This is a genomic window from Sporosarcina sp. Y1004 (assembly GCF_057669665.1).
The window spans coordinates 1-43,269 of sequence record NZ_JBYHFQ010000013.1 but is presented as its reverse complement, the minus strand read 5'-3'; the positions used below and the strand labels follow the sequence as shown (position 1 = coordinate 43,269).

At 40.9% G+C, this 43,269-nt stretch carries 45 protein-coding genes; 32 read left to right on the top strand and 13 right to left on the bottom strand.

The window, feature by feature from the left end:
- Nucleotides 1–134: 134 nt before the first annotated feature.
- The gene (gene def / locus AC25Y6_RS10585) at nt 135–692 is read right to left on the bottom strand and encodes a peptide deformylase (RefSeq protein WP_488139473.1); all 558 of its coding nucleotides are present in this window, start codon (nt 690–692) and stop codon (nt 135–137) included.
- Nucleotides 693–827: 135 nt separating this feature from the next.
- Here def and AC25Y6_RS10580 point away from each other — a divergent pair, with 135 nt between their 5' ends.
- The 8 genes from AC25Y6_RS10580 to AC25Y6_RS10545 all read left to right on the top strand — a co-directional run bounded on the left by AC25Y6_RS10580 (nt 828) and on the right by AC25Y6_RS10545 (nt 9,001).
- Nucleotides 828–1,463: a YkyA family protein gene (locus tag AC25Y6_RS10580; protein WP_488142994.1), complete on the top strand. Its 636-nt coding sequence runs from the start codon at nt 828–830 to the stop codon at nt 1,461–1,463.
- A 289-nt stretch (nt 1,464–1,752) separates the two neighbouring features.
- Nucleotides 1,753–2,868, top strand: a complete 1,116-nt coding sequence (pdhA, locus tag AC25Y6_RS10575) for a pyruvate dehydrogenase (acetyl-transferring) E1 component subunit alpha (RefSeq protein ID WP_482100303.1) — start codon at nt 1,753–1,755, stop codon at nt 2,866–2,868.
- 3 nt (nt 2,869–2,871) lie between these two features.
- Nucleotides 2,872–3,849: an alpha-ketoacid dehydrogenase subunit beta gene (locus AC25Y6_RS10570; protein WP_482100304.1), complete on the top strand. Its 978-nt coding sequence runs from the start codon at nt 2,872–2,874 to the stop codon at nt 3,847–3,849.
- 77 nt (nt 3,850–3,926) lie between these two features.
- Complete coding sequence (locus AC25Y6_RS10565; protein WP_488142993.1) at nt 3,927–5,273, top strand: dihydrolipoamide acetyltransferase family protein; 1,347 nt, start codon at nt 3,927–3,929, stop codon at nt 5,271–5,273.
- A gap of 3 nt (nt 5,274–5,276) precedes the next feature.
- On the top strand, nt 5,277–6,689 hold the full coding sequence (gene lpdA / locus AC25Y6_RS10560) for a dihydrolipoyl dehydrogenase (protein ID WP_482100306.1): 1,413 nt from the start codon (nt 5,277–5,279) through the stop codon (nt 6,687–6,689).
- A 161-nt stretch (nt 6,690–6,850) separates the two neighbouring features.
- Nucleotides 6,851–7,666 carry a polysaccharide deacetylase family protein gene (locus AC25Y6_RS10555; RefSeq protein WP_488142992.1) on the top strand — a complete coding sequence of 272 codons (816 nt, stop codon included), beginning with the start codon at nt 6,851–6,853 and terminating at the stop codon, nt 7,664–7,666.
- 73 nt (nt 7,667–7,739) lie between these two features.
- Nucleotides 7,740–8,696: an NAD(P)H-dependent flavin oxidoreductase gene (locus tag AC25Y6_RS10550; RefSeq protein WP_488142991.1), complete on the top strand. Its 957-nt coding sequence runs from the start codon at nt 7,740–7,742 to the stop codon at nt 8,694–8,696.
- Between the two features lie 23 nt (nt 8,697–8,719).
- On the top strand, nt 8,720–9,001 hold the full coding sequence (locus AC25Y6_RS10545) for a UPF0223 family protein (RefSeq protein ID WP_488142990.1): 282 nt from the start codon (nt 8,720–8,722) through the stop codon (nt 8,999–9,001).
- Between the two features lie 15 nt (nt 9,002–9,016).
- Here AC25Y6_RS10545 and AC25Y6_RS10540 read toward each other — a convergent pair whose 3' ends face one another.
- Nucleotides 9,017–9,646 carry a YktB family protein gene (locus tag AC25Y6_RS10540; protein ID WP_488142989.1) on the bottom strand — a complete coding sequence of 210 codons (630 nt, stop codon included), beginning with the start codon at nt 9,644–9,646 and terminating at the stop codon, nt 9,017–9,019.
- Between the two features lie 159 nt (nt 9,647–9,805).
- Here AC25Y6_RS10540 and AC25Y6_RS10535 point away from each other — a divergent pair, with 159 nt between their 5' ends.
- The gene (locus AC25Y6_RS10535) at nt 9,806–10,003 is read left to right on the top strand and encodes a hypothetical protein (protein ID WP_482103867.1); all 198 of its coding nucleotides are present in this window, start codon (nt 9,806–9,808) and stop codon (nt 10,001–10,003) included.
- A 118-nt stretch (nt 10,004–10,121) separates the two neighbouring features.
- Nucleotides 10,122–10,916 (top strand): inositol monophosphatase family protein, encoded by a 795-nt coding sequence (locus AC25Y6_RS10530; RefSeq protein WP_482103868.1) that lies wholly within the window; start codon nt 10,122–10,124, stop codon nt 10,914–10,916.
- 66 nt (nt 10,917–10,982) lie between these two features.
- Here AC25Y6_RS10530 and AC25Y6_RS10525 read toward each other — a convergent pair whose 3' ends face one another.
- A complete protein-coding gene (locus AC25Y6_RS10525; protein WP_482103869.1) occupies nt 10,983–11,168 on the bottom strand; it encodes a YlaF family protein in 186 nt (61 codons plus the stop codon).
- A gap of 100 nt (nt 11,169–11,268) precedes the next feature.
- On the opposite strand from AC25Y6_RS10525, the gene typA reads away from it, so the two are divergent.
- Both typA and AC25Y6_RS10515 read left to right on the top strand, forming a co-directional pair.
- Entirely contained in the window at nt 11,269–13,098 is a 1,830-nt protein-coding gene (gene typA, locus AC25Y6_RS10520) for a translational GTPase TypA (RefSeq protein WP_482103870.1), read from the top strand.
- Between the two features lie 181 nt (nt 13,099–13,279).
- Nucleotides 13,280–13,624 (top strand): YlaH-like family protein, encoded by a 345-nt coding sequence (locus tag AC25Y6_RS10515; RefSeq protein WP_482100315.1) that lies wholly within the window; start codon nt 13,280–13,282, stop codon nt 13,622–13,624.
- A gap of 16 nt (nt 13,625–13,640) precedes the next feature.
- Here the strand turns inward: AC25Y6_RS10515 and AC25Y6_RS10510 are convergent, their stop codons facing one another.
- Together AC25Y6_RS10510 and AC25Y6_RS10505 are read right to left on the bottom strand one after the other, a co-directional pair.
- Entirely contained in the window at nt 13,641–13,844 is a 204-nt protein-coding gene (locus tag AC25Y6_RS10510) for a YlaI family protein (protein ID WP_482100316.1), read from the bottom strand.
- Nucleotides 13,845–13,857: 13 nt separating this feature from the next.
- Nucleotides 13,858–14,358: a peptidyl-prolyl cis-trans isomerase gene (locus AC25Y6_RS10505; protein ID WP_482100317.1), complete on the bottom strand. Its 501-nt coding sequence runs from the start codon at nt 14,356–14,358 to the stop codon at nt 13,858–13,860.
- Between the two features lie 185 nt (nt 14,359–14,543).
- On the opposite strand from AC25Y6_RS10505, the gene AC25Y6_RS10500 reads away from it, so the two are divergent.
- The 3 genes from AC25Y6_RS10500 (at nt 14,544) to pyc (ending at nt 19,506) form a co-directional block, all read left to right on the top strand.
- Nucleotides 14,544–14,825, top strand: a complete 282-nt coding sequence (locus tag AC25Y6_RS10500; RefSeq protein WP_482100318.1) for an Fpa/YlaN family protein — start codon at nt 14,544–14,546, stop codon at nt 14,823–14,825.
- 62 nt (nt 14,826–14,887) lie between these two features.
- A complete protein-coding gene (locus AC25Y6_RS10495; protein WP_482100319.1) occupies nt 14,888–16,066 on the top strand; it encodes an FtsW/RodA/SpoVE family cell cycle protein in 1,179 nt (392 codons plus the stop codon).
- Between the two features lie 2 nt (nt 16,067–16,068).
- A complete protein-coding gene (gene pyc / locus AC25Y6_RS10490) occupies nt 16,069–19,506 on the top strand; it encodes a pyruvate carboxylase (protein ID WP_482103873.1) in 3,438 nt (1,145 codons plus the stop codon).
- 107 nt (nt 19,507–19,613) lie between these two features.
- Here pyc and AC25Y6_RS10485 read toward each other — a convergent pair whose 3' ends face one another.
- Nucleotides 19,614–20,525: a COX15/CtaA family protein gene (locus AC25Y6_RS10485; RefSeq protein WP_488142988.1), complete on the bottom strand. Its 912-nt coding sequence runs from the start codon at nt 20,523–20,525 to the stop codon at nt 19,614–19,616.
- A gap of 325 nt (nt 20,526–20,850) precedes the next feature.
- Between AC25Y6_RS10485 and cyoE the strand changes: the two genes are divergently transcribed.
- From cyoE to ctaG, 6 genes are all read left to right on the top strand, one after another.
- Nucleotides 20,851–21,768, top strand: a complete 918-nt coding sequence (cyoE, locus tag AC25Y6_RS10480; RefSeq protein ID WP_482103875.1) for a heme o synthase — start codon at nt 20,851–20,853, stop codon at nt 21,766–21,768.
- Nucleotides 21,769–21,867: 99 nt separating this feature from the next.
- Complete coding sequence (coxB, locus tag AC25Y6_RS10475; protein ID WP_488142987.1) at nt 21,868–22,941, top strand: cytochrome c oxidase subunit II; 1,074 nt, start codon at nt 21,868–21,870, stop codon at nt 22,939–22,941.
- A gap of 34 nt (nt 22,942–22,975) precedes the next feature.
- The gene (gene ctaD / locus AC25Y6_RS10470) at nt 22,976–24,850 is read left to right on the top strand and encodes a cytochrome c oxidase subunit I (RefSeq protein WP_488142986.1); all 1,875 of its coding nucleotides are present in this window, start codon (nt 22,976–22,978) and stop codon (nt 24,848–24,850) included.
- Nucleotides 24,850–25,476 carry a cytochrome c oxidase subunit 3 gene (locus tag AC25Y6_RS10465; RefSeq protein WP_482100325.1) on the top strand — a complete coding sequence of 209 codons (627 nt, stop codon included), beginning with the start codon at nt 24,850–24,852 and terminating at the stop codon, nt 25,474–25,476. Before ctaD ends, AC25Y6_RS10465 begins: the two co-directional genes overlap by 1 nt.
- Nucleotide 25,477: 1 nt before the next feature.
- Nucleotides 25,478–25,825 (top strand): cytochrome C oxidase subunit IV family protein, encoded by a 348-nt coding sequence (locus AC25Y6_RS10460; RefSeq protein ID WP_488142985.1) that lies wholly within the window; start codon nt 25,478–25,480, stop codon nt 25,823–25,825.
- 141 nt (nt 25,826–25,966) lie between these two features.
- A complete protein-coding gene (gene ctaG, locus AC25Y6_RS10455) occupies nt 25,967–26,890 on the top strand; it encodes a cytochrome c oxidase assembly factor CtaG (RefSeq protein WP_488139452.1) in 924 nt (307 codons plus the stop codon).
- A gap of 747 nt (nt 26,891–27,637) precedes the next feature.
- Here the strand turns inward: ctaG and ytvI are convergent.
- The gene (gene ytvI, locus AC25Y6_RS10450; RefSeq protein WP_488142984.1) at nt 27,638–28,696 is read right to left on the bottom strand and encodes a sporulation integral membrane protein YtvI; all 1,059 of its coding nucleotides are present in this window, start codon (nt 28,694–28,696) and stop codon (nt 27,638–27,640) included.
- A gap of 133 nt (nt 28,697–28,829) precedes the next feature.
- Nucleotides 28,830–29,195: a YugN family protein gene (locus AC25Y6_RS10445; RefSeq protein ID WP_482100329.1), complete on the bottom strand. Its 366-nt coding sequence runs from the start codon at nt 29,193–29,195 to the stop codon at nt 28,830–28,832.
- Nucleotides 29,196–29,426: 231 nt separating this feature from the next.
- On the opposite strand from AC25Y6_RS10445, the gene AC25Y6_RS10440 reads away from it, so the two are divergent.
- A complete protein-coding gene (locus tag AC25Y6_RS10440) occupies nt 29,427–30,497 on the top strand; it encodes a CAP domain-containing protein (RefSeq protein ID WP_488142983.1) in 1,071 nt (356 codons plus the stop codon).
- Between the two features lie 13 nt (nt 30,498–30,510).
- Here the strand turns inward: AC25Y6_RS10440 and AC25Y6_RS10435 are convergent, their stop codons facing one another.
- Nucleotides 30,511–31,242 carry an amino acid kinase family protein gene (locus AC25Y6_RS10435; protein WP_488142982.1) on the bottom strand — a complete coding sequence of 244 codons (732 nt, stop codon included), beginning with the start codon at nt 31,240–31,242 and terminating at the stop codon, nt 30,511–30,513.
- Nucleotides 31,243–31,352: 110 nt separating this feature from the next.
- On the opposite strand from AC25Y6_RS10435, the gene AC25Y6_RS10430 reads away from it, so the two are divergent.
- A complete protein-coding gene (locus AC25Y6_RS10430; RefSeq protein WP_488142981.1) occupies nt 31,353–32,792 on the top strand; it encodes a UDP-N-acetylmuramoyl-L-alanyl-D-glutamate--2,6-diaminopimelate ligase in 1,440 nt (479 codons plus the stop codon).
- Between the two features lie 57 nt (nt 32,793–32,849).
- Nucleotides 32,850–33,290, top strand: coding sequence for a YlbF/YmcA family competence regulator (locus AC25Y6_RS10425; RefSeq protein WP_488142980.1), 441 nt, complete (start codon nt 32,850–32,852; stop codon nt 33,288–33,290).
- A gap of 78 nt (nt 33,291–33,368) precedes the next feature.
- Here the strand turns inward: AC25Y6_RS10425 and AC25Y6_RS10420 are convergent, their stop codons facing one another.
- A complete protein-coding gene (locus AC25Y6_RS10420) occupies nt 33,369–34,283 on the bottom strand; it encodes a glycerophosphodiester phosphodiesterase family protein (RefSeq protein ID WP_482100334.1) in 915 nt (304 codons plus the stop codon).
- 359 nt (nt 34,284–34,642) lie between these two features.
- On the opposite strand from AC25Y6_RS10420, the gene AC25Y6_RS10415 reads away from it, so the two are divergent.
- Nucleotides 34,643–34,915 (top strand): YlbG family protein, encoded by a 273-nt coding sequence (locus AC25Y6_RS10415; RefSeq protein ID WP_482100335.1) that lies wholly within the window; start codon nt 34,643–34,645, stop codon nt 34,913–34,915.
- A gap of 2 nt (nt 34,916–34,917) precedes the next feature.
- Here the strand turns inward: AC25Y6_RS10415 and AC25Y6_RS10410 are convergent, their stop codons facing one another.
- Nucleotides 34,918–35,313: a DUF7147 family protein gene (locus tag AC25Y6_RS10410; protein WP_488139445.1), complete on the bottom strand. Its 396-nt coding sequence runs from the start codon at nt 35,311–35,313 to the stop codon at nt 34,918–34,920.
- 95 nt (nt 35,314–35,408) lie between these two features.
- Between AC25Y6_RS10410 and AC25Y6_RS10405 the strand changes: the two genes are divergently transcribed.
- Genes AC25Y6_RS10405 through coaD form a run of 3 tightly spaced genes read left to right on the top strand, consistent with a single transcriptional unit; the run spans nt 35,409 to nt 37,905 of the window.
- On the top strand, nt 35,409–36,848 hold the full coding sequence (locus AC25Y6_RS10405) for a hypothetical protein (RefSeq protein WP_488142979.1): 1,440 nt from the start codon (nt 35,409–35,411) through the stop codon (nt 36,846–36,848).
- Entirely contained in the window at nt 36,845–37,402 is a 558-nt protein-coding gene (gene rsmD, locus AC25Y6_RS10400; RefSeq protein WP_482103887.1) for a 16S rRNA (guanine(966)-N(2))-methyltransferase RsmD, read from the top strand. The genes AC25Y6_RS10405 and rsmD overlap by 4 nt, the downstream gene beginning before the upstream one ends.
- Nucleotides 37,402–37,905, top strand: coding sequence for a pantetheine-phosphate adenylyltransferase (coaD, locus tag AC25Y6_RS10395; protein ID WP_482100339.1), 504 nt, complete (start codon nt 37,402–37,404; stop codon nt 37,903–37,905). Before rsmD ends, coaD begins: the two co-directional genes overlap by 1 nt.
- A gap of 54 nt (nt 37,906–37,959) precedes the next feature.
- On the opposite strand, the gene AC25Y6_RS10390 is transcribed toward coaD, so the two are convergent.
- Nucleotides 37,960–38,838: a hypothetical protein gene (locus AC25Y6_RS10390; protein WP_482100340.1), complete on the bottom strand. Its 879-nt coding sequence runs from the start codon at nt 38,836–38,838 to the stop codon at nt 37,960–37,962.
- Between the two features lie 120 nt (nt 38,839–38,958).
- On the opposite strand from AC25Y6_RS10390, the gene AC25Y6_RS10385 reads away from it, so the two are divergent.
- Nucleotides 38,959–40,041, top strand: coding sequence for a SepM family pheromone-processing serine protease (locus tag AC25Y6_RS10385; RefSeq protein ID WP_488142978.1), 1,083 nt, complete (start codon nt 38,959–38,961; stop codon nt 40,039–40,041).
- A 4-nt stretch (nt 40,042–40,045) separates the two neighbouring features.
- Here the strand turns inward: AC25Y6_RS10385 and AC25Y6_RS10380 are convergent, their stop codons facing one another.
- Nucleotides 40,046–41,275, bottom strand: a complete 1,230-nt coding sequence (locus tag AC25Y6_RS10380) for a nucleotidyltransferase (RefSeq protein WP_488142977.1) — start codon at nt 41,273–41,275, stop codon at nt 40,046–40,048.
- A 117-nt stretch (nt 41,276–41,392) separates the two neighbouring features.
- On the opposite strand from AC25Y6_RS10380, the gene AC25Y6_RS10375 reads away from it, so the two are divergent.
- The 3 genes from AC25Y6_RS10375 to AC25Y6_RS10365 all read left to right on the top strand — a co-directional run bounded on the left by AC25Y6_RS10375 (nt 41,393) and on the right by AC25Y6_RS10365 (nt 43,176).
- Nucleotides 41,393–41,926, top strand: a complete 534-nt coding sequence (locus AC25Y6_RS10375; protein ID WP_482100343.1) for a YceD family protein — start codon at nt 41,393–41,395, stop codon at nt 41,924–41,926.
- Between the two features lie 23 nt (nt 41,927–41,949).
- Entirely contained in the window at nt 41,950–42,123 is a 174-nt protein-coding gene (gene rpmF / locus AC25Y6_RS10370) for a 50S ribosomal protein L32 (protein WP_067211505.1), read from the top strand.
- 294 nt (nt 42,124–42,417) lie between these two features.
- Entirely contained in the window at nt 42,418–43,176 is a 759-nt protein-coding gene (locus AC25Y6_RS10365; protein WP_488142976.1) for an enoyl-CoA hydratase/isomerase family protein, read from the top strand.
- Nucleotides 43,177–43,269: the final 93 nt, after the last annotated feature.

Below are 43,269 nucleotides of genomic sequence, written 5' to 3'. Positions count from 1 at the left end.
TGATTTTCAGCAAAGCTGAAAGATCCTTCATTTATCTCGGTCTTCTTGATTTTCAGCAAAGCTGAAAGATCCTTCATTTATCTCGGTCTTCTTGATTTTCAGCTAGATTAAAATTTACATCTAAAGTCGTATAATTAATCCCGTTCGAAAGGAGATGCACCGGGAATTTCTTTAAACGGTAAGTTTTCATCAATATGATCAAAGAACATAATGCCGTTCAAATGGTCGAGTTCATGTTGAAATGCGATGGCTGCCAATCCTTTTAATCTCTTTTTGAATTCATTTCCATCAATGTCATAAGCTTTAATAGTAATTCGTGCATAGCGAGGGACATAGCCCTCAATTACCCGGTCAACTGAAAGGCAACCTTCACCCGAAGCGAGATAGGTTTTTTCGATGGAGTGACTGACGATTTTGGGGTTTACAGCTACAAAACTAATCGGTTCCTGATCAGTTTCAGTAATGTGGAGTGCAAAAGCCCTTTTCGCTTTATTGAGTTGAGGGGCTGCGATACCGATACCGGGCCGCAGATCAAACTCTTCGCTAATTTCGGGGATCTGGCTATTTATTACGTATTCCATTAAGTCCTCGCAGAGTTCCCGGTCAGCTGAAGATAAAGGGAATTTCATTTCTTCGGCATGTTTACGTAAAGTGGGGTGCCCTTCTCGAACAATATCTTTCATTAAAATCAATGTACAAACATCCTTTCAGTTATCTATATTGATTAGTATAAGCGATTGTTAAATGGGGTGAAAGAATTTAAACGCAAACTTGAATTCAAGAATCCAAAACGCTATAGTTTATAAGGAATTGGAGGGGGATTAATTTTGAGGAAAAATATAATGATAGTCGTACTGTCACTCGTATTGTTACTTTCGGGGTGCAGTTTCGGAACGTCGGTCGAAAAGATAGTGGCTGATGCTTTAGCAGAAATGAATAGTGCTGAAAAAGAGTACCGAGATGGGCAAGCTGAATTGACAGAGCTTGAAAAAACAGAACAAAAGTTATTTAATGAAACAATGGAGCTGACTCAGGAACAAAAAGAAGTGCTCAAGAAGAACGTCACTGAACTTGAAAGTTCACTTGATCTCCGTGTCGCTCATATAGAAAGAGAAGAAAAATCCATTAATAAGGCAGAAGGTTCTATAGACGGTCTTGATAAAGCTATCAAAGAAGCAGATGAAACTAACAAAAAAGGTATTGAAGAACTGAAGAATGCTATCAGTGAAAGGTATGAATTGCATACGGATTTTATATCTCAATACAAAGAACTTTTAACGTTACAACAAGAATTGTATGGAATGCTTATTACTGAAGAAATAGAGATGACGGAGCTTAGGGATAAAGTAGGTGAAGTGAATTCTCAAAATGACATGGTCAAGTCCGCAGTGACATCTTTCAATGACGCAACTGGAAAAATGAATCAGCTAAAAGATGAGATTTTTGTCGAATTAGAGAAATGAAAATAATTATAAATAGCAAAGGGATGGGGATTGTTGCTTAGAGTCCTAGTCCTTTTTTATTCTACGACAATAGAATCATATAAACTGGAAATCTATTATAATACAGTTGTATTATTGTGCTAATACAGATTCTAAGTAACAGTCAATTCGGTTAATTTTAAAGTTCATTTAGGCTTGAGAATACTATGTTTGACCATTTAGTTTTGTTTAGTTATACTTAATTAGAAATAGATTGTACCAATTATTAAACCAATGTTTCATAATACAGTTATAAAGGAGAGTTGCCGAAATGGCTGCAAACAAAAGCAAGCAGTTCGATCCGGTGGAGACACTTCACGCGATTGAAGAAAAGTTTGAAATGTTCCAGATTTTGAACGAAGAAGGCGAAATTGTTAATAAGGAAGCAGATCCAAAGTTATCAGATGAAAAACTTATCGAATTGATGACACGTATGGTATATACACGTATTTTGGATCAACGCTCAATTTCGTTGAACCGACAAGGTCGTCTAGGATTCTACGCACCAACTGCAGGTCAGGAAGCTTCACAACTTGCTTCGCAGTTTGCATTAGAACAAGAGGATTTCATCCTTCCTGGATACCGTGATGTTCCGCAAATGTTATTCCACGGATTACCATTATCGATGGCATTTCTTTGGTCAAGAGGACATTTCCAAGGGGGCAATATTCCAGAAGGTGTGAATGTATTCCCACCGCAAATCATTATCGGTGCGCAATATATTCAGGCAGCTGGTATTGCACTTGGTTTCCAAAAACGTGGCACAAAAGCAGTTGCCGTGACGTATACAGGAGACGGGGGAACATCTCAAGGTGATTTCTATGAGGGAATAAACTTTGCAGGAGCGTACCGCTCACCAGCAATCTTTATTATTCAGAATAACCAATTCGCAATATCGACTCCACGTTCTGCACAAACGGCAGCAAAAACACTTGCACAAAAAGGTATTGCAGCTGGTATTCCGAGTATTCTAGTTGACGGTATGGACCCACTTGCGGTGTATGCGGTTACACGTGACGCACGAGAACGTGCAATCAACGGAGATGGACCAACGCTTATCGAGGCACTATGCTACCGCTACGGACCGCATACAATGGCAGGAGATGACCCAACACGTTACCGTACATCTGAAACGGACAGTGAATGGGAAAAACGCGATCCTCTAATTCGTTTCCGTACATACCTTGAAGCTAAAGGGGTTTGGAATGAAGAAAAAGAGAATGAAGTTATTGAACGTGCAAAAGAAGAAATTAAAGAAGCGATAAAAGAAGCTGATGCAGCTCCTAAACAAAAAGTTAGTGATTTCATTAATATCATGTACAAAGGTGAATTACCTTACAACTTGCAAGAGCAGCTAGATATTTACACAGAGAAGGAGTCGAAGTAACCGATGGCACAAATGACGATGATTCAAGCAATAACTGATGCTCTACGTACGGAGCTGAAAAATGATGAAAACGTCCTCGTCTTCGGTGAAGACGTTGGAAATAACGGAGGAGTCTTCCGTGCAACTGAAGGTTTGCAAAAAGAATTTGGGGAAGAACGTGTATTTGATACACCGCTTGCAGAATCCGGTATTGGCGGACTTGCAATTGGACTTGCGTTCACAGGTTTCCGTCCAGTTATGGAAATCCAGTTCTTCGGATTCCTATTTGAAGTAATTGACTCAGTTAGTGGTCAGCTTGCACGTATGAGTTTCAGAAGTGCGGGACGATATAATGCACCTGTAACAATTCGCTCTCCATTTGGCGGCGGTGTTGCAACGCCTGAAATGCACGCTGACAGTCTGGAAGGAATCGTAGCATCACAGCCAGGTTTGAAAGTTGTTATCCCTTCAACTCCTTATGATGCAAAAGGGCTTTTGATTTCTGCGATTCGCGATGAGAATCCGGTTATCTTCCTTGAGCACATGAAGCTGTATCGGTCATTCAGACAGGAAGTTCCTGAAGAAGAGTACACAATCCCACTTGGGAAAGCCGATGTGAAACGCGAAGGTAAAGATCTTTCAGTTATTACTTACGGTGCGATGGTTCACGAAAGTTTAAAAGCCGCTGAAGAACTTGAAAAAGAAGGCTATTCTGTTGAGGTTATTGACCTGCGTACAATTCAACCGATGGATATCGAAACTATAATTGCATCTGTTGAGAAAACAAACCGTGCAATTGTTGTTCAAGAAGCACAAAAACAAGCTGGAATTGCGGCGAATATAGTAGCTGAAATTACAGAGCGTGCAATTCTGAGTCTTGAAGCACCTGTATTGCGCGTAACTGCGCCTGATACTGTCTATCCTTTTGCTCAAGGTGAAAATGCGTGGCTTCCAAATGCGAAGGATATTATTGAAACAGCTAAAAAAGTATTGACGTTCTAAGTTAGATAATTTGAATGTTGAATATCTAAACTAAGTGTCTAGAATAGTAAAATTCTTAATTAGAAAGGGTGAATCTTGTGGCATTTGAATTCCGTTTACCAGATATCGGTGAAGGTATCCATGAAGGTGAAGTTGTAAAGTGGTTTGTTAATAAAGGCGACAAAATCAATGAAGATGACATTCTACTCGAAATTCAAAACGATAAAGCAGTAGTGGAAATTCCGTCACCGGTTACGGGTACAGTTGAAGAGGTTGTTGTCTCTGAAGGTACTGTAGCAATTGTTGGAGATGTTTTGATCCGTTTCGACGCACCTGGTTATGAAAGTGCGAAAACTGAAGATGACGACAATGCTGTAACTGAAGCACAAGTTCAAGCAACAGCTGAAGCGGGTCAGAAGATTGAAAAAGAAGAAGCACCGAAAGAAGAATCGGTAACAACTACGGCTTCTGCAAGTTCACAAACAAAAACAGACGTCGATCCGAATCGCCGTATTATTGCGATGCCTTCTGTACGTAAATTTGCGCGTGAGCAAGGTGTAGAAATTCAACAAGTTGCTGGTTCAGGCAAAAATGGCCGTGTTTTGAAAGAAGATATCGAGTCATTCCAAAATGGCGGTCAAATTCAAGAGGCTCCACCTGCAGATGCGCCACAAACAAAAGGACAAACTGAAAGCGTTGAACAAGAAAAAACAGTCAAATCTCCAGTTTACTTAGAAGGAGATTTCCCTGAAACACGCGAAAAGATGTCTGGCATCCGAAAAGCAATTGCAAAAGCAATGGTCAATTCAAAACAAACAGCTCCGCATGTAACATTGCTTGACGAAGTGGATGTTACAGAACTCGTAGCACACCGTCGTAAGTTCAAAGACATTGCAGCTGAAAAAGATATTAAACTTACTTATTTGCCATATGTCGTGAAAGCACTTGTTTCAACATTACGCGAATTCCCGGTCTTCAATAGCTCACTTGATGATGCTACTCAAGAAATTGTTCAGAAGCATTATTACAACATAGGTATTGCTGCTGACACTGATCGTGGACTTCTAGTTCCTGTCATTAAGCATGCAGACCGTAAATCGATCTTTGCAATTTCAGATGAAATCAACAGTCTCGCAGTAAAAGCACGTGACGGTAAACTATCCCCGGCAGAAATGAAGGGTGCGTCTTGTTCGATTACGAATATCGGTTCCGCAGGGGGCCAATGGTTTACACCGATTATTAATCATCCAGAAGTTGCAATTCTCGGAATTGGTCGTATTGCAGAAAAACCTATTGTTAAAAATGGTGAAATTGTAGCGGCACCTATGTTAGCATTATCATTGGTATTCGATCACCGGATGATCGACGGCGCAACTGCACAAAATGCGTTGAATCACCTTAAGAAGCTGCTCGCAAATCCGGAACTTTTATTAATGGAGGCGTAAACAATGGTAGTAGGAGACTTTCCAATCGAAGTAGACACGCTCGTCGTAGGTTCTGGACCAGGAGGATATGTTGCGGCGATTCGCGCGGCACAATTGGGCCAAAAAGTAATCGTAGTTGAAAAAGGTGATCTTGGTGGTGTGTGCTTGAACGTGGGATGTATTCCTTCCAAAGCACTTATTGCTGTTGGACATCGTTATGCAAATGCTCAAGATTCTGATTCAATGGGCATTACAGCGACGGAAGTGAAACTAGATTTCACTAAAGCGCAAGCGTTCAAAGATAGCGTTGTAAACAAGTTGACTGGTGGAGTCGCAGGACTTCTTAAAGGCAACAAGATTGAATATGTTCAAGGTGAAGCCTATTTCGTCGATAGCAACACGGTACGTGTAATGGACGAAACTTCAGCGCAAACATATAAATTCAAAAATGCAATCGTTGCAACGGGTTCACGTCCGATTGAAATTCCAACGTTTAAATTTACAGAACGCGTTATTAATTCTACAGGTGCTTTGAATCTTAAAGAATTACCGGGTAAACTTGTAGTTATCGGTGGTGGATATATCGGTACTGAGCTAGGATCTGCATATGCAAATCTTGGATCAAAAGTAACGATCATTGAAGGCGCTAATGACATTCTTGCGGGCTTTGAAAAACAAATGACACAGATCGTTAAAAAAGGCTTGAAGAAAAAAGGCGTTGAAGTTGTTGTTAAAGCGTCTGCAAAAGGCGTTGAAGAAACAGCTACTGGCGTTACAGTTACATACGAAGTAGGCGGAGAAGAGAAAAAAGTCGAAGCTGATTACGTACTTGTTACTGTAGGCCGTCGTCCGAATACGGATGAAATTGGATTAGAAGAGATTGGCGTTAAGTTCCTTGAGCGCGGTCTCATCGAAGTCGATAAACAATGCAGAACAAGCATTCCAAATATCTACGCAATCGGTGATATCGTTCCTGGACTTCAACTTGCACATAAAGCTTCTTATGAAGCGAAAATTGCTGCAGAAGCGATTTCAGGCGAGAAGTCTGAAGTTGACTACTTGGCGATTCCTGCTGTTTGTTTCACTGATCCTGAACTTGCATCTGTTGGCTTTACCGAGCAACAGGCAAAAGAAGAAGGTTATGAAACGGTAGTAGGGAAATTCCCATTTGCAGCTAATGGACGTGCACTAGCACTTGATGCTTCAGAAGGTTTCGTTAAGCTTGTATCACGTAAAGAAGACGGACTACTACTTGGGGCTCAAATAGTAGGTGCAAGTGCATCAGACATGATTGCTGAACTTGCACTTGCAATTGAAGCGGGAATGACACTTGAAGATGTGGCTATGACAATTCATGCCCATCCGACGTTGAGTGAAATCTCAATGGAAGCAGCGGAAGTTGCTTTAGGTAAACCAATTCATATGATTACAAAATAAAAACTATAGTTAGAGATTAAACCGTCTAAGAGGCAGAAAGTTGTCCTCCTAGACGGTTTTTTAGTTTGATATATTGTGAATAAAACTAGTAAACTGGTATCCTTTTCTTATAAAACTTTAATTATGTTATTATTTAAGGAATTGAAAGGGCGGGGACTAACTTGAAAAAACAAATAATATACATATTGAGCGCATTGTTATTGGTATTATCAGCATGTTCCGACAGAGATGTAGACGCCAAACCTGAAAATAGAGACGAGAAATCATCTGAACCTGACGTTGAAATCATTGACAAAAGTACTGTTGAAGATTTCGAAGAAATAGAAGAAGAAGTTACTGAACCATTGTATGAAGTGAATCCCGCAACATATGCGATTGAACCGATTGGAAGTGCAAACAACAAGGTTGTTTTACTGACAATTGACGATGCACCTGATAAATGGGCATTAGATATGGCTAAGACGCTAAAAAGTCTTGATGCGCCAGCAATCTTTTTTGTAAACGGTCATTTTATTGATACGGATGAAGAAAAACTTGTATTGAAAGAAATTCATGATTTAGGATTTATGATCGGCAATCATACGAAGACGCACGCTGATTTAAAACAACTTTCAGAAGAACAACAAACTGAAGAAATCCTTACAGTGAGTGATACAGTAGAGGGAATTATTGGTGAGCGTCCAGTGTTTTTCAGGGCTCCGTTTGGCAGTAATACGGACTATAGTAGAGCGCTAGCGCTAAAAGATGAAATGCTTTTGATGAATTGGTCATTTGGCTATGATTGGGAGAAAAAGTATACGGATGTGGATGCATTGGCGGATATAATGGTGAACACTGACTTACTACGTGATGGTGCGAATCTTCTCATGCATGATCGTGAATGGACTGCTGGAGCACTGGAGAAAATCGTCCTAGGTTTAAGAGAAAAGGGATATGAGTTCGTAGATCCTGGAACAATCAAGGTCCCCGAGCAATAAGAGTCTTCGGTAAAGGTTTGGTAGGTGCTAATGAAGAATATTGTATAGTAGAGATAATGAGGGGGATAAACAAATGGAATGGAAAACTAGAATAACGGATCTGCTTGAAGTACAGTATCCCATCGTTCAAGGTGGCTTGGCATACTTAGCATACGCGGAGCTTGCTGCCGCCGTTTCGGAAGCTGGGGGACTCGGGCAGATAACGGCTATGAGTTTGGACTCGGCCGATGAACTCAGAGCAGAGATACAGAAAGTGAAAGGGATGACGAATAAGCCATTCGGTGTAAACTTTGCAATTGGACAGCATGGACGACCTTTCGCACATATGGTGGAGGCAGCGCTCGAAGAAGGCGTTCAAGTCATGTCGGTGACAGGAGGAAACCCAGCACCATTTTTTGCGCAACTTGAAAACACAAATGTCAAAAAGCTAGTTCTCGTTGCCGCTAAGAGACAGGCACAGAAGGCGGAATCACTTGGAGCCGATGCTGTTATGGTTGTTGGGCAGGAAGGTGGGGGACATCTTGGTCGCGATGACATCGGTACAATGGTTCTCGTCCCGCAAGTTGTCGATGCGGTCTCAATTCCTGTTATTGCCTCGGGTGGAATCGGAGATGGACGTGGGTGGATGGCTGCTCATGCACTTGGCGCTGAAGGGATAGAGATGGGTACGAGGTTTATCGCAACGAAAGAGTGCGTTCATGCTTCACAAGCGTACATTGACCTTCTCTTGGCCAGTAAAGAAACGGGGACAACTGTCATCAAGCGGACAATTGGATCCCCTGCACGTGCATTAACAGGTAGTTGGACGGGTAGAATACTCGAAATGGAAGCACAAAATACTGATTATGAAGCATTGAAAGATTATATTAGCGGAGAAGCAAACCGGCGTTTCATCCACGACGGAGATTCTGACAATGGCTTTGGATGGGCGGGTCAAGTTGCGGGACTTATTAATGATGTGCCTTCCGTTGCTGAATTATTTGAACGTATGGTCAAGCAAGCAAAGACAATCCGCGCCAGTTGGAACTAAAGTTAATAAAGGGGATGTTACACATGGATTATAATTATCCAATCAGGGAGGACTGGTCCACTGTTGAAATAATCGCAGTCGCCAGTTTTTATGAGGCAATTGAAGAAGCATATGAATCAGGTATTGTTGGAGAAAAGATGCTTGAAGCATATCGCGGATTTAAAAAAGTTGTGCCTTCCATGTCAGAAGAAAAGACATTGTTTAAAGAATTCGAGGAAGCGAGCGGTTACAACAGTTACCGTGTAATTCAGGCTGCAAAAGCTGCAAAAAAGGAAGAAATAATAAAAGGAATGCCCACGCGTTAAGCGGGAGCATTCCTTTTACTTTCTATTAATGACAACATCATACACCGGGAGTAGACAATCAAAAGTTTCTTCCGCAAATTCTATGAATTCTTCAGTGGACAGTTTAATGGCATCTTCACGTGATAAATGACGTCCAACAAGAAATTCGGCTTTTTTAACGGTTTCTAGTCGTTCTAAAAGCTGTACTAATTCAAATTTATCCATTTCTGAGATATTAAAAGCATCAGGTTTCATATGATCGCCGGATACAATATAGGATGCTGGAAGGGAAGTTAAAACGTTCAATTTCCTTTCAAGTCGTTCAGAAATTCCCTTCTTATCAGGATTTTCATAAATAACTGCAAGAATAATGAATAAATGTGTTCCCCATAAGCCAATCTGGAAGTGAGGCAAAGCTTTATATCCTCGTTTTGCAGGTGCGAATGCTACCCAGCTGTCTTTAGGAGGATTGACTGTTCGTCTTGCATGTTTTGCGACATGTGGAAAAAATTCATCTGTACCGTGTGCAGAAAGACGATCCGCAAAGTGTGTGCCAAGCATATGGAACTTAGGTTGAATCCGATTTTGAAGTGCTTCCATCCGATTTTCAAGTCCTTCAGTGGAAAATACATCAAAATCATCTTTTTCCCAAAAATAATTTAGCATTTTCATTACCCCCAATAACATTTACACGTTTATCATAGCAGAAAACGGGGAACAATCTTAAATAACAAGGCTTATAACTAGAGCAACCCTAAGCCATGGCATATTTTAATAATAACTAACAGAAAATTAGGACTATATACTGAAAAAGGGGTGTCAACTATGAAACAGGTCGTCCATGTAATTCGGAAAGCCGATGTTGAGAAAGAATATGTTAAGCTGCTGAACTTAGAACTTGATTATGAACTTGCGACGCTTTTCGATGCAATAGAGGAAAAAGATGCAACACAAAACATGAAGAGTAAACATAGGTTAATGGAGATTCATCGTGAATTGGAGATTCTGAATGGATTTTCATAAGAACGAGTGCTCGCTGAAAAATGCATCCCTACACTTCCTTTCAAAACAGGGATAGTGTAATGGGATGCTTTTTTCGTTATAGTATGATATAGATGGTTGAAGGGGAAGAGGTGGCTTCATGCAATGGGGAAGTATTGATCGTTACGCAAAATCCTTGATTAAAGAGGCAGGACATAAAATACGTGTTTCTTTTTTCAATCAAATTGACATCAATTCCAAGTTGGATGCCAATGATCTTGTGACAAATATAGATAAGGAAATTGAACAGTTTTTCATAAGTCGGATAAAAAAGGATTTTCCAAGTCATAGAATTATGGGTGAAGAGGGATTCGGAGATGACGTTCACACACTTGACGGGGTTGTCTGGATGCTTGATCCAATTGATGGAACAATGAATTTCATTCATCAAAAACGAAATTTTGCCATTTCGCTAGGAATATTTGCTGAAGGTGTCGGAATGTTAGGTTATATTTATGATGTGATGGGTGATGATTTCTATCATGCGGCGAAAGATGAAGGAGCTTACTTCAATGATGAGCGTCTGCCCCAATTGGAGATTACACCGCTTAGCGAAGCAGTTATTGGTATTAATGCTAGTTGGGTGGCTCCAAATCGCTTTGTTGAAAACGAACAAATCATAGAGCTTATTCAGAAGTGTAGAGGGACAAGGTCTTATGGATCTGCTGCAATGGAGTTGGCGTATGTCTCTTCGGGCAGACTGGATTCGTATATGTCGATGAGACTTTCCCCATGGGATATAGCGGGGGGAATTGTTATTGCTCAGGAGGTCGGTGCTGTTGCAACAAACATGAAAGGGGAAACCCCCCATCTACTCGGCCAAGATACATTTATCGTTGCAAGGCCGGGCTTACATCAAGATATATTGACTAAATATATCCGTCTAAAGCAATAAAAAAAGGGGTCGTCAAGTACCGGATATACCGAATAACTTGAAACGACCCTATGGATTAACCCTATTCTAAAGTATACCTTGTTCTCTATATCTTTTTTTCGTCTTGAATCCATTGCCCATTACAAGAATGAGTGCCAGTATAGCGATAATGGCGATGGGAAAACTGCCCATGCCAACTGCAACACCGATTGCACACATTGAAGCTATAGCGGCAGCGGAGTAAAAAACGAAAATCCATTTAATGTTTTTCAAAAAAAATACCCCCATCTGTAATTAAATGTTTTAGAATTATCAATACATGTGCTATAATAACACAGTTAATCAGATGAAAAAAGAATAATGGAGTGAAATCATGACTAAACTACGCAATGATTTACGTAACATAGCTATTATCGCACACGTCGACCACGGAAAAACGACGCTTGTCGATCAACTTTTAAAGCAATCGGGCATCTTCCGTTCGAACGAACAAGTCGATGACCGTGCAATGGACTCAAATGAAATTGAACGTGAACGCGGAATTACGATTCTCGCAAAGAATACGGCAATTGAATATAAAGATACAAAAATTAATATTCTTGATACACCAGGTCACGCTGACTTCGGTGGAGAAGTTGAACGTATCTTGAAAATGGTAGATGGTGTAATTCTGGTTGTCGATTCATACGAAGGTTGTATGCCACAAACTCGTTTCGTATTGAAAAAAGCGCTTGAGCAAAACTTAAAACCAATTGTTGTTGTTAACAAGATTGATCGCGAGTTTGCTCGTCCAGAAGAAGTCGTGGATGAAGTTCTTGAGTTATTCATTGAACTTGATGCGAATGACGAACAACTTGAATTCCCTGTTATCTATGCATCAGGATTCAACGGTACTGCAAGCTTATCACCAGATGTTTCAACACAAGAAGAAACACTACGTGTCCTTTATGACGCGATCTTAGAACATATTCCTGCACCGGTTGATAACCGGGACGAGCCTTTGCAGTTCCAAGTGTCGCTTCTTGACTACAGCGATTACGTAGGCCGCATCGGTATCGGACGGGTTTTCCGCGGAACGATGCAAGTTGGACAGTCGGTTGCTGTTATGAAACGTGATGGTACTGTGAAAAACTACCGTGTTACGAAATTGTCAGGTTTCCTTGGTTTGAAACGCGTTGATATCCAAGAGGCTTTCTCTGGTGATCTCGTTGCGGTATCTGGTATGGAAAACATTGACGTCGGTGAAACAATTTGTCCGGCAGATCATCTAGAAGCACTTCCGGAGTTGTTCATTGACGAACCAACGCTACAAATGACATTCCTTGTAAACAATAGCCCGTTTGCAGGTAAAGAAGGTAAGTGGGTAACGTCAAGAAAAATCGACGAACGCCTTCAATCTCAATTGCAAACAGACGTTTCTCTTCGCGTAGATCCAACTGATTCACCTGATGCATGGACTGTTTCAGGACGTGGTGAGCTTCACCTGTCGATTCTGATTGAAAACATGCGTCGTGAAGGATTTGAATTACAAGTTTCGAAACCAACAGTAATCGTAAGAGAAATAGATGGCATTCGTTGTGAGCCTATCGAACGTTTACAAATTGATATTCCTGAAGAGCATACAGGCTCTATTATCGAGTCAATCGGTGAACGTAAAGGCGAAATGCTTGATATGATTAACAATGGTAACGGACAAGTTCGTCTAATATTCAATGTACCTGCTCGTGGATTAATCGGTTATTCAACTGATTTCCTTACATTAACAAGAGGTTACGGAATTATGAACCATACGTTTGATTCTTACCAGCCGATGGCTAAAGGTAAAGTTGGCGGTCGCAGAAACGGTGTTCTTGTTTCGATGGAGAACGGAACGGCTACGCCTTACAGCATAATGCAGCTTGAAGATCGCGGTATTATGTTCGTTGGTGCTGGAACTGAGATTTACGCTGGAATGGTAGTTGGTGAAAATACGCGCGAAAGCGATTTGACTATCAACTTAACGAAAGCTAAACAAGCAACGAATGTTCGTTCAGCATCGAAGGATCAGACGGTTACAACTAAAAAGCCGCGTATTATGTCGCTTGAAGAAGCGTTGCAATATTTGGATGATGACGAGTATTGCGAAGTAACGCCAGTATCAATCAGACTTCGCAAGAAAATTCTTGATAAAAACGAACGTGAACGCGTACAGAAAAAGAAATAATTTTTTAACTTCATTTCATTAAAATTAGAGCAGGGGAAACGATACATGTCTTCCTCTGCTCAAATTTGGACAAATAGAAGGCCAGGCGGTTCATCTAAGCGTCTTGTTAGCGGTAGGTATGGTAATATGCCTTCTCGTTGACTTGGCCGGTAGAATAGCTTTTAAGAAGGGACTGTGTTGAATGAGTGCTAGTGTTGGGGATGCAGAGGTATTCGGACGGATGTCAGGCATCGCACGCTTCATTTACGAAGTGATGCCTTCCTTTACGATAGCCGGTTATGTGCTTTTTGCCCTCGTCTTCCTCATGTCGGCAATTGTTTATAAACTGGGATTTGCTAGAAAGCTTAAGCCATTACAGACTTTAGTCATCTATGTATTCCTGTTTATCGGCTGTCTAATATTAACTTTTCTTGGGTTTTTCCTTCCGATTGTGGAAGGGCTTATCGTTGCGGCTCTCATTTTAATAATTTACAGAGTCCGTAGAATGAATGAATACAAAGACGAAAAAGAAGACCCCATCGTTTGATGGGAGTCTTCTTTTTTTAAAACTTTTTTTCGATGGCTAGTGAACTACGGTGAAATATGAAGTTCCCTGTTGCAATACGTGCAATGGTTTTTTCTGCAATCCGGACATTGCATTCCTCACACATATACGTGTGAATTGGACGGTTACGAAGTGTTTTTGCCAGTGGTAAATCATCCGGAAGTTGTCCGATATTGTCGCAAATGACACATTTTACGCGCATTGGAAATCCTCCTTCAATCGACTTGGATTGCTATGACGTTGCGAATCGGATTGTCGTTGTTCGATCCGTCTTTGAAAATGACATGAACTGGACCGCCATCAAGAAGTGGTTTTCCTTCATCACTAAATTTAAAAATAATCTCTTCTGCTCTTTCAAGCGGGAAAGTATGGCTATCGCCGTCAGACGTTTCAAAAGAAAATGTCACGGCGTTAGTAGCAGGCTCTGCAATTTTCAAGAAGTGACTTAATTGAATACCATAGGTACCAGTCACAACCTTTCTTTTTTCAAACTTTTTCTCCGTTTCTAACGTTGGTGGTACAGTTGCACCCTCCATTATTTCGCGGGACCAATGTTTTCCCATAGCTCTTTTATATTCTTCTAGTTCATCTTTTTCAACGCGATTTTCGGTAAAGTATGTTTTTAAATCCACACGACGATCATCGAAAATCCATACAGTTGGGTCCAGTGTGATGCCATAACGTACATTTCCTTTAATCGGAATTATTTTTTCCAAAAGAATATCCCCCTAAATAATAAAAAAATCATTTCATATCAGTATAACGCTTCGTTGCCACAAGGAAAAGCTTTTCCAATCGGATGCATAGAGCCAAAGGGAAATCACTTGCTTTTTCCCCAATCGGAAGATACAATTTATTCATAATAACCATTAAGAAATAAAAGTTTGATGGGGGCGTCCTCATGGATATAGAATTGCAGGAAACGTATCAGGAAAAGGCGATGAAGCAACTTCAGGCTGATGCTGATAAGATAGGTCAACTAATAAAAGTACAAATGGACCATTTGACGATGCCTCAGTGTCCGCTATATGAAGAAGTGCTGGATACTCAAATGTATGGACTATCACGGGAAATTGAATTTGCCGTCAAGCTCGGTTTGATTGAACGATCTAAAGGTAACGAAATTCTTTCTTTACTTGAAAAAGAAATGACAGTCTTACACGAAATATATACGAGAAAATAAGCCGAAAACTCAAACTGACATAAAGGTTTGAGTTTTTTGTTTAATGAAAAAGAGGTAACCCTATGAAAATATATGTAAAAAAACTAATTCGTTATTTTGATTTCCCCTTGTTCTTTGTCTATTTGCTGCTCTGTCTTTTTGGACTAGTTATGATTTATAGTTCAAGTATGGTAACGGCTGTGGATAGATATGACTATCCGGCTGACTATTTTTATCAAAAGCAATTATTAAACCTAGGCCTCGCGATTCCTGCTTTCTTTCTGGCGGCTTTTTTTCCATATAAGAATTACAAACGGAAAAAGTTAATGATTTTTGCAGTAATCAGTATGTTAACTCTTTTATTCATGGTCCATTTCGTGGGCTCGGGTGAACATGTCGGGGCTACCAGTTGGATTAAAACGCCATTTGGCAATCTGCAACCATCCGAAGTAGCAAAACTTGTTTTAATAGTTTACTTTTCTGGCGTATTTGCAAAAAAGTATGAATCTGGTACAATCGACAACATTAATCAATCAATTTGGCCTCCCGTAGGTATCCTCGTTTTAGCGGTCGGTTCCATCATGCTTGAGACGGACATAGGAGGTTCGTTTATTATTATTATCACTGCACTTTCTGTACTTGCGGCAAGTGGTATTAAAAAACGCACCTTCTTAAAAATTAGCGGACTCATTTCGGTCGGTCTAATTTTTGCAGCCCTAATTCTATATTTTCAATGGGAATCAATTATGACCGACGGAAGGAAAGGAAGGATTCTGTCATTCCTCAATCCGTTTGATTATATTCAGGGATCGGGCTACCAAATTGCGAACGGTTATATTGCAATTGGCTCTGGAGGCATTTCTGGAAGAGGCCTTGGTAACTCAATTCAAAAAATGGGTTATTTGCCGGAACCGCAGACAGATGTCATCATGGCGGTTATTTCAGAGGAATTAGGCTTGTTGGGTGCTATTATTGTTATTGGGGGTCTTGGTTTTATCGTTTTGAGGGCGTTATCAATCGCACTTAAAGCCAAAGATCCACATGCGCGTATGCTAGCAGCTGGAATAGGAAGTATGATAGGAATTCAAACATTCGTTAATTTGGGTGGTCTGACGGGGTTGGTACCGCTTACAGGCGTAACCTTGCCATTTATAAGTTATGGCGGAACTTCAATAATTCTGTTATCTTTATCTTTAGGAATATTGACGAATGTTTCTATGTTCGTGAAATATGAAAAAACAATGAGAAAAGGAAGTGCCTAGTGATGGAACAGATTAACAAAATCCTCGTAGCGAATCGTGGAGAAATTGCTATCCGAATTTTTCGTGCTTGTACTGAATTGAATATTCCGACAGTAGGTATTTATTCCACTGAAGATAGTGGATCATTTCATCGTTATAAGGCGGATGAGTCTTATATTGTTGGAGAAGGAAAGAAACCAATCGATGCTTATCTTGACATCGAAGGGATCATCGCAATAGCGAAAGACTCCGGCGCAAATGCCATCCATCCCGGTTATGGATTCCTAGCTGAAAATACCGATTTTGCAAGACGTCTCGAGGAAGAAGGAATCATCTTCATAGGTCCAAGTTCAAAGCAATTGGACATGTTCGGAGATAAAGTTAAGGCGAGGACTCAAGCTATCAATGCAGGCATCCCTGTTATTCCAGGTAGTGATGGTCCTGTTTCTACGGTCGAAGAAGTCGGAAGATTTGGAGAGACAAACGGCTATCCAATCATTATCAAGGCATCGCTTGGTGGCGGCGGACGCGGCATGCGAATTGTAAATTCAGCGGATGAAGTCAACGAGGCTTTTGAACGCGCGCGGTCAGAAGCAAAGTCTGCATTCGGATCTGATGAAGTATATGTGGAGAAATACATCGATTTACCAAAACATATCGAAGTCCAAATTCTTGGGGATACATATGGCAATGTTATTCACCTATACGAAAGAGATTGCTCAATTCAGCGCCGCCACCAGAAAGTTGTTGAAATTGCACCTTCCATTTCATTGGAAGATGGGTTGAGGGAACAGATTTGTGATGCGGCAGTAAAATTGATGAAAAATGTTAATTATAAAAATGCGGGTACAGTGGAATTCCTTGTTTCAAACGGTCAATATTATTTCATCGAAGTCAATCCGCGAATTCAGGTTGAGCATACGATTACAGAAATGGTGACGGGCATTGACATCGTTCATGCACAAATTCGTATTGCAGATGGAAAAAACATTCATGAAGGCGAAGGAAGTATTCCGACGCAAGAAAACATACCGCTATTTGGATATGCGATTCAATCCCGTGTTACAACAGAAGATCCATTGAACGATTTTATGCCTGACACAGGAAAATTATCGGTTTACCGTTCGGGTGGAGGCTTTGGTGTACGACTTGACGCAGGTAACGGATTCCAAGGTGCTGTTATAACACCGTATTATGATTCATTACTGGTCAAAGTTTCAACATGGGGCATGACGTTCCGTGAGGCTGCATCTAAAATGAGCCGTAACTTACAAGAGTTCAGGATTCGGGGCATCAAGACAAATATCCCATTCCTCGAAAATGTTGTAAAACATAAAAACTTCCTAACAGGAAACTACAATACTAGTTTTATTGATACGACACCGGAATTATTCCTATTCCCTAACCGTAAAGACCGCGGAACGAAAATGTTGAATTATATTGGGAATGTTACTGTCAACGGATTCCCAGGAATCGGTAAACAATCGAAGCCAGTGTTCCATCCAGTAAGAAAACCGATAGTGGACCTTCTCACACCACCACCGTCAGGTACAAAACAGATTTTAGATGAACGTGGTGCAGAAGGGCTTATCAAGTGGATAAAAGAACAAGATGATGTTCTTTTAACAGATACAACATTCCGCGATGCTCACCAGTCGCTGTTGGCAACGCGTGTGAGGACTTCTGACATGACGTCAATTGCATCTGAATCGGCAAGACTCATGCCCGATCTATTCTCATATGAAATGTGGGGCGGTGCGACATTTGACGTCGCTTACAGATTCTTGAAAGAAGATCCGTGGGACAGGCTTCTGAAAATACGTGAACAAATTCCAAATGTCCTTCTCCAAATGTTGTTCCGTGGTGCAAATGCAGTTGGTTACACGAATTATCCTGATAATGTTATCCGGGAATTCGTTAAGAAATCGGCGGATGCTGGAATAGACGTATTCCGTATATTCGATAGCTTGAACTGGATTAAAGGAATGGAAGTTGCTATTGACGCTACGCGTGATGCAGGTAAAGTTGCTGAAGCGGCTATCTGCTATACAGGCGACATCCTAGATGATTCGCGTGCAAAATATACCGTTCAATATTATAAAGATATGGCAAAAGAACTTGAATCAGCCGGAGCGCATATTCTAGCTATTAAAGATATGGCGGGTCTGTTGAAACCGGAAGCAGCATATCGACTTGTTTCAGAGTTGAAGGCGACAGTGGACATTCCAATTCACTTACATTCCCACGATACGAGCGGTAATGGGATTTATATGTATGCGAAAGCGGTTGAGGCTGGCGTGGACATCGTTGACACGGCTTTAGGGGCGATGGCGGGTCTAACTTCACAACCTTCAGCGAGCTCGTTACACTATGCGCTACAGGGCGGTAAACGCAATGTGCGTGCAAACGTCAACTCGCTAGAGAATCTATCTTATTACTGGGAAGATGTTCGGAAGTACTACCAGCACTTTGAAAGCGGCATGATGAGTCCGCATTCGGAAATCTACGTTCACGAAATGCCTGGCGGTCAGTATTCTAACTTGCAACAACAAGCGAAGGCGGTAGGCCTTGGTGAACGTTGGGAAGAAGTTCAGAGTATGTATTCACGTGTAAACATGCTATTCGGAGATGTCGTGAAAGTGACGCCGTCATCCAAAGTCGTTGGCGATATGGCGTTATTCATGGTGCAAAATGAAATGGATGAAAAATCTGTTCTGGTTCGTGGAACTTCTATTGATTTCCCAGAATCCGTAATTGAATTTTTTGAGGGCTATATCGGCCAGCCATATGGCGGCTTCCCTGAAGAATTGCAAAAAATAATTTTAAAAGAACGCCAAGCTATAACAGTTCGTCCTGGAGAGCTACTAGAAGATGCGGATTTCGAAAAACTCCAAAAAGAATTAAATGCAAAACTTGGGCGACCGGTTACAAGTCATGAAGTGCTTTCATCTGCACTGTATCCGAAAGTTTTCGAAGAATACTCCGTGACAAATAAGCTTTTCGGTGATCTATCAGTAATTGATACACCTGAATTTTTATACGGAATGCGTCTTGGAGAAGAAATCGAAGTGGAGATTGAAAAAGGGAAAACACTGATTGTTAAACTTGTATCCATTAGTGAACCGCAGCCAGATGCGACAAGAGTAATCTATTTTGAACTTAACGGTCAACCGCGTGAAGTCGTCATTGAAGATATGAATGTCGAGTCCGTTACAGTTCGTAAACAAAAAGCAGATACTTCAAATGAAGCCCATATTGCTGCAACGATGCCGGGTACAGTTCTGAAAGTCGCAACTTCCATAGGAGCGAAAGTGAAAAGAGGAGAACATTTACTCATCACAGAAGCTATGAAAATGGAAACGACGATTCAAGCACCTTTTGACGGTGTAGTTAAAGACATATATGTTACTGCTGGAGAGTCGATTTCGACTGGAGACCTGCTCGTAGAATTAGAACATTAATAGAAATAACAACAGCACATGGGATAATTCCATGTGCTGTTGTTATTTTCTCTACTATTTTGGGTAAATATATAAAAGGACCGTCCCAAGGGACAGCCCATTTACATTTACTTTGTAAGTTTACTTCTCGATACAAGGAGAATCATATAAGTTAATAATCCAAACAGTAATGTGATAAATAATGAATGAAGCAAAGCAACATAAAGATTCAACTTGGTTAAAACAACCGTCATGCCCGTAGTCGCCTGAATTGCTACAAGGGTAAATGCGATAATCCATCCCCAGTAGATGACACGCTGATTTTTGTAATGACGAATTGCATGTATCATGATGACCAATAGCCAGACGAAAATGAGTGCCGCTGCAGCACGGTGACCCATCTGAACCCACTCATACATATTACGAGGAAGTGCGAAAGAGTCGTTTTGGCATAATGGCCAGTCAATACAGGCCAGTCCCGATTCAGTATGACGCACAAGTGCTCCAGTATAAACGACGATGTAAGAGTAAATTGTAACGCCAATCGTGTTCCATTTTAACCATTTTCCAATCTGAATTTTATCGGCATCAAATTTACTGTCTACTTCAAATATAAGTAGTGTTAATAGAAGAACTGCTGCAAAAGATAGAAGTGAAATCCCAAAGTGGAGGGCGAGTATGAAGTCTCCCTGGCCCCATAATACTTGAGCCGCACCGATCAATGCCTGTAGTATAAGAAAGAACACTGCCATAACTGCTAAAAACTTTGTTTCTCTGATATGCCCAATTGCTTTCCATGACCAGGCAGCTAAAATGACAATTAGGATGCCAACGGAGCCTGTGACGAGTCGATGCGAAAATTCAATCAGTACTTCTGCGGTAATCTCATCAGGAATTAATTGGCCGTTACATCCAGGCCAATGTCTACCGCAACCCATTCCACTATCAGTCTTTGAAACAAGAGCTCCGCCGAGTAAGATTAAGAGCATGCCTACTGTTGAGGCGACTGCAAACCATTTCAAATACCTATTATATTTCAAGAAAAGACACCTACTTTTTAAATGATAACTAGCTGCAAAAAAGTTCCCTGCGTTTTTGATGATAACGAAAAATTGTTAAAAAGACAACGATGAACAGCTGTAAATGGCTGAGTAACTGCCTATTTCACAAATTGTTCATAAATAAGACGCTTTAACTTCACAAAAGGTATATAGAAATGATTTACTATAGAGAGAGTTCATTAATGAATGTGTCGGTTTTACTATGGATTCGGGTGAAATTTTGTATATGTATAGAATTACAACTCGATTTTCGATATAGTAAAGTATAGCGGCTGATACATACAACCATGAAAGGAGGGGTAACTTGTCAAACGGTCATACCATTTCTGCACCTGCCGAATCAAAAGCAGTGACTGCGTCTCTTTATAAAGACTTCCTTGCGCTTATTAAAATCGGCATCGTCAACTCGAATATGATTACTACTTTTACCGGACTATTTCTTGCGTTTCAATTCACCGGTAAAAACTTTCTACATAATATAGATTTGCTAATCTATGCTCTTGTCGGTTCTGGATTGATTATTGCCGGATCTGCGGCACTTAATAATTTAATTGATCGCGATATTGACCCTGTTATGACGAGAACGAAGTCCAGACCAACAGTTACCGGACGCTTTAAGGCACCGGCTGTATTGGCACTTGCACTGATTTTCATCGTTGTAGGTGAAGTTCTTTTGTTTTCCGCTTCTGTAGCAGCTGGTCTTTGGGGACTTGCAGGTATCTTCAGTTATGTTGTACTCTATTCGATGTGGTCGAAACGCAGGTATGTTAGTAATACAGTTGTTGGAAGTGTTTCAGGAGCCATACCGCCGTTAATCGGATGGGCTGCGGTCGAGCCAGCACTGGGAGCAGGTGCTTGGGCATTATTCCTAATCATGTTCGTATGGCAACCGCCTCATTTTTATGCACTGGCGATGCGAAGAACAGAGGAATACCGCGCAGCGAATATTCCAATGCTGCCTGTTGTAAAAGGTTTTGCTAGAACTAAGAAATCGATGCTTGCATGGGTACTGTTTTTATTTCCAATCCCATTTCTACTTAGCGGACTTGGAATAGGCTTCTTAGTTCTTGCTACCGCGTTGAATATCGGATGGCTTTATTTAGCGCTTAAGGGCTTTAAAGCCAAAGATGATCTTAAATGGGCTACAGGAATGTTTATCTATTCATTGAATTACATGACAATCCTATTTGTTTCAATGATCATTTTCTCGATATTCATCTAGTGTTCCGGAATTCTTTCTTTAGACAGGAATTCACATAAAGAGGTCAATCGTCCTCAAGTATTAAGAAATCATTTTTAGAAAGAGAGGTATCATTAAGCGATGATGAAAGGACTCAAAAAGTGGCGTCTTTTTTCTCTATTAGCAGCTCTAACCATATTCCTTGCGGGTTGTGGCCAACAAGAGCTATCCACACTTCTTCCGGCAGGACAAGTCGGAAAAGATCAATTCAAATTGTTGATATTATCATCATCAATTATGTTGTTCGTTATTGTCGTAGTAATGGCTATTTACTTAGTTGCAATTGTTCGCTTCAGACGTTCAAAATTAGGTGAAGACCATGTACCTAAGGACATTGAAGGAAGCCATACATTGGAACTTGTGTGGACGGTCATACCGGTTCTTCTAGTAATCCTTCTAGCTGTACCTACTGTTTATTACACATATAAATTCAGTGATGTTACAGCGATGGAAACAGTAGATGAGGATGGAAATGCTGAAAACCTTGTCGTCGATGTTACGGCGAAACTATACTGGTGGGAGTTTGAATACCCAAGCCTCGGAATCGTTACAGCACAGGAACTTGTTGTACCAACTGGAAAAAAAGTATATTTCAACTTGATAGCAGCGGATGTTAAGCACTCCTTCTGGATTCCGGCAATTGGAGGTAAGCTCGACACGAACGTTGAAAACGTCAATAAGTTTTACTTAACGTTTGACGAAGAGTCGAAAGATCTTAAAGACGGTGTATTTTACGGTAAATGTGCGGAACTTTGCGGACCATCACATGCATTAATGGATTTCAAAGTGAAAACGTTACCGTCAGCCGAGTTTGACAAATGGGTTACAGCGATGCAAGCAACTGGCGAAGAAACGACAGATGTCGCTGCAGCAACAACTCAAGGTGAAGAACTGTTCCAACAAAGCTGTATTATGTGCCACGCAACTTCCGCGGTTGGTGAAAGTGGAGCGCAAGGCCCCAACTTAGCATCATTCGGCGACCGTAATCGAGTTGCAGGATTTATGGATCACACAGAAGAAAGCTTAGTTGAATGGATTTCTGACACTCAAAAATACAAGCCTGGAAACTTGATGCCGTCATTCGGTGAACAGCTTTCCGACGATGAATTAAATGCAATTTCAGAGTACCTTATGGGTCTTTCGGTAGAAAAGTAATTATTAACGTGAAATTGAAGAGGAGGTAAACAAATTGAGTTCAGTTGCTCAAAAAAGAGGTTTTGGCGCAACGCTGTGGGATTGGCTGACAACAGTCGACCATAAGAAGATTGGTATCCTTTATCTCCTTGGTGGAGGATTCTTCTTCGTAGTCGGCGGTATAGAAGCGATGATCATCCGTTTGCAACTTCTAACGCCAAACAACGATCTCGTCAGCGCTGGGATATTTAATCAGCTTATTACGATGCACGGAACGACGATGATTTTCCTTGCGGCCATGCCGATATTAATTGGATTCATGAACGCCGTCATGCCGCTCCAAATCGGGGCACGAGATGTCGCATTCCCATTCCTAAATTCATTAGGTTTTTGGTTGTTCATGTTCGGTGGTATATTCTTAAACGTTTCATGGTTCGTTGGTCAAGTTCCCGATGCAGGTTGGACTTCTTATGCGTCTCTCGCAATGGTATCAGAAGGACATGGTGTCGATTTTTATGCAATAGGTCTTCAAATTGCAGGTCTGGGTACGTTAATTGGGGGAATTAACTTCCTCGTCACAATTATTAACATGCGTGCTCCGGGAATGACATACATGCGTATGCCACTTTTCACATGGACTACGTTTGTTGCATCAGCAATGATCTTGTTCGCATTCCCACCACTTACGGTAGGACTTTTCCTTCTTACGTTTGATCGAATGTTTGGAGGGAATTTCTTTGATCATACGATGGGTGGAAATACAATTATTTGGGAGCATATATTCTGGATTTTTGGTCACCCTGAAGTATATATACTAATTTTACCGGCTTTCGGTATTTTCTCAGAGATTTTCTCAATCTTCTCACGCAAACGTCTCTTTGGTTATTCCGCGATGGTATTCGCTACCGTCCTTATCGGATTCCTTGGATTCATGGTTTGGGCTCACCATATGTTTACGGTTGGTCTTGGACCGACGGCGAACGCTATCTTCTCTGTAGCGACAATGGCAATTGCCATACCTACCGGAGTCAAGATATTTAACTGGCTACTCACCATGTGGGGAGGAAGTATAAAAATAACAACACCGATGCTTTATGCATTAGGTTTCATCCCAACGTTTGTTATGGGTGGAGTTACAGGTGTTATGTTAGGTACTGCACCGCTTGATTACCAATTGCATGACACATACTTTGTTGTTGCTCACTTCCACTACGTAATCGTTGGAGGTACTGTTTTTGCTATACTTGCTGGTACACATCTATACTGGCCTAAAATGTTCGGTACAATGTTGAATGAAATGCTAGGTAAAGTAACTTTTGTTTTCTTCTTTATCGGTTTCCATTTGACATTCTTGATTCAACACTGGTTAGGTTTCTGGGGAATGCCTCGTCGTGTATTTACATACATGGACGGACAAGGATGGAACTTATCTAACTATATTAGTACCGTGGGAGCGGTATTTATGGCAATCGGGATTATAGTCTTAGTCATAAATATAGTTATCACTTCGGTTAAAAAAGTACGTGTTGCAAATGATCCATGGGGTGACGGACGAACACTAGAATGGGCGATTGAATCACCACCACCATTCTATAACTTCGCACAGACACCACTTGTACGTGGTCTTGACACTGTGCATATTGAAAAATTGGAAGGTAATTTGACGGGTATTACACCGTCTGAACCTGTTCAGGACATTCATATGCCAAACGGTTCATTCATTCCATTTTTGATGTCTTTAGGTTTGTTCATTGCAGGATTTGGTGCGATGTACCGCACTGAAGAGTCATGGGGCTTATCGGTTTTAATCTTTGGTCTGCTCTTCACTTTCGTATCAATGGCAATACGTTCATTAAAAGACGATATGGGTTACTATGTTAAGAAAGAAGACATCTTAAAAGATTTAAAACGTAAAGGGGGCAAACAATAATGGATTTGAATAAAAAATTCACCCCTGAGACGTGGCCAGATCATCCAGAAAGAGCAACGCTTGAAGCGAAAAATAAATTTGTCGGCTTTTGGCTTTTCCTTGGCGGAGAAACGATTTTGTTTGCAACGCTCTTTGCAACTTATCTTGCTTTAAAGAACAAAGGTCCAAGTGGTTTTGAGTTTTCATCTCAAGGACTTTTTGAATTACCGCTTGTCTTTGTTATGACGTTGCTTCTTTTAACATCATCATTGACGAGTGTTTACGCAATGTATCATTTGAGAAATTATGATTTTAAGAAAATGCAACTATGGCTCGTCATTACAGCATTCCTTGGCCTTGGATTCTTAGGGCTTGAGGTGTATGAGTTTGTACATTACATTAAATTAGGTTTCACATTTGATAACAGTGCTTTCAGTTCGGCATTTTATGCACTTGTTGGTACGCACGGTCTCCACGTAGCGTTCGGACTTGTATGGATAACGCTGCTTGTCTATCGTAATTCTAAGCGCGGACTGAACTTGTATAACGCGACGAAATTCTATACATTCTCGTTGTACTGGCATTTCATTGACGTAGTTTGGGTATTCATCTTCACTGTAGTCTACTTGATGGGAGTGATAGGTTAATATGTCTGACATCCAAGTTTATAAAAAGTCACCAGCTGAATTTAACTTAGACCAGAGACGTGCACGTAAGTCCATGCGTAATCAGGTCATGATGTTTTCACTTATGATTTTCATGACTATCATGTCTTTTTCAATGGTTATGGCATACCAATCTGATGTCGTTGGATTTTCAAAGTTCTTGATTATTCCATCGATTCTGTTATTTGCTGTAGTACAAGTCGGTTTACAGTTGTATTACTTCATGCATATGAGCGAAAAAGGACATGAAGTTCCTCAAATGTTTATTTATTCGGGAGTATTACTTTCATTCGCTGTTGTTTTAACTTTTGTAACAATCGTTTGGTGGTAATTAATAGATGTAAAAGCCTGTGGAAGATACTACTCTCCACAGGCTTTTACTATTTTAAAAAAACTGTCATAGTTCGTACATTGAGTTACGGTGCCATTCGCTTTATAATGGAGAAAGAAACTATTGAAGGAGCGATCTCAAATGCCTTTAAGCATATTTGGATTCCAGGCATTATGGAGTCCATGGTTCTTACTATTTATCATACTCGGTATGGCTTTGTATCTAGTAATGTCGACGAAAATGCGCCATCGATTTAAAGACTCGCATCCGGTTAAAAAAAGTCAGGTATTTTTATTCATGACTGGTATGATTCTGCTTTACGTCTTAAAAGGTTCACCAGTGGATTTAATGGGTCATATCCTATTTTCAATGCACATGGTACAAATGGCAGTTTTGTTACTAATCGTTGCTCCATTAATCATTATGGGTATTCCAAATTGGATGTGGAAAAAGGTTTTTGATGTCAAGATTATTGACAAGGTTTTCCGATTCTTCACTAAACCGATTCTAAGCGTACTGTTCTTTAGCGGTATGTTTTCATTCTATCATTTACCCCTTATCCTAGATAATGTGAAAATGAGCCTTATCCTTCACTCCATATTTACGATAACGCTGTTTATTGCAGCTATATTTCTCTGGTGGCCAGTCATTAATACATTGGAAGGTCAACCAAAGCTTCATGGTTTGAAAAAGATTGGTTATATCATATTAAGTGCAATATTAATCACTCCAGCATGTTCTCTAATCATTTTCGTAGATGTACCTGTTTATGAAACCTACCAATCCGGAGAAGCTTGGTTAAAAGCGATGGCGCTATGTGTACCTGCAGGTACGCTAGCGGGGTTATCTGGGTTAGGTATTTCAGGTCCTGAGCTATTTACGAATATGCCATCATTGGTTGATCAACAACTTGGCGGTATTATCATGAAAGTAATTCAAGAAATTGTTTATGTCGGTGTCCTTGGTAGCATTTTCATTAAATGGAATAGAGAAGAACGGGAAAATGCGGACGAAATCACTGCGCAAGCACTTCGCGAACGTCAACGATTGACGATGCATGGGTAATTAACTTAATTGAGTTTTGTTTCGTAAAAAGGCTTACATTTACCTTAGCTTTTTACAAAGGCGACCACCAATTTATGTGCGTATCTATAAGCAACAAAAAATAGCGAGCCTATTCTCGATTTTATTGAGAATAGGCTCGCTTTGTAAAATGTAGGAACTATTTTAGGGCACAATGGGAGAGTTGGGGTTCGGAGTGTGGATTGTAGATCGCTTGGCGCTTTGGGGATGCCTCTGGCCGTAAGCCAGGATTAGCGCTTCGCATCCAGTCTCACGGCTTCGGAGACCCCTTTGCCGCGCCTTCGCTGGGGTGTTCATTATTGAAAGTGATTTTGAGATATATGGACTGAGATTATAATGTGATTACTATTTGATACTGATTTAATTTAAGAATGGCGCACTATAGGTTGCAGATTTAATCCCAGATAGTGAAATGTGCTTTCTTAAAGAGACCATCCAGCGAAGGCGCGACTTCGTGGTAGCCGGAGCGATAAGACTGAAAGTGAACTTCTTTCCGGCTTATCGCGGGAGGCATCCACAAAGCGTCGAAGCGGTATTAGCAGAATCTCTGTTTCATTCCATCTATGTTTACTGTTGTTAAATGCATTCACTCGATTTATCGCATTATACTATAGGTTGCAATCAAATCCCAGGTAACGAAATGCGCTATCTAAAATAGACCATCCAGCGCAGAAGTGGTATTAGCAGGATTTCTGACACGTACCATATATAGTTTTTTTCTTCACTCTTTTAAATTCTGAAATTCATTTTGATGAACCCGGCTTCACGTGCTGTTGTAAACAATATGACTACTAATGGACCGATAAAAAATCCGAGGAAGCCGAACAACTTCAATCCGATGAACATCGCAATTAGTGTGGGGAGCGGTGCTAACCCAATTTGTGAACCCATCACCTTTGGTTCCACAATTCGCCTTATTATTAGTAGGATAACTGCTAAAATAGTCAATTGTGTCGCTGTTGCTACATCTCCACTAATGAACAGATACATCGACCAGGGTGCAAGTATAAGGATTGAACCAAGAATTGGAATGATATCAATAAACCAAATGACAAGTGACATGACAATTGCATACTTAGGAATAATCAGGAGTAGACCGACAAATGTAACCGCCAGAATGATTAAGCTGACTAATAGCTGCGCTTTCAAAAATCCAAATATAGCTGAGTTAAGACGTGTAATCATAAACCGCACTTTTTCTGCCGTTGACGTTGTTAGGTGCCTAAACAACATTTTTCTCAATTCGGGAAGTTCAAGCATAAATAGGAATAAAGCTATGATGAAGACTGAAAAACTGACAAGGAAGTTTGGAATTTCAGCCATAAGTGACATAATCCTCTCGTAGTTCAGAAAATCGAGTATCGATTTACGGATCGAGTCGAATATATTCTTAAATTCTTTCTGAACAGATATAACGACTTCATCAGGCATTCCTGAGGTATATTGTAATAGCTTACTTTGAACGTCAATCCATACACCCGACAACGAATTGAAATAGTCAGGTGCTGCTTTCGTGAAATCAATAATTTTACCAAACAATTGAGTAACCGTGTAGTAGAGCAAAATAGTAATAATTGCGAGGGTAAACATAAAGACAGTTATGACTGATACTTTACGATTCCACTTGAACTTCTTTTCAGTCATTTTGACGATAGGTTCAATTATCAATGCTATCAGTAGTGCGAAGATGATTGGCAACGAAACGGGTAGGATAATAATGGAAGTCAAGGTGATGAGGATAAGACTTAGTATTATGATGAAATTACGTTTTGTTAGCCATTTTGACAACGGTCATTCCTCCAAAGTATTCGCTACTTCAATTATAACCAAGAATTAGGTGATTGAGTAGTGAAAAAGTTTTGAATAATAGAGGACGAAAAAAGACCGAAGAACTTTAAGTTCTTCGGCCTCTGCAATAAAATCATTTTTTTACATTGAAAGGTTCAAGTTCAGCACTTACTGCTTTTAATGTTGCGATACAGTCCTTAATAAGACTTGCAGGGAAATGCTCTCCTTCGCCGTACTCAACGCCGTGCGGATAATAATGTTTACCCACAACTGGTTTTTTTAGAATCATAGTTGCTTCGCGTGTATCTACATCACCATCAGTTGTGTAACTGAATACGCGCAAATAGTATGTACCTTCTTTAAGCGTATACTTCTTATCAAATGTCGCTCGTTCGTAGTCCCATTGTCCTGCACGGACAAGATCGTGTTTTAACATAATTTCGTCAAGTATTGATAAGTCGGTTACAATATTTTCAATGCCTGTATCCTCAATATACATAGTTTATATCCTCCTCATATATCGTCCAGCCAATTCCCTATACCTATTTATAATAGAACAAATCACTGACAGTTGCAATGACAACATTGTGTCAAGAAGTGAATGACTTAGAATTAGACGTACCTCGCTTTTTTTATCGCTCTGATGAAGTATAATGAATAGAGCAACTCATTTATGGAATCAGCTAGAAATGAAATGACTAAACTACCGATTAGGAAAGAAGGGCGAAAAATGAAAGTTCTTTGGAAAATAATACTTCTACTCATCATCGTCCTATTGGTATTTTATATTTTAGATGATGGAGTGAAAGAGAATGAACCGCTTGAATCACCAGTGAAACACGGAACGGCCATACCAATCCCCGGAAAAGGTGAAGGGGTTTCAATGAATCAGGCAGCAAGACCTGAATCTGGCATATCTCAGTATGTCGGTAAAGGTGTAGATAGGCTAATCGAAAAGATTGGTGAACCGGACAGGATTGAACCATCCGATTATGGGTACGATTGGTGGATTTATGACCAAGGTGTGCAATTAATGGTCGGAGTAATAGGTGAAAAAGTGAACCAGATATACTCAGCTGATTCATCTTCTGATGTTGAACCTTTTGAACACGGTCAAGACGTAAAAGACATTTACAGGTTTACGATAGTTGAATCAGAAGTAAGTGTGCACACGGGTGAAAGTGTTTATACGTTTACATTGAATGGTGAGGATATAAAAAATAGGTTACTCATTGCTTATGAAGGTGTCTATGCACAACTCTACTTTGACGGGATTGACGGTGAACTGGAGGCTGTGCGCTTTATAGATCCACATACACTTGTCCTCCATCAACCTTATGATATGACCTATATGGGTGAAATTGTAAGTGCGGATCATCCTTCATCCACAATGCAGATAGAAGTGGACCGTGCTATGGAACGACAACTTTATGAATTAACAAACCTTTATAGAAAAAATCATGGTATAAGTGAAGTGGAAAGCGACTATGAACTGACACAAGTTGCTAGAAAGCATAGCGAGGATATGGCGCTAGAAAATTACTTTTCCCATGAATCCCCAGTGACTGGAAATCTTGCGGATAGGTTGAAAGAAGCGGAAATTGAGCATCGTAAAGCACGTGAAAATATAGCATTTAACTATGTGGATGCGATTGAGGCGGTGCATGGTTGGCTCAATTCGCCTGCCCACCGAAGTGTATTGCTTGAAAAAGATGTAACAAATCTTGGAACAGGTGCATATGGAAAATATTACACACAAGTTTTGGTTCGTATGACTGATGAAGAAAAAAGGCAGCAGTAAATTTTATTGCTGCCTAAGGCAAAACCCATGTACCTGATTCTGTACCTGCGATACCTCTTATATATAGGGGTATCGCTTTTTTCATTGCATGGAGCGCCGCACGTTTTTGTATAATTGGTCTTTCACAATCCAGCAGGGGAATGAATTCCTCCAACTTTAGCAAGTCTAGTTTAATAGGATTTTTCGCCTCGCGTGGATCGTCGGTCATGACACCGGGGACATCTTTAAAGAATTCTACATGAGATGCTTGGAGTGCAGCAGCAAGGGCAATGGCAGACAAATCGCTTCCGCCTCTTCCAAGTGTCATCGTCTGCCCATTCTCAGCAACTCCTTGAAAACCTGGAATGATTACACAACGGGTCATTTTTAGATTTTGTCGAATCGACGTAGTATCAATCGTACTAATCATTCCATCGCCATAGACACCCGTTGTCATTATGCCTGCCCGTGTACCATGAAGAACTGTGTTTTCTACACCAGCCTGCTCTAGCTCGGCAGACAACACCGCTGCCGCTATGAGCTCGCCACAAGATGCGACAAGGTCGCTAGCGGCTGTCGTGGGTAAAAAGGCATCCGTTAGTTGAAGTAGGCTGTCCGTTGAGTAAGGATCACCATAACGACCGATTGCAGAAACGACAATAACAATGTCGCCAAATTCATGCAATCCAGCTTTTATATGGTTAATGCAATTCAATCTCATTTTCTTGTCTTTCATTGCTATCCCGCCAAATTTTTGAACGATCATAAGGCTCCCAACTTTCTTCGTGACGTTCATTGAGTTCTCTTCATACGATAAAGTATGTTCGCTCTCAATATATTCGTTTTCATAGAAAAATGTTCGGGAAGGGGAGACTGGTGCTGTTATTAACGGAGCTTCTTAAAGACTGGCCTTGTACAGTCAGCGGCGGCGAACTTAGGACTGTGGTCACGGGAATTACTGAAAACTCTTTACAAGTAAAAAAAGGCTACATCTTTGTTGCGAGGCAGGGTGTTTATTATGATGGAGCGTCATACATTGAAAAAGCGATTAGACAAGGCGCGACGGCTATTGTTATAGATCGAACGAATTTGACTGAAATTCCAGCCGGGACAGTTAGTATCGTTGTCCCCGATTGTAAAACTTTTATGTCGCATGCCAGTGCACGACTAGCTGGTAGTCCCGCGGAACGTATGAAGGTAATAGCTGTGACGGGAACCAATGGGAAGACTACAGTCACGCATTTCATCGGTCAATTATTGAAAGGTCTAGGGGAAAAAGCGGCTGTCATAGGAACAACAGGCATTTTTGTCGATGGTGTTTACAGTGAGTATGAAGGTCCAAAAATGACAACGTTACCAGCGGAATATCTTCATCCTTTGTTAAAAAAATGTGAAATAGAAGGTGTCACTCATATTGTTCTTGAGGCATCTTCATTAGGGTTATCCACAAATCGCTTAGACCATTGTGAAATCGATATTGGCTTATTGTTAAACGTGGGAACTGATCATTATGAGGAGCATGGTGGAAAGTCATCCTACATCAATGCAAAGAAGCGCTTAATCGGAATGGCAGAAACGATGATTGTCAATCAGGATGATGAACAATGTATGGAAATGACTAAGAATAGTACGACTCCGATTATTTACTTTGGAACAACTACTTCAGCAGATGTCCGAGTACCGGAACTGAAAATGAACCCTGCCGTTCCAGGTCACTATAATCGCATGAATGCATTAGCCGCTATCAGTGCGCTACTTGTCTTAGGTTACACTTTAGATGAGATTGTACCGCACTGTAACGCGCTTCAACTCCCAGAAGGTAGATTGCAACTAGTAGAGCGTGATGGTGTAAAGGTCTATATTGACTATGCGCATACACCTGATGCACTGGAATCAGTATTAAAGACATTATCCAATTCATGTTATGGAAAATTAATAACTGTTTTTGGTTGTGGAGGACAACGGGATAAAGGGAAACGAGCTTTGATGGGAGAACTCGCTGTTTTGTATTCATCCAGTGTTATTGTTACTTCTGATAATCCCCGAAATGAAGATCCACTGACGATTATAAGGGACATTATGGAGGGGTTTGGAGGAGATTGTTCTGCGATCGAAGCGGTACTGGATCGTAAATATGCGATTCGGAAAGCGATTTTTTGTGCGGCTCCGGGAGATGTCGTTCTAATTGCTGGGAAAGGTCATGAGAAAACACAGCACACTGCTGAAGGTATGATTCCATTTTCCGATTTTGATGAGGCAAGGCGAGCTCTTTCTGAAAAAACATTTCTGGATATTAAAGAAATGGAAATTGAATAGGTGCATGCATGCCTTTTCATCTGGTATGATAAGCAGTGAGTGGAGGGGATTATTCATATGATGACAGACGAATGGATCACCATCATTGAACATGCCGAAGAACTGACTGAAATGCTTCTCGCTTCAGAAGTGGTGGCAAGTTACCGAAAAGCTTACGATGATGTTTATTCGGATGCCGACCTAGTGAAGACGATTGAAGAGTTCACGATCATGAAGGAACGATATGAGGAAGTCCAACGATTCGGGAGATATCATCCGGATTATAATATAGTAATGAAAAGTATCCGTGTTCAAAAAAGAGCACTCGATATGAATGACCGGGTAGCGGAACTCCGTTTGACCGAAAATGATGTGCAATATGTACTTGACGAAATCGGTTCCATCATTGCAAAATCGGTGTCAGATGAAGTAAAAGTTCCGGCCGGTAGCGCATTCTTTTCAGATTCTTCATGTGGTGGAAGCTGTGGAACCGGTGGAGGCTGCTCGTGTTCAGCATAAGAGAATACAGGATTTCAAGCTTTACAACAAAAGAGAGGTTGCCTGAATGTCATTGACATTCAAGCAACCTCTCTTTTGTTAGGATGAACTTACATTATCTTGCACAATTTCCATTGCAATAGTAGGGGTATCTGTTATGAAACCCGCCGCTCCTGCATGAAGGAGTTTGATAATTGAATCTTTATCAGAAACGCCTTCAAAATAAACGGGTACGTTAATGTCTGTTAGAAAGTTGATAAAACTTTCAGTTCCAAGGGGAAATACGCCGAGCTTTTCAGGAATCCGAAAAAAATCTGCACGTGGACTGTAAAGATGACCAAATTTACTTGTGAAAGCAGCATATGCTTTTTTCACTTCAATCTCACCTGCACCAGTAGCTACCCTGTTTTGAGCATACAAGTTAAACCTGTCCGTCTGTTCATCATAAGGACTTGTCACAGCTACACAGTCTTTTGCGTCTAGTTCTTCGAGAAGTCTCCAAAGTTTCGATGGCATAAGGCTGCCTTCGTACATGTCTGGCGAATCTTTAAGATTGATGGCAATCAACATATGCGGAAACTGTTGGATTAATTCTCGCAAAGTTAGGATTACCTCACCCTTACCACGATAGGGATGTTGCCCAGCATCGTCCTCAAATCGATAGCCCGCATCTGCTAATTTCAATTCGCTTAGTGTATAATCAGCAACTCTTCCAGAAAAGTCCGTAGTTCTATCTGTAAATTCGTCATGGAAGACAATAATCTCTTCGTCTTTTGTTAGCCGAATATCTACTGCAAATCCATGTACACCGAGTGCGGCTGAATTAGAAAATGCAGTTAATGTATTTTCAGGGGCTTCGGAAAGTCCTCCCCGATGAGCTAAAATAACGGGTTTATCAAAAGCGAGCGCTTTCTTACCTTCACGAGGTACTGGTTTTGCGACAACTTTAGAAGCGGCCCAAGCAGCAACTCCTGCTGCACCTACTGTAAGAGCCACATTTGTTTTTCTACCCATTCATGAACCTCCTAATTAAATAAACTGTTTATGTTTTATAGACTCAAAGCGCCATTTTGCGCCAAATGCTTATACTAATTGTAATTCAAAAAATTTACGCTGTCAGCAATATTTGATGTCTAGCTACAGGCGCCAGCCCCTCGGTTCATAAGTCGGATCGGCTATGCGGCAAAGAGCGCCGCTCCGCCGATCCGCCTTATGCCTGTCGGAGGCCTACAGGATGTAGGTCATGCAGTCATTGCCGCAGGACGCGGCGTACTTTGACTGCCTTCAGCTTTTCAGGCGCCTTTCGCTTTTCTTTTGTTGCAGCCCATTTCTCTACTATGGTATTGTATGGGTTAGGAAAAGAGGGGAAATCTATGATTGATCGTCAAGGAATCATTGTTTATCTTCATCATTTAAAACAAGCAAAATCATTTCGGAAATATGGTCACGTCCATTATATATCACGAACGATGAAGTATGTCGTTCTGTATTGCAATATGGAGGATGTCGACACGGTTATGGGTAAAATAGAACGTCTACCATCCGTGAAAAAAGTTCTTCCGTCCTACCGACCGTTTGTGAAAACGGAATTTGAAAATACTAAACCTGATAGGGCGAAAGAATACGATTATAAAACCGGTTTATAAAATTATCGTAACGGAGGAAGCAACTTGTTGATGCGAAGAATTCCAGTCGCATATTGAAAGAATAACTCAGGTTCTGCAAATTCTGAAGAGTTTTTCAACTCGATATAGACAGGTATGCTACCAGCCTTTTCCGCTGTTTCTTCAAAGAGTACTCTTCTTTTTGACTTGTCGTTATCCTTTTGTATAATTCCTTCTCTACAAATATAAACGGGCATGAACTGACTATCATTTGCGGGCTCGAAGGCTGCTGCAAGAGAAAGCGCATGGCCTAAAGGCGTTTCTGAGGATAAGATGAACGTCTTATGCAGACGGCCTCTATTTGTATTGATCAACTCGCATAATTCATACACATCTCCATAACCCTGACCAAGCTCTATGAATCGCTGATTAAGTATCATAATCACCACTACCTTTCCAAATACGTAAATCTAGACTTATCATACCATTATGGATGCACGGGCGCATTCATCAATTCATTCTGCGGGGTGTAGATTTGAAAATTATTGCAAGAATTATACTCGTTCTGCTAAGTGTGAATGGTCTTCTCGTTTATATGCATTATTATCTATCGGCAGGTGCGAATTCAGAAGAAACGAAGGCTTCAACTTATTCACAAGAGATTGAAGTAATCAATCGTTCGGATGTACTCGTAGTTCGTCATAACTTTAGTGGTTTATCAAATAAACGGCATGAAATTATTTGGCCAGAAGAAAGTGTTAATCGTACATGTTATCTATCAGACGCAATGTCATGTAATCGGTTAGACGAAAACACCACAGCCTTTCTTGAAGGGGAAAATGACAGACAGTCCATTTCCTATGAAATACCCAAAAAAGGCCAAATGAAAAAGAATGCCTTGTTCAAAGAACCATTTACTGCGCTCTACGGCTCTTCGGTATCGTTCACATTATTTCATATGACCGATGAAACTGGGATTGGTGGATTATGGGTGAATGGTCTCGAGCGCGTAGGCACAAAAGAAATGACGTCTATTGATTATGCATTATACCGAGGATCTGGCGGGGTTACGGATTTATATTGGCAGAAAAATAGATTGCCTCTTCTCTACGCGGGGGATAGGTTGTCTGTTTTTGGAAAAGGCGTTGATGTTAAGAGGCTTGGTGATGTGGATTTAGCTCTTAAATCGATTGATGCAGACCACTCGACGGTTGTAATTGACAACACTAACCCAACTGTTCACTCCACAAGGTTCGTTATTTCAGAAAATACAGATGCGGAAAAAGTATCAGACCGCTTTCTGACGGCAGCGATGTATAATCGATTTATCATTCCGGATAAAGAACGTCTGACAGCTGAATTGGCGGCTTCAATTCTTTCGGGAAAGGCCGCGGGTTCGATTACATCACGTAAACTGTATCAGACCCTAAGTGAATCGATGAGCGCCGTAGAACTCGAAACATTTAAAGGACTTCTAAAGGACAGGGTGGGACAAGAAATCGATGCAACCGTTTTGGATAGGCTTGCTGGTAAGGCAACAGGATTTAAGATATCTTATTTCAATAAGAATATTGAAGAAAGTGTATCGAGTTATCCGTTCTTAGTAGAAGATTCGCGTAAGATCTATTTTGAAGGTAGCGCTTTTTCAGACATTCAAATCATTTTGAAGGACGAAAAAACCCTCTATCCCGCTAAAAAGATATTAAGTCTCGCAGGTTATAAAGTTACTTCGAATGATAGATCCATTTATATTGAAAATGAAATTAGAAAATTCAGGTTTCCGAAGAATGATCTTTTTTACGTTTATAATGAACATAAATATGATTTCGTAACGATGCCTTTTGAAGTGCGGGAAGACGATTTTTATTTCGAGGAAAATTGGTTTAAACGATTGTTCCTTCTCAGTATCGAGAAAACGGCAGACACAATCGATATCACCAGAATTTCGACACTGCTAGAGGAGGAAGACAATTGAGAATTATTGCAGGGACTAGAAAAGGTATTCCCTTGAAGTCCATTCAAGGGACAAATACACGTCCGACATCGGATAAAGTGAAAGAATCCGTATTCAACATGATTGGTCCTTACTTTGATGGTGGGATTTCCGTTGAATTGTTTGGAGGCAGCGGATCCCTTTCTTTGGAGGCATTGTCGAGGGGAATAGATAAGGCATACATATTCGAAAAAAATACTAATGCATGTGCGATGATCAAGGCCAATACGGAGAAATGCCGGTTCACGGAAGAATTACTTATTCAACGTACAGACGCAAAAAATGCGGTTAAACTTTTGCTGACAAAAGAAGAGAAAGTGAAACTTCTTTTTATTGATCCTCCATACGCAGAAACGAAGTTTTATAATCTCGCTCAGGAATTTTCAGAAGCAGGTCTCCTAACTGAAAATGCTGTCATAGTATGTGAACATGATAAAAAGTTCGGATTACCAGAATCGTTTGGTACGTTTCACAAAGTTAAGAGTTCAGTTTATGGAAATAGCGCTGTATCAATTTACGAGATGGAGGTTCAGTAATGTCTAGAATTGCGGTTGTTCCAGGGAGTTTTGATCCACTGACAAATGGGCATCTTGATATTATCAAGAGAGCGGCCAGGGTTTTTGGAGATGTGAGAGTTGCAGTGATGAATAATTCATCGAAGAATTCACTTTTTACCGTTGATGAACGGGTGGCACTTATAGAGGAAGTGACAGCAGTTTTCCCGAATGTAAGAGTAGACTCTTCATCAGGATTACTTGTAGACTATGCAAAAAGTATAGGTGCATCTGCTATTATACGTGGATTAAGGGCTGTTTCCGATTTTGAGTACGAAATGCAAATTACTTCAATGAACAGATACCTTGATGAAAGCATTGAAACGTTTTTCATCATGACAAACAATCAGTATTCATTCCTCAGTTCGAGTATGGTTAAAGAGGCAGCAAAATACGGCGGTTCCATTACAGGACTTGTGCCAATTCAAGTTGAAAAAGCATTGAAAACAAAGTACGAAGCATTGAAAATAAAGTACGAAGCATAATTAAGTAATCAATGGTTATGATGAAATTATTATTTCATCATAACCATTTTGTGTTTAATACAAGAAATAGAAAATAACGGGAACTAGAATAACACTCCAGATTCGCCCAATAACGTATGGGGTCATTGAAAGAGAGCTTGACTTCGCGATTACAAAAACTTGCATGTGGATACTCAAACCATTCATGGAAATAATTGCTGCAATGAGAAATGGGAAAATGGGAAAACCATAAAAATGATCTGTTGCAGCTTGGACGCCTGATGTCATTTCAAAAATGGCCAATGCAAAGGTTTTTGCAATTCCCATCTCCACAGTAAATGCGGAAGTGAAAACGGTCGATAAAACAGTCCCAAGTGAGGAAAAGAAAATTACCGTAGTTGCGACGAGAACAATGATTGTAGAGCTTTCTTTAATAGCGTCAAGGAGGGGCATTCCTATAACTTTTTTTGGTAAATCTGTAGGTGGGATACCTGAATCGTCGCCTTGTATCCGAAAAATGAGTGCTAGTAGAAAAAATGAGACATTTGCGATGTGAATGGCTATTAGCAATTTCCAACCGGAACTGATGTCACCAAAAAGTTCAGTTCCAACGAAACCAATGATAAACATCGGTCCAGGTGCATGACATATAGCTAAGAGTAAAGCGCTTTGCTTTTTCGATAGTTCGCCGTTCTTCATCATTTCAGTTACCGTTACGGCACCGACTGGGAAACCTCCGAAAGACCCCAGCACATATGCTTTCAAAAACCGTCTCCACTTTGGTACCTTTTTTGAATGGCTAGGCATTTTTAAAAGCCATTGTGTCAAAATAATGTAGGGTAGTAAATACGGAAGTAGCGCATGGATAAATAACTGTGCACCGGCTACTGCCCCAGCGTGCGCTGTTCCCGGTTGCCAGATAAACAGTATGATTAATCCCCAAACAACAGTCAAATTTATAACTTGATAAAGGCGTACATGCTTTTCATCGATTATGTACTACGCTCCTTTTTGCTCTATTTATGAACAAAGGTTTTGCAAGTCTTTTTTTGGTGCTACACTTATATATATGTAATGGAAGTACAGGCTATTAACGGAGGTGTACGTAAATTGAAGAAGAAACGGTTCGGTTTAATCGGGGTAATGCTGGTAATTATAGCTATTTTGTTCATATATCCACTTGATTCTTATATTTCATCTCCGGGTGGTGCATATGACTTGGATCCACTTGTTGAGGTTGTAGGTGGAGATAAAGATGATGAAGGTACGTTTAGTCTTATGACGATTTCAGTGGCAAAAGCGACACCTGCTTCGTACGTCTTATCAAAATTTACGGATAACAGAAAGCTTCTTCCGGCGGAGAATGTTAGAAGAGAAGGCGAAAATGACAAGGAATATAACATTCGACAGAAGAAACTGATGACAGGTTCTCAATTCAATGCCATTACGGTTGCTTTTGATAAAGCTGAACTTCCTGTTGACATCCAATTTGATGGTGTTTTCGTTATGTCGGTTCTCGAAAAAGGAGCGGCAGATGGCATTTTGGAATTAGGAGATAAAATCCGTGAGGTTGATGGTGTGAAACTGAAGGAGTCGGGAGAGTTCTTTACGTTAATTGGTGAAAAGAAATTAGGCGATGAAGTAGCGATTTCATTGGAAAGGGACAAAAAGATGCTAGATGTCACATTGACGTTAAAAGAAATTCCGGATAGTGACGGACGTGCAGGACTTGGTGTTCGTTTTGAAGAAGATCGGACACTTACAACCAATCCGGAAATCGATTTCAAAACGTCTAATATCGGAGGACCTTCAGCAGGACTGATGTTCACACTTGAAATCATGAATCAGTTGCTCGATGAAGATATGACGAAGGGTTATAATATCGCCGGAACGGGAGAGATGCTAGAAGATGGAACCGTGGGCAGAATTGGAGGAGCTGACTTTAAAGTCATTGCAGCATCCCGTGAAGATGTAGAAATATTCTTTGCGCCAGACGATGATTTGCCAGACGAAGTTAGAGAGGTAAATCCAGGGATAATGACAAATTATGAGGAAGCCGTAAAAATGGCAGAAAAAATCGGTACGAAAATGAAAATCGTACCGGTGAAAGATGTGGATGATGCACTTGAGTATTTAGCAACATTAGATGAAAAATGAACGATCACTTAATGATGATTGGGTGCGTCTTATAATCCATACCCATTTTAGAATGGAGCGTTCCTTTTCCAATTCCGAGCGCATACATATCGGATGCGTGACTATCGAAATCCAGAGAAGGATGTGAAAAGGCGGCTGCTTTGCTAACAAGAGGAAGCTTCAGCCTTTTTTTATGTTCATTCAAGTAAAGTCTCCCTGCAGAAGTCATACCAAGTAAGCGGAGATAGGCAGGCGCTTTCATTTCACTGCGTAAATTATACGTGAAGCCAGTAAATATATGCGTTAACATACGTTGTAAGCGAGTCCAGGTATAGCGTTTAGATTTAATTGCACTCATAAAGCCTTCAAACGTGCCGTTAATAGCTGCAGCGCGGTACAACAGGTTCTCAATACCTTCTGTAACGTCCGCAATCTCCGCAAGACGTTTCGGTCCCTCACGTAAAATTGTGAATCGGAGCAGAGGATAGAATGACTGCCAGTTGCCGAAGAGTTGTCTCTCCTTTTTCCAACTGAGGAGGACTTCATGTGTTGAATCAGGAATAAAATCTACAACTGCATCAAGCGAATCAATTTCGAAAAAAGACTTTCTGATACCTGTTGCACTTGCAATTTGGTTTCCGACTACGGCGTCGTCATGATACTGAGCAACAATGCGTGGAATTGTTATTGCTGTCATGTTGGAACCTATAGCAGCTGCCGCTTCCATGTAATGAAAACCTAAAATATTATTTGGCTTTGAAAGGTCAGCAAGACTCCCGTCAAATGCGGAGGAATCAGCAACTGTTTGATATGCTTCATTAAGTGCTTTTGGATAACTGTTTCCACGTCCGACTGCTTCTTTAATAGTTTTTTCATAGTCCTCATTGGATTGTTGAATGAGGTGAAGACTTCTTTCAAAAGATTCAATTGCACCATCTTCACTGCCGAAGCAGAATGTACTGCACTGCGCGGCGTCCAGCAACTGTATGGCGCCGCGAGCGAAAGAAGGAGCATGAGAGGTTGCAAATGTATAAGGAAGCTCTAAAACGATGTCTACACCGTTATTCAACGCCATGTTTGCACGCGCCCATTTATCGACAAAAGCCGGTTCACCACGCTGAAGAAAATTACCGCTCATGACCGCGATGACAATATCCGAATCAGTCATTTTTTTTGCCTGCTCTGCGTGGTAAAGATGTCCATTATGAAACGGGTTATATTCGACAATAATTCCTGAGGCTTTCAAAAGTATCACTCCTTTGCTACAATGAATATTAATTATACCTATGCGGCTGATGAAGTGACAAGAAAATATCTTGACATCCCTTTTCGCCCATTATATAATCAACATTGTTGTCTTGAGGTGATAGACATGAAATGGTCAATCAATCAATTGCAGAGATACAGACAAGGTGCGATGCCGCTTGACGAAGCTGTCGACCTTGAAACCGTGAAAAAACGGAATCCGGAAATCCGGAATATTACGCCTGTCCGAGTGACCGGAAGTTGTACAATCGGTTCCAAGAAATTGGTTTGCCGATTCCGGCTTGAAGGTACGATGACATTGCCCTGTTCACGAACATGGGAAGACGTTGAATTACCGTTCTCAATCGAGGCTGACGAACAGTTCAGCTGGGATGAAGAAGTTCTTGCAGCAGATGATGAAATTCATCCAATTGTAGGAGAGGTATTCGATCCGACCCCTGTATTTGAGGAGCTCGTCCTCCTTGAAGTGCCGCTGCAAATCTTCAGCGAAAAAGCTGCTGAGATGCAAGAGGCTGAAGGAAAAGGCTGGTCATTTACGACTGACGAGGTGTACAATGCCAGGCTCCGTGAGGAACTGGAAACGAAAGTGGATCCTAGACTTGCCGATTTGGCAAAGTTCTTTGAATCCAAGGACGAATAGGTGAACGTAAGGAGGTGCCCCAGATGGCTGTACCAAAAAGAAGAACATCCAAAACAGTTAAAAACAAGCGCCGTACGCATTATAAATTGCAAGTACCGGGAATGACTACTTGTACTAACTGTGGCGAAATCAAATTGGCCCACCGCATTTGTAAATCATGCGGTCATTACAAAGGAAAAGAAGTTGTAGGCGAATAAGTAAGATTTGCCTATAAAGGCTACCGTGAGACCATGGCTCTCGGTAGCCTTTTTTCTATACATAGAAATGCGAAAGGCGTCGTTTAGCCCCGAAAAGCGCTGGAAGGCTTGTGATAAAGGCGCACTTTGCCGCACAGCCGATGTGACTGATGACCCGAGCGGTTGGCGCCTGTAGCTAGACAACATAGAAATGCGTAAGACGCCGTCCAGGCCCGACAAGTATAAGATGAGTCTGGAAACTGTAGCTAGACAGTGTTAATATCAGAAGAAACAATTAACAATGGGGGAATGAATATGTCTTATAACATTTCAATCGAAAAGGGAATTGCGACATTTACAATCGACCGTCCGGAAAGGCGTAACGCCATTAACTATGCGGTCATGGAAGGTCTTGAACAATATCTTGATCAAATCGAGGGAGACCCGGATGTTGCATATGCAGTCATAACAGGGGCGGGTGACCGAGCATTCTGTTCGGGGGGAGACTTAACTGAGTTTCATGCTTTGCAAACGACAGATGAGGCTTACCCGATGTTAAGTAAAATGGCAGGCTTATTGTATAGGGTCGCTACACTGCCAATACCTGTCATTGCCCTCGTCAATGGAACGGCTGTAGGTGGCGGGTGTGAAATCGCGACAGCATGTGATTACAGAGTTGTTTCATCCTCAGTAAAAGCTGGTTTCATCCAAGGAACTCTGGCGATTACGACTGGTTGGGGTGGTGCGACATTATTGTTTGAGAAAGACGGTAAGCATGACCGTGTGTTGCGTCTGTTGTCTGAGGCTGAAGTGTTTACGGCTGACCAACTCCTTGAAGTGGGTTGGGCGACAGAAATTTATGGAGGTTCCGCTGAAGAAGGACTTGAACATTTCCTCATGAAGATGTCCACTGTTCATCCGTCTGTTCATCGAGCTTATAAGTCTATTGCCATACGAAAGTGGACAGCTGATTTTATGCGAGATCGAATGATTGAAGAGTCACGTCAATGTTCAATTCTCTGGGGGAGAGAAACGCATCACGAAGCAGTTGCTCATTTTTTAGCGAAAAAATAGAATGTTACATTTACCGCTCTACATGAATTATGCATGTGGGGCATTTTTTTGTGCGCCCGGCATGGGCTATAACTTGGTGGTGAAAGTCCACTA

Excerpts from the sequence above, each read along its gene's own strand:
- AC25Y6_RS10410 (WP_488139445.1), bottom strand. The coding sequence starts at position 35,313 with ATGATACTTAATCAGCGATTCATAGAGCTTGGTCAGGGTTATGGAGAT.
- AC25Y6_RS10375 (WP_482100343.1), top strand. The coding sequence starts at position 41,393 with ATGAAATGGTCAATCAATCAATTGCAGAGATACAGACAAGGTGCGATG.
- AC25Y6_RS10530 (WP_482103868.1), top strand. The coding sequence starts at position 10,122 with ATGCAATGGGGAAGTATTGATCGTTACGCAAAATCCTTGATTAAAGAG.
- AC25Y6_RS10495 (WP_482100319.1), top strand. The coding sequence starts at position 14,888 with ATGAAAATATATGTAAAAAAACTAATTCGTTATTTTGATTTCCCCTTG.
- AC25Y6_RS10550 (WP_488142991.1), top strand. The coding sequence starts at position 7,740 with ATGGAATGGAAAACTAGAATAACGGATCTGCTTGAAGTACAGTATCCC.
- coxB (WP_488142987.1), top strand. The coding sequence starts at position 21,868 with ATGATGAAAGGACTCAAAAAGTGGCGTCTTTTTTCTCTATTAGCAGCT.
- AC25Y6_RS10510 (WP_482100316.1), bottom strand. The coding sequence starts at position 13,844 with ATGCGCGTAAAATGTGTCATTTGCGACAATATCGGACAACTTCCGGAT.
- rpmF (WP_067211505.1), top strand. The coding sequence starts at position 41,950 with ATGGCTGTACCAAAAAGAAGAACATCCAAAACAGTTAAAAACAAGCGC.
- AC25Y6_RS10425 (WP_488142980.1), top strand. The coding sequence starts at position 32,850 with ATGATGACAGACGAATGGATCACCATCATTGAACATGCCGAAGAACTG.
- AC25Y6_RS10460 (WP_488142985.1), top strand. The coding sequence starts at position 25,478 with ATGTCTGACATCCAAGTTTATAAAAAGTCACCAGCTGAATTTAACTTA.
- AC25Y6_RS10365 (WP_488142976.1), top strand. The coding sequence starts at position 42,418 with ATGTCTTATAACATTTCAATCGAAAAGGGAATTGCGACATTTACAATC.
- AC25Y6_RS10440 (WP_488142983.1), top strand. The coding sequence starts at position 29,427 with ATGAAAGTTCTTTGGAAAATAATACTTCTACTCATCATCGTCCTATTG.
- coaD (WP_482100339.1), top strand. The coding sequence starts at position 37,402 with ATGTCTAGAATTGCGGTTGTTCCAGGGAGTTTTGATCCACTGACAAAT.
- AC25Y6_RS10415 (WP_482100335.1), top strand. The coding sequence starts at position 34,643 with ATGATTGATCGTCAAGGAATCATTGTTTATCTTCATCATTTAAAACAA.
- AC25Y6_RS10465 (WP_482100325.1), top strand. The coding sequence starts at position 24,850 with ATGGATTTGAATAAAAAATTCACCCCTGAGACGTGGCCAGATCATCCA.
- AC25Y6_RS10515 (WP_482100315.1), top strand. The coding sequence starts at position 13,280 with ATGAGTGCTAGTGTTGGGGATGCAGAGGTATTCGGACGGATGTCAGGC.
- AC25Y6_RS10500 (WP_482100318.1), top strand. The coding sequence starts at position 14,544 with ATGGATATAGAATTGCAGGAAACGTATCAGGAAAAGGCGATGAAGCAA.
- AC25Y6_RS10545 (WP_488142990.1), top strand. The coding sequence starts at position 8,720 with ATGGATTATAATTATCCAATCAGGGAGGACTGGTCCACTGTTGAAATA.
- AC25Y6_RS10420 (WP_482100334.1), bottom strand. The coding sequence starts at position 34,283 with ATGGGTAGAAAAACAAATGTGGCTCTTACAGTAGGTGCAGCAGGAGTT.
- AC25Y6_RS10535 (WP_482103867.1), top strand. The coding sequence starts at position 9,806 with ATGAAACAGGTCGTCCATGTAATTCGGAAAGCCGATGTTGAGAAAGAA.
- AC25Y6_RS10540 (WP_488142989.1), bottom strand. The coding sequence starts at position 9,646 with ATGCTAAATTATTTTTGGGAAAAAGATGATTTTGATGTATTTTCCACT.
- typA (WP_482103870.1), top strand. The coding sequence starts at position 11,269 with ATGACTAAACTACGCAATGATTTACGTAACATAGCTATTATCGCACAC.
- lpdA (WP_482100306.1), top strand. The coding sequence starts at position 5,277 with ATGGTAGTAGGAGACTTTCCAATCGAAGTAGACACGCTCGTCGTAGGT.
- ctaG (WP_488139452.1), top strand. The coding sequence starts at position 25,967 with ATGCCTTTAAGCATATTTGGATTCCAGGCATTATGGAGTCCATGGTTC.
- AC25Y6_RS10385 (WP_488142978.1), top strand. The coding sequence starts at position 38,959 with ATGGAAGTACAGGCTATTAACGGAGGTGTACGTAAATTGAAGAAGAAA.
- AC25Y6_RS10435 (WP_488142982.1), bottom strand. The coding sequence starts at position 31,242 with ATGATCGTTCAAAAATTTGGCGGGATAGCAATGAAAGACAAGAAAATG.
- AC25Y6_RS10570 (WP_482100304.1), top strand. The coding sequence starts at position 2,872 with ATGGCACAAATGACGATGATTCAAGCAATAACTGATGCTCTACGTACG.
- AC25Y6_RS10445 (WP_482100329.1), bottom strand. The coding sequence starts at position 29,195 with ATGTATATTGAGGATACAGGCATTGAAAATATTGTAACCGACTTATCA.
- pdhA (WP_482100303.1), top strand. The coding sequence starts at position 1,753 with ATGGCTGCAAACAAAAGCAAGCAGTTCGATCCGGTGGAGACACTTCAC.
- pyc (WP_482103873.1), top strand. The coding sequence starts at position 16,069 with ATGGAACAGATTAACAAAATCCTCGTAGCGAATCGTGGAGAAATTGCT.